Annotated in this window: 41 protein-coding genes, 3 pseudogenes and 2 riboswitches (1 of these 46 running past the window's edge); of the genes and pseudogenes, 15 read left to right on the top strand and 29 right to left on the bottom strand. The window is 65.6% G+C overall.

Annotated features, from left to right (window positions below; translation table 11 throughout):
* Nucleotides 1-15 precede the first annotated feature (15 nt).
* The gene (yiaY, locus tag IX761_RS21005; protein ID WP_194791431.1) at nt 16-1,164 is read right to left on the bottom strand and encodes an L-threonine dehydrogenase; all 1,149 of its coding nucleotides are present in this window, start codon (nt 1,162-1,164) and stop codon (nt 16-18) included.
* An 88-nt stretch (nt 1,165-1,252) separates the two neighbouring features.
* A complete protein-coding gene (locus IX761_RS21010; RefSeq protein ID WP_194791432.1) occupies nt 1,253-2,578 on the bottom strand; it encodes a sigma-54 dependent transcriptional regulator in 1,326 nt (441 codons plus the stop codon).
* 333 nt (nt 2,579-2,911) lie between these two features.
* Between IX761_RS21010 and IX761_RS21015 the strand changes: the two genes are divergently transcribed.
* Nucleotides 2,912-3,178 (top strand): hypothetical protein, encoded by a 267-nt coding sequence (locus IX761_RS21015; RefSeq protein ID WP_194791433.1) that lies wholly within the window; start codon nt 2,912-2,914, stop codon nt 3,176-3,178.
* Nucleotides 3,179-3,283: 105 nt separating this feature from the next.
* Here IX761_RS21015 and IX761_RS21020 read toward each other — a convergent pair whose 3' ends face one another.
* The 4 genes from IX761_RS21020 to cobW form a co-directional block, all read right to left on the bottom strand.
* Nucleotides 3,284-3,850, bottom strand: a complete 567-nt coding sequence (locus IX761_RS21020; RefSeq protein ID WP_194791434.1) for a vWA domain-containing protein — start codon at nt 3,848-3,850, stop codon at nt 3,284-3,286.
* A 98-nt stretch (nt 3,851-3,948) separates the two neighbouring features.
* Nucleotides 3,949-4,953 (bottom strand): ATP-binding protein, encoded by a 1,005-nt coding sequence (locus IX761_RS21025; protein ID WP_194791435.1) that lies wholly within the window; start codon nt 4,951-4,953, stop codon nt 3,949-3,951.
* 2 nt (nt 4,954-4,955) lie between these two features.
* The gene (gene cobN / locus IX761_RS21030; protein ID WP_194791436.1) at nt 4,956-8,717 is read right to left on the bottom strand and encodes a cobaltochelatase subunit CobN; all 3,762 of its coding nucleotides are present in this window, start codon (nt 8,715-8,717) and stop codon (nt 4,956-4,958) included.
* A 3-nt stretch (nt 8,718-8,720) separates the two neighbouring features.
* Entirely contained in the window at nt 8,721-9,788 is a 1,068-nt protein-coding gene (gene cobW, locus IX761_RS21035) for a cobalamin biosynthesis protein CobW (RefSeq protein ID WP_194791437.1), read from the bottom strand.
* Nucleotides 9,789-9,888: 100 nt separating this feature from the next.
* A riboswitch (cobalamin riboswitch) is annotated at nt 9,889-10,087 on the bottom strand.
* 60 nt (nt 10,088-10,147) lie between these two features.
* Nucleotides 10,148-10,373: riboswitch (cobalamin riboswitch) on the top strand.
* Between the two features lie 96 nt (nt 10,374-10,469).
* On the opposite strand from cobW, the gene IX761_RS21040 reads away from it, so the two are divergent.
* The 7 genes from IX761_RS21040 (at nt 10,470) to IX761_RS21070 (ending at nt 16,913) form a co-directional block, all read left to right on the top strand.
* The gene (locus tag IX761_RS21040) at nt 10,470-10,655 is read left to right on the top strand and encodes a CbtB domain-containing protein (RefSeq protein ID WP_194791438.1); all 186 of its coding nucleotides are present in this window, start codon (nt 10,470-10,472) and stop codon (nt 10,653-10,655) included.
* Nucleotides 10,656-10,665: 10 nt separating this feature from the next.
* On the top strand, nt 10,666-11,361 hold the full coding sequence (locus tag IX761_RS21045; RefSeq protein WP_194791439.1) for a CbtA family protein: 696 nt from the start codon (nt 10,666-10,668) through the stop codon (nt 11,359-11,361).
* Between the two features lie 14 nt (nt 11,362-11,375).
* Nucleotides 11,376-11,768, top strand: a complete 393-nt coding sequence (locus IX761_RS21050; protein WP_194791529.1) for a cobalamin biosynthesis protein — start codon at nt 11,376-11,378, stop codon at nt 11,766-11,768.
* Between the two features lie 28 nt (nt 11,769-11,796).
* Nucleotides 11,797-12,549 (top strand): precorrin-4 C(11)-methyltransferase, encoded by a 753-nt coding sequence (cobM, locus tag IX761_RS21055; RefSeq protein WP_194791440.1) that lies wholly within the window; start codon nt 11,797-11,799, stop codon nt 12,547-12,549.
* A gap of 39 nt (nt 12,550-12,588) precedes the next feature.
* On the top strand, nt 12,589-12,831 hold the full coding sequence (locus IX761_RS21060) for a DUF1272 domain-containing protein (protein WP_194791441.1): 243 nt from the start codon (nt 12,589-12,591) through the stop codon (nt 12,829-12,831).
* 203 nt (nt 12,832-13,034) lie between these two features.
* Complete coding sequence (locus IX761_RS21065; RefSeq protein WP_194791442.1) at nt 13,035-13,649, top strand: response regulator transcription factor; 615 nt, start codon at nt 13,035-13,037, stop codon at nt 13,647-13,649.
* Between the two features lie 3 nt (nt 13,650-13,652).
* A complete protein-coding gene (locus tag IX761_RS21070) occupies nt 13,653-16,913 on the top strand; it encodes a transporter substrate-binding domain-containing protein (protein ID WP_194791443.1) in 3,261 nt (1,086 codons plus the stop codon).
* Here the strand turns inward: IX761_RS21070 and IX761_RS27710 are convergent.
* On the bottom strand, nt 16,888-17,382 hold the full coding sequence (locus IX761_RS27710; RefSeq protein WP_416366808.1) for a methyl-accepting chemotaxis protein: 495 nt from the start codon (nt 17,380-17,382) through the stop codon (nt 16,888-16,890). The two genes, IX761_RS21070 and IX761_RS27710, sit on opposite strands and share 26 nt — an antisense overlap.
* A 42-nt stretch (nt 17,383-17,424) precedes the next feature.
* A pseudogene (locus tag IX761_RS27715) lies at nt 17,425-18,246 on the bottom strand (PAS domain-containing protein); the annotation flags it as partial.
* A gap of 203 nt (nt 18,247-18,449) precedes the next feature.
* On the opposite strand from IX761_RS27715, the gene IX761_RS21080 reads away from it, so the two are divergent.
* A complete protein-coding gene (locus IX761_RS21080) occupies nt 18,450-18,836 on the top strand; it encodes a VOC family protein (RefSeq protein WP_194791445.1) in 387 nt (128 codons plus the stop codon).
* Here IX761_RS21080 and IX761_RS21085 read toward each other — a convergent pair.
* From IX761_RS21085 to IX761_RS21115, 7 genes are read right to left on the bottom strand one after another with little or no spacing between them, the layout of a single operon-like run.
* Nucleotides 18,811-20,199 carry a sensor histidine kinase gene (locus tag IX761_RS21085; protein WP_194791446.1) on the bottom strand — a complete coding sequence of 463 codons (1,389 nt, stop codon included), beginning with the start codon at nt 20,197-20,199 and terminating at the stop codon, nt 18,811-18,813. The genes IX761_RS21080 and IX761_RS21085 overlap by 26 nt on opposite strands.
* The gene (locus IX761_RS21090) at nt 20,196-20,858 is read right to left on the bottom strand and encodes a response regulator (RefSeq protein ID WP_194791447.1); all 663 of its coding nucleotides are present in this window, start codon (nt 20,856-20,858) and stop codon (nt 20,196-20,198) included. Before IX761_RS21090 ends, IX761_RS21085 begins: the two co-directional genes overlap by 4 nt.
* A gap of 2 nt (nt 20,859-20,860) precedes the next feature.
* Complete coding sequence (locus IX761_RS21095) at nt 20,861-21,502, bottom strand: tetratricopeptide repeat protein (protein WP_194791448.1); 642 nt, start codon at nt 21,500-21,502, stop codon at nt 20,861-20,863.
* On the bottom strand, nt 21,499-22,305 hold the full coding sequence (locus IX761_RS21100; RefSeq protein ID WP_194791449.1) for an SDR family oxidoreductase: 807 nt from the start codon (nt 22,303-22,305) through the stop codon (nt 21,499-21,501). The genes IX761_RS21095 and IX761_RS21100 overlap by 4 nt, the downstream gene beginning before the upstream one ends.
* Nucleotides 22,292-22,972, bottom strand: a complete 681-nt coding sequence (locus IX761_RS21105; protein ID WP_194791450.1) for a TenA family transcriptional regulator — start codon at nt 22,970-22,972, stop codon at nt 22,292-22,294. Before IX761_RS21105 ends, IX761_RS21100 begins: the two co-directional genes overlap by 14 nt.
* 8 nt (nt 22,973-22,980) lie before the next feature.
* Nucleotides 22,981-24,447 (bottom strand): AMP-binding protein, encoded by a 1,467-nt coding sequence (locus IX761_RS21110; protein WP_194791451.1) that lies wholly within the window; start codon nt 24,445-24,447, stop codon nt 22,981-22,983.
* Nucleotides 24,437-25,114: a thermostable hemolysin gene (locus IX761_RS21115; RefSeq protein ID WP_194791452.1), complete on the bottom strand. Its 678-nt coding sequence runs from the start codon at nt 25,112-25,114 to the stop codon at nt 24,437-24,439. The genes IX761_RS21110 and IX761_RS21115 overlap by 11 nt, the downstream gene beginning before the upstream one ends.
* Before the next feature lie 131 nt (nt 25,115-25,245).
* Between IX761_RS21115 and IX761_RS21120 the strand changes: the two genes are divergently transcribed.
* Entirely contained in the window at nt 25,246-25,815 is a 570-nt protein-coding gene (locus tag IX761_RS21120) for a hypothetical protein (RefSeq protein WP_194791453.1), read from the top strand.
* Between the two features lie 383 nt (nt 25,816-26,198).
* Here the strand turns inward: IX761_RS21120 and IX761_RS21125 are convergent, their stop codons facing one another.
* The 3 genes from IX761_RS21125 to IX761_RS21135 form a co-directional block, all read right to left on the bottom strand.
* Entirely contained in the window at nt 26,199-27,881 is a 1,683-nt protein-coding gene (locus IX761_RS21125; RefSeq protein ID WP_194791454.1) for an MFS transporter, read from the bottom strand.
* A 250-nt stretch (nt 27,882-28,131) separates the two neighbouring features.
* Nucleotides 28,132-28,566, bottom strand: a complete 435-nt coding sequence (locus IX761_RS21130) for a VOC family protein (RefSeq protein WP_194791455.1) — start codon at nt 28,564-28,566, stop codon at nt 28,132-28,134.
* A gap of 48 nt (nt 28,567-28,614) precedes the next feature.
* A complete protein-coding gene (locus IX761_RS21135; RefSeq protein ID WP_194791456.1) occupies nt 28,615-29,535 on the bottom strand; it encodes an alpha/beta fold hydrolase in 921 nt (306 codons plus the stop codon).
* A gap of 192 nt (nt 29,536-29,727) precedes the next feature.
* Between IX761_RS21135 and IX761_RS21140 the strand changes: the two genes are divergently transcribed.
* Nucleotides 29,728-34,704, top strand: coding sequence for a dermonecrotic toxin domain-containing protein (locus IX761_RS21140; RefSeq protein WP_194791457.1), 4,977 nt, complete (start codon nt 29,728-29,730; stop codon nt 34,702-34,704).
* A gap of 3 nt (nt 34,705-34,707) precedes the next feature.
* Here the strand turns inward: IX761_RS21140 and IX761_RS21145 are convergent, their stop codons facing one another.
* A complete protein-coding gene (locus IX761_RS21145; protein ID WP_194791458.1) occupies nt 34,708-37,212 on the bottom strand; it encodes a UvrD-helicase domain-containing protein in 2,505 nt (834 codons plus the stop codon).
* 188 nt (nt 37,213-37,400) lie between these two features.
* Between IX761_RS21145 and IX761_RS21150 the strand changes: the two genes are divergently transcribed.
* The 3 genes from IX761_RS21150 to IX761_RS21160 all read left to right on the top strand — a co-directional run bounded on the left by IX761_RS21150 (nt 37,401) and on the right by IX761_RS21160 (nt 39,375).
* Entirely contained in the window at nt 37,401-38,099 is a 699-nt protein-coding gene (locus tag IX761_RS21150; protein WP_194791459.1) for a pirin family protein, read from the top strand.
* A gap of 160 nt (nt 38,100-38,259) precedes the next feature.
* Nucleotides 38,260-38,871: a ferric reductase-like transmembrane domain-containing protein gene (locus tag IX761_RS21155; RefSeq protein ID WP_194791460.1), complete on the top strand. Its 612-nt coding sequence runs from the start codon at nt 38,260-38,262 to the stop codon at nt 38,869-38,871.
* A gap of 18 nt (nt 38,872-38,889) precedes the next feature.
* Nucleotides 38,890-39,375: a DoxX family protein gene (locus tag IX761_RS21160; protein WP_194791461.1), complete on the top strand. Its 486-nt coding sequence runs from the start codon at nt 38,890-38,892 to the stop codon at nt 39,373-39,375.
* 245 nt (nt 39,376-39,620) lie between these two features.
* On the opposite strand, the gene IX761_RS21165 is transcribed toward IX761_RS21160, so the two are convergent.
* From IX761_RS21165 to IX761_RS21190, 6 genes are all read right to left on the bottom strand, one after another.
* Nucleotides 39,621-40,508 carry a pirin family protein gene (locus IX761_RS21165; protein WP_194791462.1) on the bottom strand — a complete coding sequence of 296 codons (888 nt, stop codon included), beginning with the start codon at nt 40,506-40,508 and terminating at the stop codon, nt 39,621-39,623.
* A gap of 185 nt (nt 40,509-40,693) precedes the next feature.
* Nucleotides 40,694-42,331 (bottom strand): phosphoglucomutase (alpha-D-glucose-1,6-bisphosphate-dependent), encoded by a 1,638-nt coding sequence (gene pgm, locus IX761_RS21170; RefSeq protein WP_194791463.1) that lies wholly within the window; start codon nt 42,329-42,331, stop codon nt 40,694-40,696.
* Between the two features lie 79 nt (nt 42,332-42,410).
* On the bottom strand, nt 42,411-44,666 hold the full coding sequence (locus IX761_RS21175; RefSeq protein WP_194791464.1) for an ATP-dependent DNA helicase: 2,256 nt from the start codon (nt 44,664-44,666) through the stop codon (nt 42,411-42,413).
* The gene (locus tag IX761_RS21180; protein ID WP_194791465.1) at nt 44,663-46,312 is read right to left on the bottom strand and encodes a VRR-NUC domain-containing protein; all 1,650 of its coding nucleotides are present in this window, start codon (nt 46,310-46,312) and stop codon (nt 44,663-44,665) included. The genes IX761_RS21175 and IX761_RS21180 overlap by 4 nt, the downstream gene beginning before the upstream one ends.
* Before the next feature lie 360 nt (nt 46,313-46,672).
* Nucleotides 46,673-48,031 (bottom strand): DUF4041 domain-containing protein, encoded by a 1,359-nt coding sequence (locus IX761_RS21185; RefSeq protein ID WP_194791466.1) that lies wholly within the window; start codon nt 48,029-48,031, stop codon nt 46,673-46,675.
* A gap of 518 nt (nt 48,032-48,549) precedes the next feature.
* On the bottom strand, nt 48,550-50,133 hold the full coding sequence (locus IX761_RS21190) for a GMC family oxidoreductase (RefSeq protein ID WP_194791467.1): 1,584 nt from the start codon (nt 50,131-50,133) through the stop codon (nt 48,550-48,552).
* A gap of 97 nt (nt 50,134-50,230) precedes the next feature.
* Between IX761_RS21190 and IX761_RS21195 the strand changes: the two genes are divergently transcribed.
* Nucleotides 50,231-51,247 carry an AraC family transcriptional regulator gene (locus tag IX761_RS21195; RefSeq protein ID WP_194791468.1) on the top strand — a complete coding sequence of 339 codons (1,017 nt, stop codon included), beginning with the start codon at nt 50,231-50,233 and terminating at the stop codon, nt 51,245-51,247.
* On the opposite strand, the pseudogene IX761_RS27720 reads toward IX761_RS21195, so the two are convergent.
* The 4 genes and pseudogenes from IX761_RS27720 to IX761_RS21210 all read right to left on the bottom strand — a co-directional run.
* A pseudogene (locus IX761_RS27720) lies at nt 51,248-51,433 on the bottom strand (response regulator transcription factor); the annotation flags it as partial.
* A gap of 102 nt (nt 51,434-51,535) precedes the next feature.
* A pseudogene (locus tag IX761_RS21200) lies at nt 51,536-53,935 on the bottom strand (helix-turn-helix transcriptional regulator); the annotation flags it as partial.
* Between the two features lie 615 nt (nt 53,936-54,550).
* Nucleotides 54,551-55,927 (bottom strand): DUF1329 domain-containing protein, encoded by a 1,377-nt coding sequence (locus IX761_RS21205; protein WP_194791470.1) that lies wholly within the window; start codon nt 55,925-55,927, stop codon nt 54,551-54,553.
* A 27-nt stretch (nt 55,928-55,954) separates the two neighbouring features.
* Nucleotides 55,955-57,671, bottom strand: the 3' portion of a protein-coding gene (locus IX761_RS21210) for a DUF1302 domain-containing protein (protein WP_194791471.1). It continues 197 nt past the right edge of the window; 1,717 of the gene's 1,914 nt are visible here — the last part of the coding sequence; its start codon lies off the right edge, out of view — the gene reads right to left on this strand; it ends in the stop codon at nt 55,955-55,957.

Consider the following 57,671-nt stretch of genomic DNA (forward strand, 5'->3'; position numbering starts at 1 on the left):
CCCCCCAACCCTCCCCTAAAACGCCGCCTTGAAGATCGCCTCGATCTCCACCTGGCTGGCCACCCGTGGGTTGGTCAGCCCACAGGCATCCTTCAGCGCATTCGCGGCCAGCACCGGCACATCCTCAACCTTGGCCCCCAGTTCGGCCAACCCAGCCGGAATGCCGATCGCCACCGCCAAATGCTCGATGGCGGAAATGGCCGCCCCCGCGCCCTGCTCGGCATCCAGCCCACACACCTTCACCCCCATGGCCTTGGCCACATCGCGCAGGCGCGCAGCACTGACCTTGGCGTTGAAGCGTTGCACATGGGGCAGCAGCACCGCGTTGCACACCCCATGCGGCAGGTTGTAGTAGCCCCCCAATTGGTGCGCCATGGCATGCACATAACCCAGCGAGGCGTTGTTGAAAGCCATGCCGGCGAGGAACTGGGCATAGGCCATGTTCTCCCGGGCCTGCAAATCACCACCGTCGGCCACCGCCTGGCGCAGGTTGTCGCTGATCAGGCTGATGGCCTTGAGCGCGCAGGCGTCGGTGATGGGCGTGGCCGCAGTGGACACATAGGCCTCGATGGCATGGGTCAGCGCGTCCATGCCGGTGGCAGCAGTCAGCGCCTTGGGCATGCCGACCATCAGCGCCGGGTCGTTGACCGACAGGATCGGCGTGACGTTGCGGTCGACGATGGCCATTTTCACGTGGCGCGCCTCGTCGGTGATGATGCAGAAGCGGGTCATCTCGCTGGCGGTGCCGGCGGTGGTGTTGATGGCGATCAGCGGCAGCTGCGGCTTGCTCGAGCGGTCGACGCCCTCGTAGTCGCTGATATGCCCGCCGTTGGTGGCGCACAGGGCAATGCCCTTGGCGCAGTCGTGGGGCGAGCCGCCACCCAGCGACACCACGCAGTCGCAGCGTTCGCGCTGGAGCATGGCCAGCCCCGCCTCGACGTTGGCGATGCTCGGGTTGGGCTTGGCGCCATCGAATACCACCGAGTCGATATCGCGCATGGCCAGCATGCCGGCGATGCGCTCGGCCACACCGGCGCGCGCCAAACCTTGGTCGGTCACGATAAGTGCTTTGCGCAGGCCGTAGCCGGCAATGGCGGCCATGGCCTCGTCCAGGCAGTCGATGCCCATGATGTTCACGGCGGGGATGAAGAAGGTGCTGCTCATGGCCGGGTCCTCTCAAGCGGTCGGTATGGCTTGAGGATCCGCCCGATGGGCCGGCCTGGTGTTGATCCAGCGCAAGTGCGCCTGAGGTTCAGCGGATCTGGTGCTTGTGCAGCAGGCGGTAGAAGGTCGGGCGGGAAATCCCCAGCACCTTGGCCGCGTTGCTCAAGTTGTCGCTGTGGCGGTTGAGCACATCGCACAGGGCCTGGCGCTCGGCGCGGTGCTTGTAGTCCTCCAGCGTGCCGAGCAGCGGCTCAAGGTCTGCCTGGTCCTGCAAGCCCAGGTCCTTCGCCTCGATCTGCCGGCCTTCGGCCAGCACCAGGCCACGACGCACCCGGTTGGCCAGCTCGCGCACGTTGCCAGGCCAGTCGTGGCGGCCCATGGCGGCCAGGGCACCATCGCTGAACGAGCGCGGCCTGCGCCCGGTCTCCAGGCTGTAGAAGCGCGCGAAATGGCTGGCCAGCATCGACAGGTCGCCATGTCGGTCGCGCAGCGGCGCGGTCACCACCTGCAGGACGTTGAGCCGATAGTAGAGGTCTTCGCGAAAACGCCCCTGCTCAATGGCTTTTTCCAGGTCGACATGGGTCGCCGCTAATACCCGCACGTCCACTGTAATCGGCTGGTTGCCGCCGACCCGCTCGATGTGCCGCTCCTGCAGGAAGCGCAGCAGGTTGGCCTGCAGTTCCAACGGCAGGTCGCCGATCTCGTCGAGGAACAACGTGCCGCCATTGGCGGCCTCGATGCGCCCGATCTTGCGTTGATGGGCACCGGTAAAGGCGCCCTTCTCATGCCCGAACAGCTCGGACTGGATCAGGTTTTCCGGGATGGCCCCGCAGTTGATGGGGATGAACGGTTGGTCGTGGCGCTGGGACTGGCGGTGCAGCGTGCGCGCCACCAGCTCCTTGCCGGTACCGCTTTCGCCGCGGATCAGCACCGGCGACTCGGTGGGCGCCAGTTTGCCGAGCAGCTTGCGCAGCTCGCGAATCGGCCGGCTGTCGCCCAGCAGTTCGTGCTCGGGCTCATCCACCGCCGGCGTACCCCTGCCGCGCAGGCGCGCCATGCCGAAGGCGCGGCCGAGGGTGACCTGCACCCGCGACACATCGAACGGCAGCGTGTGGAAGTCGAAGAACCATTCGCAGACGAAGTCGCCGACATTCTGCATGCGCAGTTCTTCGGCACTGAGCACCGCGATCCATTCGGTGTTGCTGCGCTTGATCATGTCCTTGACCGCGTCCGGGCGGCGCAGGTGTGACGCCTGCAAGCGCAGCAAGCCGACATCGCAGGGGTGTTCCAGGGCAACGTCGAGGGCACAGCTGTGTACATCCCAACCGACGCTGCGCAGCCCGGGCAACAGGCGGTGGCAGTCATCACAGGGGTCGACGATCAATAGACGGCGGTGGCTGGCAGGTTCAGACATGACCTTTCCTTGGCGCCGGTAATTAGTTTTCCATCTATAAACAGTATGTTGCAGCGCCAAAAGTAACAGTAGCAATGAAGTTGACGCCGCCCCCTACCGTTGGTCAGCCCACAGCTGTTGCAATGCTGATACGGGAATTTTCCCAAACGTTTGCCGTCACAGGCGACGCGGCAAAAGGTTATTGCAATGCACGCCGTAAAAAAATTTGCAGTTCCTTGTGACTCATCCCCTGACTTGGAGCATCAGTACGAATAACCCCGCGCTGTACCCTACGCCGGAACAACACCGCGGAACCTAATTTTAGTTGTTTGGGACCATAGAGAGACCGAACCCATGAACGCCCCGCTCCGTGTCAACGAAGCACTGCTGATTGCCGACCACGCCTTCGAACCCTTCCAGTGCGTAGCCTGGGATGCACCCAACGGTACTGGTGAACTGACCCTGGCAGTGATCGACCGGACCAGCACCCGTATTGGTGCCAAGCAAGTCTCTTCGCGGGTGTATTCCGACCCTGCGCAATGGGCGAGCCTGATCGAGGAAGTGCGTGCCGAACTGTGCCAGAAAGGTTATGACCTGCAACCCTGGTCGATGCCCAAGTAAACAGGTGGCTGTTACACGTGCGTGCCTGTCACGCACTTGTATAACTTCCACCGTGTTCGCCCGATAACTTTCTGCGCCTGCGGCATTACGCCGCAGTTATTCACATTATTTGACCAAGTCGAACTGCTCGATATGCCGATAATCGGCTTGCAGTTGTTCGGCCAGTTGCCGTGCGCGGCCGATACGCACCGCCGCCAATTCCATGTCAACCAGCACTGTGTCGCACGGCAATGGCCGCAGCGCCGCTTGCCGTTGCAGGCGACCGTCGGTCAGCACCAGGCAGCGCCGCTGTTCATTGGGCAGCCGCTTGGCCCGAGCCAGCAACCACTGCCGCGCTTGTTCCAGCGCGGCGAACAAGGGTGTGCCACCGCCCGCCCCAAGATCGCGCAACCACGGCTGCAAGGCCGCCGAGGCCTTCAGCCCATGGCGCTGCCAGTGCGGCCGGTTGCCGCTGGCGGTGAGCAACGCCAGGCGCGCGCGCTGCCGGTAGGCTTGATCGAACAGTTCGGCCAACAACCCCTTGGCCTGGGCCAGCGCCTGGTGGCGGCGGGTGGAAGCCGAGGCATCGACGATCACCAACCACAGCTGCGGCGCCTGGGCCTGACGCTGCTGCCAGCACAAGTCGCGGCGCTGCCGCGGGCGCCCCTTGAGCAAGGTCGGCAGCCAAGCCACCCGCCCACTGTCCGTCGCCTGTGGGCGGCCGCGGCTGCCACCTTGCAGCTGGCCGGCGCGGAGCCTGGCATCCGCCGCTGGCCCTGTTCGGCGGATGCTCAGGGCTTTTTTGCCCAGTTCGGTACCTCACGTCGGGCGCCGCTGACCACCGGCTGCGCTGGCAACGCCCCCCAGTCGCCCTGACCTCGTTGCGAGTCCGATGCCTGCCCTTGCCGGTCGGTGTTGGCGCAAAATTGCTCAGGTTGCGGTGTTTCGACCCGGCGACGGTGGCGCAAGGCAAACTCGGCTACGGCCTCGACATCGGCCTCCTCGATGGCCGAATGCCCGCGCCAGGCCGCGTGGGCGCGGGCCGCGCGCAACCAGACCAGGTCGGCGCGCAGGCCATCGACCCCGGCGGCGAAGCAGCGTTCGGTGATCCAGCCCAGCGCCTGGTCGTCCAGGGCGATCGCCGGCAAACGCTCACGCGCCGTGTTGCAGCGTTCGCGCAACGCTGCCTGTTCAGCGGCCCACTGCGCGCAGAACGCTTGCGGGTCGCTGTCGAAGGCCAGCCGACGGCGAATGATCTGCTGGCGTGCCGCTGGCGCCGGCAAGCCGTCGAGGGCGACATTCAGGCCAAAACGGTCCAGCAGTTGCGGACGCAACTCCCCTTCTTCAGGGTTCATGGTGCCGATCAGCACGAAGCGCGCGGCATGGCGATGGGAGATGCCGTCACGCTCGATGCGGTTGGTACCACTGGCGGCGACGTCCAGCAACAGGTCCACCAGCGGATCGGGCAGCAGGTTGACCTCGTCGACGTACAGCACGCCGCCGTCGGCCTGGGCTAGCACACCCGGGGCGAACCGCGCCTGGCCTTGGCCCAACGCAGCGTCGAGGTCGAGGGTACCGACCAGGCGCTCTTCGGTGGCGCCCAGTGGCAGGGTAACGAACGGCCCGTCGCCCAGCAGGTCAGCCAGGCCCCGGGCCAGGGTGCTCTTGGCCATGCCGCGCGGGCCCTCGATCAGCACACCGCCGATCTTCGGGTCGATGGCGGTCAGGCACAGCGCCAGCTTCAGTTCGTCGGCGCCGACCACGGCGGCCAGGGGGAATTGCACGGGTTCGCTCATGTTCAGCTGTCTTCCTCGCCTTCGAGCAACTGCTGCTCGAGGCTGTCGCGGTAGTCGCCCGGATCCTGCCAGAGGCCACGCTGCTGGGCTTCCAGCAGGCGCTCAGTGAGGTCGCGCAGGGCTTCGGGGTTGTGCTCACGCATGAAATCACGGGTGGCCGGGTCGAGCACGTAGGCGTCGGCCAGGCCCTGGTAATGGTGGTCGTCGATCAGGTGGGTGGTGGCGTCGAAGGCGAACAGATTGTCGACCGTCGCCGCCAGCTCGAACGCCCCCTTGTAGCCATGGCGCTTGGCGCCGTCGATCCACTTGGGGTTGAGCGCGCGGGCGCGGATCACCCGGTTCAGCTCTTCCTTCAGGGTGCGGATACGCGGCCGGTCGGCCTGGCTGTGGTCACCGTGGTAGCTGGCACGGGCGCTGCCGGCCAGGGTTTCGGCGGCGGCCAGCATGCCGCCCTGGAACTGGTAGTAGTCGTTGGAATCGAGCAGGTCGTGCTCGTGGTTGTCCTGGTTCTGCAGCACCGCCTGCACCTGGCTCAGGCGCTGGGCGAAGCGCTCGCGGGCCGGGGTGCCTTCGTCGCTGACGCCGTAGGCGTAGCCACCGTGGTTGAGGTACACCTCGGCGAGGTCGTCGCGGCTCTGCCACAGGCGCCCGTCGATGGCGTTCTGCACACCTGCGCCATAGGCACCGGGCTTGGCGCCGAATACCCGCCAGCCAGCCTGGCGCGTCGCCTGCTCCTGCTCCATGCCCTCGTCGAGCAGCGCCTGGCGCTCGGTGCGCACCCGCGCGGCCAACGGGTTGAGATCGTCCGGTTCGTCCAGCGCGGCCACCGCCTGCACTGCGGCGTCGAACAGCCGGATCAGGTTGCCGAAGGCATCGCGGAAGAAGCCCGAGACCCGCAAGGTGACATCGACGCGCGGACGGTCGAGCAAGCTCAGTGGCAGGATCTCGAAATCGTCGACCCGCTGGCTGCCGGTCGCCCACACCGGGCGCACGCCCATCAGCGCCATGGCCTGGGCGATGTCATCGCCACCGGTGCGCATGGTCGCCGTGCCCCACACCGACAGGCCCAGCTGACGCAGATGGTCGCCGTGGTCCTGCAAGTGGCGCTCGAGAATCAGGTTGGCCGACGCAAAGCCCAGGCGCCAGGCGGTGGTGGTGGGCAGGTTGCGCACATCGACGGTATAGAAGTTGCGGCCGGTGGGCAGTACGTCGAGGCGCCCGCGACTCGGGGCACCGCTGGGCCCGGCGGGCACGAAGCGCCCGGCCAGTGCGGCCAGCAGGCCGTCGATCTCGGCGGCGCCGCAAGCATCCAGGTCGGGGGCGATCCGTTCGACCAGCGCTTGCAGTACCTCATGCACTGGCTGCCAGCCTGCCTGCCCGGCGAAGGCACACTCGCCTGCGAGGGCCTGCTCGATCAGCGCCAGTGCCAACCGTTCGAGCCGTTCGCGGGTATCGCCGGCGGTACGCCACAGCGCCTTGTCGAGGTTCGCCAATACTTCAGGGCGCGGCCCTTCCCAGGCCTGGCCCAAGTCGCAATCGAGCGGGTCGAAGCCCAGCGCCAGCGCCCGGGCCAGCGCGCGGATCACGCTGGCATTGCCGCCCTTGCCGTCGCCCCGCTCCACCCGCAGCAGCGCCAGCAGCGTGTCACTGCGCAGCCTGCCGCTTGGCGACTGACCGAACACGTGCAAGCCGTCGCGAATCTGCGACTCCTTGAGGTCGCACAGGTAGGTGTCCAGGCGCGGCAACCACACGGCGGCGTCGTCGAGCTGGCCTTCGAGCTGCAGCTCGCGGTCGATATGGTTGGCCTTGAGCAGTTCGAGGATATCGCGCTGCAATTCGCGGGCGCGGCGTGGGTCGAGCAACTGCGCTTCGTAGTATTCGTCGGCCAGTTGCTCCAGGTGGCGCAGCGGGCCGTAGGTCTCGGCGCGGGTCAAAGGTGGCATCAGGTGATCGATGATCACCGCCTGGGTGCGACGCTTGGCCTGGGCGCCCTCGCCCGGGTCGTTGACGATGAACGGGTAGATGTTCGGCAGCGGGCCAAGTAGCGCGTCCGGCCAGCATTCATTCGACAGCCCCACGCCTTTGCCCGGCAGCCACTCCAGGTTGCCGTGCTTGCCGACATGGATCACGGCATCGGCGGCATAGCCGTTGCGCAGCCAGAAGTGAAACGCCAGGTAGCCATGCGGCGGCACCAGGTCGGGGTCGTGGTACACCGCACTGTGGTCGACCTGGTAGCCGCGCGCCGGCTGGATGCCGACGAAGGTCAGGCCGTAGCGCAACCCCGCCACCATCAGGCGCCCGCTACGGTACATCGGGTCCTGCTCGGGTGCGCCCCAGCGCTCGAGCACGGCACGCTGATTGGCCTCGGGCAACGCGGCGAAGGCCGCCTGGTAGTCGGCCAGGCTCAGGCTTTGCGCGCAGGGGCGCTGGTCGAGGTGGTCGAGGTCGTTGGTCACCCCGCCCAGTAGCTGATGGATCAGCTCGGTGCCGCTGTCAGGCAGGCCGGCCACCGGGTAGCCCTGTGCTTGCAGGGCCTTGAGGATATTAAGCGCCGCCCCGGGCGTATCCAGGCCGACGCCATTGCCGATGCGCCCGTCGCGGGTCGGGTAATTGGCCAGTACCAGCGCCACGCGCTTTTCCGGGTTGTCCAGGCGTGCCAGCTCGACCCAGCGCCGCGCCAGTTCGGCGACGAAGTCCATGCGTTCGGGGTGGGCGCGGTAGCAGACCACGTCGGACTGGCTGCGCTCGCTGCGCCAGGCCAGGTCCTTGAAGCTCACCGGGCGGGTGATGATGCGCCCGTCCAGTTCCGGCAGGGCGATATGCATCGCCAGGTCGCGGGCGCCCAAGCCCTGCTCGCTCTGCTCCCAGGCCGGCTGGTTGTCCTGAGCGCAGATCGCCTGCAACACCGGCACGTCGCGGCGCAGTGGCCGCAGGTTGGGCTGCTCGGGGCTGGACAGGGCGAAGCCGGTGGTGTTGATCACCACTTCGGCCTGCACCTCGTCGAGCCAGGCTTCGACCTGCTCGAGGCAGGCACGCTCCTTGAGGCTGGCCACCGCGATTGGCAGCGGGTTCAGCCCGCAGGCCTGGAGGCGCTGGCAGAACACATCGATGAACGCCGTGTTGGCCGCCTGCAGGTGCGAGCGGTAGAACAGCAGCGGCGCCACCGGCCACTCGGGGTTCCACTCGCCGTACCAGTCCTGCAACGCGGCGCTGGGTTTGCTTGGGTGATACACCGCGGTGCGCGGCAACGGCTGGGGTTCGTCCCAGGCATAGTCGCGGCCCAGCCACTGGCTGGCCAGGCAGTTGAACAGGTTGACGGCATTGGCCTTGCCGCCCTGGCGCAGGTAATGCCAGAGGCGCTCGGCCTGCGCGCCGCGCACCGTGCCCAGGTCGGTCAGTTCGGGGTCGGGGCGGTCGTCGCCAGGCACCAGGATCAACTGCACGCCACGCTGGGCGAGCTCGACCAGTTGCTCCACGCCATAACGCCAGTAACCGACACCGCCATGCAGCGATACCAGGATGACCTTGGCGTGGCGCAGCACCTCGTCGACATACAGGTCGACCGAGGCGTGGTTCTGCACCTGCATAGGGTTGGCCAGGCGCACGCTGGGGAAATCATCTGGCAACTGCTCGGCGGTTTCGGCGAGCAGCGCCAGGTGTGAATCGCCGCTGCAGAGGATCACCAGCTCGGCCGGGGTCTGGCCGAGGTCGGCGATGCTGTCGTCCGGCACGAAGCCGCCGGGCTGGGTCCGCAGCAGGTGCATGGGTCAGGCGCCCAGGGCTTGGCGCAGGCGCGCTTCCAGTTGCTCGGCGTCGAGGTCCTGGCCGATCAGCACCAGGCGGGTGATGCGCGGCTCGTCGGTGCGCCAGGCGCGGTCGAAGTGCTTGTCGAAGCGCGTGCCCACGCCCTGGATCAGCAGGCGCATCGGCTTGCCGGGGATGGCGGCGAAGCCTTTGGCGCGCAGAATGCCGAACTCGGTGACCAGTTGCGTCAGGGCATCGAGCAGCAGGCTTTCGTCGGCCTCGGGCAGGTCGATGGAGATCGAGTCGAAGGCGTCATGGTCGTGATCGTCGTGATCATCGCCGTCATGGTGCGAATCATGGTGGGTACGGCGGCCATCGATATGCGCCTCGGACTCGGCGCCCACGCCCAGCAACACCTCCAGCGGCAGGCGGCCGCTGCTGGCCTCGATCACCTTGACTGCCGGTGGCAGCTCTTCGGCGACTTCGGCACGGACCTTGGCCAAGCCTTCGGCGTCGATCAGGTCGGCCTTGTTCAGTACCACCAGGTCGGCGCTGGCCAGCTGGTCGGCGAACAGTTCGTGCAGCGGCGATTCGTGATCGAGGTTGGGGTCAAGCTTGCGCTGGGCGTCCACCTGGTCGGGATAGGCAGCGAAGGTGCCAGCGGCTACGGCTGGGCTGTCGACCACGGTGATGACCGCATCGACGGTGCAGGCGTTGCGAATTTCCGGCCACTGGAAGGCCTGAACCAGGGGCTTGGGCAGGGCCAGGCCGCTGGTTTCGATGAGGATGTGGTCGAGGTCGCCGCGCCGGGCCACCAGTTCGCGCATCACCGGGAAGAACTCTTCCTGCACGGTGCAGCACAGGCAACCGTTAGCCAGCTCGTAGACCCGGCCGTTGGCTTCTTCTTCGGTGCAACCGATGCTGCACTGCTTGAGGATTTCGCCATCGATGCCCAGCTCGCCGAACTCGTTGACGATGACCGCGATGCGGCGGCCCTGAGCGTTGTCGAGCATATGCCGCAAAAGCGTGGTTTTACCCGAGCCGAGGAAGCCGGTGACGATGGTGACGGGGAGCTTGGCCAGTGTTTTCATGTCGCGGTGCCCTTGGCTGCAGTGGCGCGGGCATGCGGGACGACAGCCACGGGCACTGCCGCCCGGGCGCGTTCGCCACCGGATCACCCCGCCCGGTTGAAAGTCGAAAACGTTGCGAGGCAGGTCTCCTGGCTTGCACCGCTGGCCGTCAAAGCCAATAGGAAGGCGCCTTCCCGCGCGTACGCAGTGGCTGTGCCATTCCTGTTCGGTGCCTACAGTTGCGGGGGCAGCCGCGGCTTGTACCGCGTTCCCGTCTTAGCTCCGGCCAGTGCCGGAGAACCTCGAACCGGCAAGGCTACGCATCCCCCCGACGGCGGTCAACCGCCGCCGCGATTGACGCAAGCCCTGCCCCGTGATTTGCTAGCGCACTGCGTTCAGGTGCCCCCTTTGGGGGTGAAACGGGAAACCGGTGCGTCGCGCGTCTTTAATAGACAGCAGACAAAGCCGGTGCTGCCCCCGCAACGGTAAGCGAGTGAAGCGTCTTGACCACTGTGCCGGATCATCCAGCATGGGAAGGTGACGCCAACGACGGAGCCCTGCTCCGCCTCGCCAGCCCGGAGACCGGCCTGACGTCACATCTACACCCCGCGGTGGGCGGGCGCTGTCGTATCCCCTGGGCTGTCGCGCCCGGGAGCGCCGCGCCTGCCCGTTGCCCCAATAAAAGCAGCAGAGGAACGCGTCATGCCGATCACCACCAGCAAACACAGCATCGCCACCCCCGCCACCTTGAGCCAGCGCATGGTCATTGCCATCGGCGCCAGCCTGCTGGGCCTGTGCCTGGTGTACTTCGCCGGTTTCTCGCACATCGAAGCGGTGCACAACGCAGCCCACGACACCCGCCACAGCGCCGCCTTCCCCTGCCACTGAGTAAACCTGCATGATTACCCGTATCGCCCGTACTGCGGGCTTCAGCGGCTTGCTCGCTGCCCTGCTGCTCACCCTGTTGCAGAGTTTCTGGGTCGCCCCGTTGATTCTCCAGGCAGAAACCTATGAAAGCGCGGCCCCGGTGGCCGAACACCATGAACACGGCGAGGCCGCCGCCCCCCATGAGCATGAACACAGTGCCGAAGCCTGGGCGCCGGAAGATGGCTGGCAGCGCGTGCTGTCTACTACCGGGGGCAATCTGGTGGTCGCGGTCGGCTTCGCGCTGATCCTTGTCGCCCTGTATAGCCTGCGTGAGCCAGGCCGAGTAGGCACTGGCGCCCTGTGGGGCCTGGCCGGCTTCGCAGTGTTCTGCCTGGCGCCAACCCTGGGCCTGCCCCCGGAGTTGCCGGGCACTGCCGCTGCCGACCTGGGTCAACGCCAGACGTGGTGGATCGGTACCGCCGCCGCCACTGCCGCCGGTCTGGCGCTGCTGGTATTCGCCCATCACTGGCTGTTCAAGGTGCTGGGCGTGGCCCTGCTGGTCATCCCTCATGTGATCGGTGCGCCGCAACCCGAAGTGCATGAAAGCCTGGCACCCGAAGCCCTGGAGACCCAGTTCAAGATCGCTTCGTGGCTGACCAACGCCGCGTTCTGGGTGGCCCTGGGCCTGCTCAGCGCCTGGTTCTACCGTCGCTCCAGCCAGGCTTGATGCCTTCGCCAGCCCTGCCGGCGTTGTACGCCGGCCTTGGCTGCCGCCGTGGCTGCCCGGTCGAGACCCTGGCGGTGCTGCTGCGCCAGACCCTGACCGACCACGGCCTGGCCCTGGGCGCGCTGCGCGGTATCGCCAGCATCACGCCCAAGGCACGCGAGCCCGGGCTGCTGGCATTGGCCGACCGCCTGGGGTTGCCGTTGATCTGCTTCGACGCCCCGCAACTGCTGGTGTTCGAGCCGCTGCTCAGCCTGCGCTCGGCCAGCGCCTTTGCCCAAACCGGTTGCTGGGGCGTCGCCGAAAGCAGCGCCCTGGCGCTCGCCGGACGCGACGGGCTGCAGCCACGCCTGCACATCCCCCGCCAGGCCCTCGGCGGCGCTACCCTGGCGCTGGCCATCGGCGGATAATCCGCTTTTTTACCTGCAAGGACTTGCCATGACGGTCTATTTCATCGGCGCCGGCCCCGGCGACCCCGAGCTGATCACGGTCAAGGGCCAGCGCCTGATTCGCCAGTGCCCGGTGATCATCTACGCCGGCTCCCTGGTCCCCCCGGCCGTGCTCGAAGGCCACCGCGCCCTTACCGTGATCAACAGTGCCGAGCTGCACCTGGAACAGATCGTCGAGGCCATGCGCCAGGCCCACATCAATGGGCAGGACGTGGCCCGGGTACACAGCGGCGACCCCAGCCTGTACGGCGCCATCGGCGAGCAGATCCGCCACCTGCGCGAACTGGGCATCGACTACCAGATCATCCCCGGGGTCACCGCCACCGCCGCCAGCGCCGCCCTGCTGGGCTGCGAGCTGACCCTGCCGGACGTGGCCCAAACGGTGATCCTCACTCGCTACGGCGACAGCTCGCCGATGCCGGCCGGCGAACAACTGGCCGACCTGGCGCGCCACGGCAGCACCTTGGCCATCCACTTGGGTATCAAGAACCTCGCGCGTATCGTCGAAGAGCTGCTCCCGCACTATGGCGCCGACTGCCCGATCGCGGTGGTGCACCGCGCTACCTGGCCGGACCAGGACTGGGCCAGGGGTACCCTGGCGGATATCGTCGAACGTGTGGCCAGCAAGGGTTTCCGACGTACCGCGCTGATCCTGGTCGGCCATGTGCTGGGGGATGCCCCCTTCGCCGACTCGGCGCTGTACCGCGCCGGCCACGCCCACCTTTACCGCCCAGGCAGCTAAGGCGCACACTGGCCGCTCTCATGTGAAGGAGCCACCGCCATGCTCGAACTGCGCCCCAATTGCGAATGCTGCGATACCGATCTGCCGGGCGACTCACCGGATGCCTTGATCTGCTCGTTCGAATGCACTTTCTGCCGCACGTGCAACGAGCAGCATTTCCACGGCCGCTGCCCCAACTGCGGCGGCGTGCTGGTCAGCCGACCAACCCGGGTGGGCCAGGCCCTTGAAAACAACCCGGCCGTCGCCGAGCGGACGCTCAAGGCACATGTAAGCTGCGCCTGAAAAGTCCGTTCTAGAGCCTTCCATGAGGGGAATACTGCCCCATTTGTAGGGCTTTTCCTCAAAACTCCGTCGTTTATTCAACACGCCTATACTCGCCTATGTACCCAGGGTCGCGAATCGCCGTAAGGTGCGCTGCCCGACCGGTCCCCAGACATGCGACTGATGGATGACAGGACGTGGGCTTAATACGACAGGAGTTACACATGACATCCGTGCTGCTGGTCGATGACCATCACATTGTTCGCCTCGCCGTACGCATGCTGCTCGAGCGCGAACGTTTCACCGTCGTCGGCGAAACCGGTAAAGGCAAGGAGGCCGCGCGCCTGGCCACAGAAACCAAGGCGGACGTGGTCATCCTCGACATAGGCCTGCCCGACCTCGATGGCATGGAAGTCATCAAGCGCCTCAAGCTGCTTGATCCCCCACCGCGGATCATGGCCCTGACCGGCCAACCCGCCGATCTCTACGTGCGTCGCTGCATGGATGCCGGCATCTCGGCCTTCGTCAACAAGGACGAGGACCTCGACGCCCTGGTCTTCGCACTCAAGGCACTGGTCAAGGGTTACTCGACCTTCCCGCAGATGGCAGTGAACAGCAACACCCTGGAAAGCGAGGCCGAGCGCCTGGGCAGCCTGTCCAACCGCGAAATGGAAGTGCTGCGCCGCCTGAGCGCCGGGCAGAGCAACAAGCTGATCGGCGAACAGATGAACCTCAGCGCCAAGACCATCAGCACTTACCGTGGCCGGATCATGGAGAAGCTCAAGGTAGAGTCGCTGGTCGAGATGGTCGACCTGGCAAAACGCAACAACGTGGCTTGAACCATGATCAGGGGCGCCCTGTTGTGCCTGGTGCTGACCCTGCTGGCGTCATCGCCCGCGCTCGCCAGGGAAGACCGCGCACTGTTGGCGCGTTCACGCAGCGCCGCAGCGCCACTGGCATTCACCGAGGCCGACCGCCAGTGGCTGCGTGAGCATCGGGTGTTGATACTGGGAGGCTCGCACCCGGACTACCCGCCCTTCGACATCAATATCACCCACGCAGACTATGAGGGCTTGAGCGCCGACTACGCCGGCCTGGTTGGCGAGCTGCTGGGTTTGCCGGTCGAAGTACGACGCTTCCCTGACCGCGCACACGCCATCGCCGCCCTGCACCGTGGCGAAATCGACCTGCTGGGCACCTCGAACGCCTTTGAAGCCGCCGACGCTGGGCTTACCCTGAGCCTGCCCTATGCCGACGACCTGCCCGTCATCGTCTCCCGCCCAGGCCCGGCCCTGCTCCAAAGCGGCGAGCTGGCGGGCCAGCGCCTGGCCATGGTCGACCATTACCTACCCCTGCAGACTGTCCAGCAGCTCTACCCCAAGGCCCAGGTCAACCTGTACCGCTCGACCCTGGCCGGCGTCGCCGCAGTCGCCCTGGGCCAGGCCGATGCGTACTTGGGGGACGCCATCAGCACCGACTACGTGATCAGTCGCAATTACCAGGGCATGGTCAAAGTCGATCACTTCGTCAAAACCCCGGCTGGCACCTTCGCCTTCGCCCTGGACCGCGACAACCAGCGTTTGCACCGGCTGGTCGACCTGGCCTTGCAACGCATCGCCGACAGTGAACGGCTGAACATCCTGCGGCGCTGGACCAGCGGTAGCACCCATATCCTCCTCGACCGCCGCCTGGATGCGCTCAGCATGGAGGAACGCGCCTGGATCACCCAGCACCCCACGGTGAAGGTGATGATCAACACCCGTCTTGCCCCTTTGAGCTTCACCGACGAACAGCAACAGCCACGCGGCGTCGCCATCGAGCTGCTGGAACAGATCAGCCAGCGTACCGGCCTGCGCTTCGAAATCATCGGGGCACTGTCGTTCCACGAGATGATCGAAGCGGCGGCCCAAGGCCGTGTCGCCATGCTCGGCGCCATCGGTCGCGATCCGCGCTTGGCCAAGCGCCTGCGTTTTACCCGGCCGTACCTGGCCAGCCCACTGGTGCTGGTGACCCGCCAGGATGCCCTCCCCCTGCAGCAGCCCCTTGACCAGCAGCGGGTCGCCGTACTGCGTGGCTCGCCGCTGCTCGACAGGTTGATGCGCCAGGCACCCGGGGCACGCCCGATAGAAGTGGAGAATCCGTTGCAACTGATGGAGGCGGTGATCAAGCACGAGGCCGATGTCGCCCTCAGCCCGTACATCAACGCCAGCTACTTCATCAACCAAGGCTACAGCGGGCGCCTGCGCATTGCCGGGCAATTGGGCGACGAGCCGCTGCCCGCGTCGTTCGCCGTCGACCCAGCACTGCCGCAGCTACAGGCAATCCTCGACAAGGCACTGCTGAGTATCGCCCCCGACGAGCTGGAACAATTGGCCAACCGTTGGCGCACCAGCGCAGTGGTCAGCGACAGCCCCTGGCGCGACTATCGATCACTCACGCTGCAAGTGCTGGTGATGGCCGCTGTACTGCTGGCCGGCGTGGTGTTCTGGAACACCTACCTGCGCAAACTGATCCACCAGCGCACTGAAGCCCGCAATGCCCTGCAGGAGCAACTGGCGCTCAGCCGTGGGCTGCTGGAACAGTTGCGCCAGGCCAAGGAGGACGCCGAACAGGCCAACCAGGCGAAGAGCACCTTCCTCGCGGTCATGAGCCATGAAATCCGCACGCCAATGAACGCCGTCATCGGTTTGCTCGAACTGGCCCTGGAGGACAGTCGCCGGGGGCACATCGATAGCCACGCACTGGACACCGCCCACGACTCGGCGATCGGTCTGCTGGAGCTGATCGGCGACATTCTCGATATCTCGCGCATCGAGTCTGGCCACATGACCCTGCAACCGGTGGCCACCGACCTGGTTACCCTGGTACGCACCACGCTGCGCGTGTTCGAGGGCAATGCGCGGCTCAAGGGCATCCGCCTGCGCGCGACCCTGCCCAGCGCACCCTGCTGGGCGCTGGCCGACCCGCTGCGGCTCAAGCAGGTGCTGTCCAACCTGCTGAGCAATGCGATCAAGTTCACCGACGAAGGCCGCATCGACCTTGCGCTGTCGGTGGCGGCCCAGGCCGGCGGTGGACTGCAGGTTTCACTGAGGGTCAAGGACAGCGGCGTGGGCATCAGCCAGGCCGACCAGGCACGGTTGTTCGGCGCCTTCACCCAGGTCGACGGTCGTCGGGCCCGTCAGGGCGCAGGGCTGGGCCTGGTGATCAGTCGCAGCCTGTGCGAGCTGATGGGCGGCCAGCTGACCCTGCAGAGCCTGGAAGGGCTGGGCACCCAGGTCGATGTGCTGCTGCGCTTGCCAACCGCGCCAGCGCCCTGCGTGACCGCCACCCCGCCGCCAGCCCGTGAAGTCGGCAGCGGCCCGCTGCGGGTGTTGGTAGTGGACGACTACCCCGCCAACCTGTTGCTGCTGGACAAGCAGCTACGCTCGCTGGGCCACCAGGTGACGCTCGCCGAGCATGGCCAGGCGGCGTTGGCGCAGTGGCAACCCGCGCGTTTTGATGTGCTGATCACCGATTGCAGCATGCCGGTGATGGACGGCCACGCCCTGACCCGGCACATACGGGCTCTGGAACAGGTGCAGCAACTACCGGCCTGTCGCATCGTCGGGGTCACCGCCAATGCCCAGGCCGAGGAACGCCAGCGTTGCCTGGACAGTGGCATGGATGAGTGCCTGTTCAAGCCCATCGGCTTGCAGGCCCTGCGCGCCTGCCTGACGTTGCCCGGTTCGGCGCCAGCCGAAGCGCCCGCTCAACCGGCCAGCGGTTTTGCCCTGGCGCATCTGCGCCACCTCACCCAGGACGATGAACAACTGACCCTGCACCTGCTCGAACAACTGGCTGCCAGCACCGCCGAGGACTTGCAATCGCTGCGCGAACTGGGCACGCCACCGGCGCCCGCAGCCCTGGGCATGGCCGTGCACCGGATCAAGGGCGGCGCAAAGATGCTCAAGGTAAGGGGTGTGGTGCAGGACTGCGAAGCCATCGAACAGGCCATTGCCCAGGGCCAGCCGGTCGCGCAGGCACTCACCCGCCTGCTGGACAGCCTGCAAGCCCTGGAACAGGAGCTACGCGAAGGCCTCAGTGCAATTGAAGGGTCGAGTTGATCTGATCGATCGCATCCACCACATGCCGTGAGCCTTGCTGAATCTCCATGATCACCGTGCCGGCCTCGTTGGCCAGCTCCACCCCCAGCCCGGTGCGGGTCAGGCTCGATTGCATGCTGGCCACGGCGGTGAGGGACAGGTCGTGGTTCTGCTTGACCACCTCGACGATCTCCAGGGTCGCCTTGCTGGTGCGCGCGGCGAGGCTGCGCACTTCATCGGCGACCACGGCGAAGCCACGGCCATGCTCGCCGGCCCGCGCCGCCTCGATCGCCGCGTTGAGCGCCAGCAGGTTGGTCTGGTCGGCGATACCGCGGATGGTCAGCACGATCTGCCCGATCACTTCGGACTGGCGGCTCACCGCATCGAGGCTGCGCGCGGCCTGGTTGAGCTCGGCGGAAATCTGCTCGATCACCTCGACGGTCTGCTGCACCACCTGTGTGCCCTTGCGCGCGCAGGCGTCGGTCTGCACGGAGCTGGCGTGGGCGGCATCGGCGGCAGTCTGCTGGGTGCTGACCTGTTGGGTGATGTCACTGGCGAACTTCACCACCTTGTACAGCCGCCCCTTGTTGTCGAAGATCGGGTTGTAGGAGGCTTCCAGGTAGACCGTCTGCCCTTGCTTGTTGACCCGCTCGAAGCGGTGCGAGTGGTACTCGCCGCGATTGAGCGACGCCCAGAAATCGCGGTACTGCGCCGATTCGCGCTCATGGGGCAGGCAGAACAGCCCGTGATGACGACCCACCACTTCCTCCAGGCGATAGCCCATGGTGTCGAGGAAGTTCTGGTTGGCCTTGATCACCCGCCCGGCCGGGGTGAACTCGACCACCGCCATAGAGCGGCCGATGGCCTTGAGCAGGCTCTCGCTTTCATGCTCCTCGATCACATGGCGGGTGATGTCCGAGGCCACCTTGATCACGCTGGTGACCTGTTGGTGTTCGTCGAGCACCGGCATGTAGCTGGCTTCCAGCCACACTTCGCGCCCGGCCTTGTCCAGGCGTTCGAAGGTGCCGCTGATGGCCTTGCCCTGCCCCAGCTCGCGCCACAACTGCTGGTACTCGGCGCTCTTGGCGTAGCCTGGGTCGCAGAACAGCCGGTGGTGCTTGCCGCGGATCTCGTCGGCGCTGTAGCCCATCGTCTTGCAGAAGTGGTCGTTGGCTTCGAGGATGGTGCCGTCGGGGGCGAACTCGATCATCGCCATGGAGCGGCTGATCGCCGCGAGCTTCGCCTCCACACCCGCCAAGGCCTGGCGGCTACGCTGGATCTCGACCAGATCGGACTTGCGATGGTACTCGAACATGTGCCGGGCCTCCTGTGCCCCCCTGGATGTGCTGAGCATAGATGGGCCTTAACGCCATGCAAGCCATCTGCTATCACTTTTGGATTAGCTATTCGTGCCATTGGTCCGGCGGTTTACGCCAGGCGGATGGATGGTACGTTCGTCGCCCTGCAACCGCCGCGCTGAAAGCCGCTGACAGGCGACTGGTCAAACCCCGGGCAAGGTCTTTACTTGCAGGTACATCCCGCGCCTGGAGTGCGCCCATGAAGATCGTGGTCACCAGCATTCTCGTCGACGACCAGGCCAAGGCCCTGGCCTTCTATCACTATGTGCTGGGCTTCGAGCCCAAGCACGACATCCCCATGGGCCAGCACCGCTGGCTCACCCTCACCTCGCCCAACGACCCCAATGGCGTAGAGCTGCTGCTCGAACCCGACGCGCATCCGGCGGCGAAAACCTACAAGGCCGCGCTCAGGCAGGATGGCATCCCCGCCACCTCGTTTGGCGTGCGGGATATCCAGGCCGAATACGTCCGCCTGTGCAAAGCCGGGGTGAAGTTCACTCAGGCGCCCACAGCGATGGGGCCGGTGACCGTGGCGGTGTTCGACGACACCTGCGGCAACCTCATCCAGATCGCTCAAAAGCATTGATACCCGCCAGGACCAGGGTCGCCCGGATACCGTGGGGCTCGGTGTTGCGCAGCTGCACGCTACCACCCAGGCGGTCCATGATGGTGCCGACAATCGACAACCCCAGCCCGGCACCATTGGGGGCGTCCTTGCTGTAGAAGCGCTCGAACACGCGTTGCAGGTCCGCAGGAGGGATACCTGGCCCTTCATCCTCGACCTCCAGCAACAATGCCTGCCTCTCGCGCCGCAATGTCACCCGGATTTGCCCTCCCGGCGTTGAATGCTCCACCGCGTTGGTCACCAGGTTCTGCAAGGCGATGCCCAGGGCACCCGCATCGCTGGACAGGCAGTGGTCATCGCCTTCGACGATCTCCAGCGACGGTTCCAGGCCGCGTGCCAGGATCCAGGGGGTAAGCTCCGCCAGGGTCTCGGCCACCACTGCCGCGACATCCACCGGGGCCCAGTTACGCTGGGCCAGGCGCGGTTCCAGTCGCGCCAGGGTCAACAACTGGTTGACCACTCGGGTCAGGCGATCGACGCCGCCGATGAGAAACGCCAGCGCCTTGTCCCGCTCGGCATCCGAGGTCGTGGATTGGGCGTTCTGCGCGTGCAGGCGCAGGATCGCCAGCGGCGTGCGCATTTCATGGGCGGCGTCGGCAATGAAGCGGTGCTCGCGGCGCAGCAGTTCATCGATCTGCGCCAGCAGGCGGTTGATCGCCGCCTGCATAGGCTCCAGCTCCTTGGGCAGCGGGACCAGTTGCAGGGGCTCCAGCGACTCGGCATGACGGCCACGGATCACCCGGGCCATGTTCTGCAAGGGCTGCAAACCCCAGCCGATGGCGGCCCATACCAGCAGCGCCAGGGCCAGGCTGCCGAGCAGGAACGGCATCAGGGTATGGCGCACAATGCGCCCGACCAGGTCCAGGCGCACATCGTTGCGCTCACCCACCCAGATCACCCATCGCTTCTCCGGCACAGGCAGGACGAACCCCCGCCAGCGCTGGCCCTGCACCTGCACGTCGGCGAAACCCGGCGTGCTCGGCACAACGCTGAAGGCCGGGGCGCTGGGCGTATGCACCAGCAACCTGGCCTGATCGTCCCAAACCTGGAACGCCAGCTTGCTTTCGTAGGGGTGGCCGACCCGATGCCGGCCGGCCTTGCTCAATGCCTCGTCGAAGGCCTGGTACAGCGCTTGGCGGTTCTGCTCCTGCACCGGCAGGCTCATGACCCCCTGCAGCAAGCGAGCGTTCTGCGCCAGGTGGGCGTCGTAGACTTCGGTGATCTCGTGGCGGCTGTCATGGTAGTTGTACAGCGCCAGCAGGCCGCTGCCGACCAGCAGCAACAGCATGACCCGCCACAAGGTGCGCTGGCGCAACGAGGTCATGCCTTGCCTTCCACCAGATAGCCGATACCCCGCACGGTGCGGATCAGCCCGTTGAACAACTTCCTGCGCAGCTGGTAAACGTTGACCTCCAGGGTGTTGCTGTCCGGTTCCTCGTCCCAGCCATACAACAGCCGGGTCAGGCGTTCGCGGGTGAATACCTTGCCCGGCTGGGCCAGCAGCTCGTGCAGCAGCAGGTACTCCTTGGGCGTGAGTACCACCGGCTGACCGTTGTAGCGCACCTGCTGGGTAGCTGGGTCCAGGCTGACCCCGGCATGCTCGATCAGCAGTTGCGCGCGCCCGGCACTGCGCCGCAGCAAGGCACGCAGGCGAGCCTTGAGTTCGTTGAGGTCGAAGGGCTTGACCAGGTAGTCGTCGGCACCGGCATCGAGCCCGGCAATGCGGTCCTCGAGGGCGTCGCGCGCGGTGAGGATCAGCACCGGCAGTGCATCACCGCTGGCACGCAGGCGGCGCAGCAGCTCCAGGCCACCCAGTCGTGGCAGGCCCAGATCCAGCACCAGCAGGTCGAAGGCCTCGTGGCACAGGGCGTGCAGCGCAGCCTGCCCGTCCTGCAGCCAGTCGAGGGTGTAGCCTTCCAGACGCAGGCCGGCGCAGATGCCCTCCCCCAACGCAGTATCGTCTTCAACCAGCAGCAGGCGCATGCTCAGTCCTGTTTGTCCTCGATCGCCTTGAGTAAAGCACCGATTTCCCCGCGGCGGCCCTGGTCGGCCAGCTCTCGCCCTGGGCGTGGCGTGGCGTGCAGCGCCTTGTCCAGGGCTGCGCGAGCCTCGCTGTAGCGGTTGTGCCGGTACAGGTGGTCGGCCCAGAAATAGTTGCTGTCGATACCGTCGGGGTTGATCGCCAGTGCCTGGCGCAGCATGGTTTCGGCCTTGTCGCTGTCACCGAAGCCCAGGGGCCAGCCCGGCACCCGGTCATACAACGCCCCCAGGCTGGTGTAGGCCGACCCCTGCAGGGCCTTGGGGTCCATGGCCAAGGCCTTCTCCAGGCTGGCACGGGCGGCCTTGACCTTGCCCAGCGCTCCAAGCCCGCCCGTGGCACCGGCCCAGCTGCTGTTGACGATGCCATCCCAGATCAGTGGCTCGGCGGAGCCCGGGTACTGGCGCACGAAGGCCGCCGATTGCACGGCCAGTGCCTCGAACGCCGCAGCACGCTGGGGCTCAGGCAACCGGTACTGAATCTGCGCCCAGCGTTGCTGGACATCGCTCAGGCGTTGGCTGCCGGCCTGGTCCAGGGCCCAGGTGAGCGGGGCCATGGCCAGCAGGCCGATCACTAGCAGGCGTTTCATTTACTCGTCTCCTTGCCGGGGTGGGTGCTGTAGCGACGGATCAGCGGCAGTTGCTTGCGCAGCGCACGATCGACCAGGCCGGGGAGCATGCCGTTCAGGCGCACGAACAGTTTTTCCGGCCAGCCCAGGTACAGTTCGCTGCGCTCGGTCTGTACCGCATCGAGCACCGCCCGGGCGACATCCTGCGGATCGTCCACCCCAACCTTCAGCGCCTGGTTGAGCGCGTTGGCGGCACTGCTGTTCATCGCCGTGCGGGTCGCTCGAGGGGCTACGTAGAGCACGCTCACCGAGGTGTCGGCGAGCTCCCGGCGCAAAGCTTCGGAGAACCCGCGCAAGGCGAACTTGCTGGCGCAGTAGCTGGCGTAGCCGGGGTAGCCGATCGAGCCGTAGGTGGAACCGACATTCACCACCAGTGCCCGCGGCTGCTCGCGCAGCAGTGCCAGGCAGGTGCGGGTCAGTTGCAGCGGCGCCTTGAGGTTGATGTCCAGCAGCTCGTCGAGGGTGGCCTCGTCGAGTTGGTCAAGCAAGGCGAAGCGGTTGACCCCGGCAGCGTTGACCAGCACGTTCACCCCGCCCATTGCCCGGGCCGCCGCCAGCACCGCCTGGCGCCCCTGCGCCTCGCGCAGGTCGGCGGCCTGCCAGCGCAACTGTTGCGCATAGCGGTTCAGCAGCGGCGCCAGCCGCCCCATGCGACGGCTCACCGCCAGCACCCTGGCCCCGGCACCGCACAGCTGGTCGGCCAGGGCCAGGCCGATGCCACCGCTGGCGCCGGTAAGCACCACCACGCAGTCAGGCAAGCGCATGGCGCACCTCGCGCTGGCCGGCCTGGGGCAACTCCCGGAACATCTCGGTATACAGGCGGTACACCACCTTGGCGGCGTGGATGACCGCGTGCTGGTCGTCCGGGTCATCGAGCCGGTCCATCAGACCTCGGTAGGTGGCCATATGGTCCTGGTCCAGCGCGCCGTGGGAGCTGAGGTAGCTGAACGCCTTGTCCGGCAAGCCCAGGCTCTGCTGGATAGTGCCGGCGGCCTGGGTGGCCAGGGCGATGCTGGTGCCTTCCAGCACATTGACCATGCCGAACAGCCCCACCGGGTTGCCACGGGCGATCAGGTCGTAGAGAAACGCCACCATCAGTTCGATGGGCTGGCCCGGGCGCCCATCGCGCACAGGGGCGGGGTCGGCGCCACAGGCCGCGATGTCATCGAGGATCCAGCGCTCGTGGCCGTACTCCTCGTCGATGTACTCGCACACCGCGCCACGCAGCCATTCCAGACGCGTTGGCAGGCGCGCGCCACAGGCCATCATCAGCGGCACGGTATGGCGCACGTGGTGGTAAGCCTGGCCCAGGAAGGCCACATAGCCCTCCAGGCTGACCACGCCACCCAGCGCGTCGCGGATCACCGGCACGCCGAACAGCGCGTCGCGCTCCCCGGCGGTCTGTGCTTGCAGGGTCTGGAAGAAGGACATCACACACCTCACTGGGGCGGGTTGGCGGACAACAGCGTCCGGTAGTGATGGAGGATCGCGTCGCGGCGCGGGCGGCCATTGGCGGTCAAGGTGCCGGCGGCGACACAAAGGGGTTCGGGCAGGCGCTGCCAGGCGTGAACCTGGGCGTAATCCGGCAGCCCCCGGTTGGCCAAGGCGACGGCCTGCTCGAGCTGCGCATCGCTGGCCTGCGGGTCCAGCGGCCAGAGCAAGGCCAGGTTGGTGGGCTGCGCCTCGCCATGGACGAAGGCCTGGGCGATCACCCCGCCTTGGGTCAGCGCCGCCTCCACCCATTCAGGGTTGACGTTGCGTCCAAAGCTGGTGATGAACTGGTGCTTCTTGCGCCCGGCCAGGAACAGGTAACCATCGGCATCCAGGTGGCCAAGATCACCGGTTGGCCACCACGTGCCTGTGAACGGCGGATCGCCCAGGTAACCGAGCAGCGCCGAGCCTGCCACCAGCACCTCGCCGTCCTCGGCGATGCGCACCTGCACGTGCGGCAATGGCCGGCCGACGCTACCGGCCCGCGTCGCGCCGGGCCGATTGAGGCAGACCACCGACGCGCACTCGGACAACCCGTACCCTTCGTACACCGGCAACCCCACGGCTGCGGCGCGGGCCAGCAGACTGTGGTCCACCCGCGCACCGCCCACGGCGACGAAACGCAATGCACCAATCTGCATCAGGCCACGCTCGATGGCCGTGACCAACCCCAGCAGCAGCTGCGGCACCAGGATCAGGCTCTGGGCTTCGAACAACGCAAGGGTGCCGAGCAAGCGCTTGAAGTCCACCTGGCTGGCACCCCCGATGCCCAGCTGGGCCTGGGGGTAGAGCCCCACGCTCGCGCCGGCCAACAAGGCAGCGTACACCCCGAGATTTTCCAGCAGCACTGCCAGCGGCAATACCGCCAGATAGCGCCGTGGGGCCATAGCACGGCTGGCTGCTTCCAGCGCGAACGCGACCCGCAGCATGGCGCCAGCGCCCAGGCACACGCCTTTGGGCGCACCGGTACTGCCGGAGGTGTAGGTGATCTTGCCAGTGCCGGGCGGCAACGCATTGGCCTGCTGAGCCTGACGTGCCCAGAAGCGTGGCCCCTGGGTGAAGCCGCACGCGCGCAACTCCTCGACCAATCTGTCGTCGGCCAGTACCAGGCGGGCATCGCTCTGGACCAGGCAGTGGCGACGCTGGGCGGCACTGAAGAACGGCGGCAGCCACACGCTGGGCCTGCCGGCCCGCAGCGCCGCCAGGTCCCAGAACAGCGCCTCGGGACCATTCTCCAGGGCTAAGGCCAGGGTGCCGGGTGGTTGATCGCCCAACCAGGTCTCGCGCAGGCTCACTTCATTCAATAGCTGTGCGAAATTGAAGTTGCCCGTTGCGCCCTGCACCGCCAGCTGTTCGGGGAGGTGACGGGCATGCGCTTGCAACGTTTCGAAGAACGCCTGAACCTCATGCGGCATGGCCGGCCTCCTGGACAATCACGGGTAACCCAAGCCGTTCGAACACCCCGTCCCGGGCCAGGGCATCGTGGCCGTAGCCGATGTTGCCGACATACACCTGCGGATGCTGGGCGTAGTAGCTTCCCCAGTGGCCACCCTCGCCTGCCAGGCGCGCGGGGTCGGCCGCGGCGACGGCGGTAGGCACCAGGCCCAGGCGGTGGAAGCTGTTGACCAGGGTCGCCGCCCCCGTGAAGGCCACCCACTTCAGCCCGCGCGCTGCCAGCAGCCAGGTCACGGCGATGATCATCACCCGCGCGCTGCCGGCACTGAGCGCCGCCAGGTTGCCCACTTCCACCAACTGCTCGCGACCTGCCGGGCCGATGCCCAGGCACGCCATGGCGCCCTCCAGCGGTTGCTCCAGATAGCGTTCGAGAAACAGCGGGCCACTGCCGGCGAGGCGCACACCGACTGCGGCGATCAGCTTGCCGCGATGGTCGTGCAGTGCCAGCAGCTCGGGCAGGAAGTGCTGAATGTCGGCATGGTGCAATGCGGCGAAGCGGCCATGGATGAACCACTCGACTTCATCGCGCCCCGGTTCGTCCGCCAGCAGCAGGCTCATTTGCGCCCGATGCTCGGCGTGAGTGCCGATGGGCAGTGGGAACAAGGCATTCCAGTTCGGCTGGGTCATGACACTCCCCCGCAAGCGTGAGTGGGGGCAGTATCTGCCGTTAACCTGAAGGCAGTCTGAAGTCTGTCCGGCGTCCCGGCCTTGCGCTACATTGCCCTCTCCACAGGGCGCAGCCATAACAAGGAAAACCGATGCGCTACGAATTCAACGAAGTCCTCAACGACCTGATCGACTACTTCCTGCTCGGCGATATCCAGCTGCTGGAGCAGTTCAAAGAAGCAAACGGACTGCCCGACGACCTTGCCCGGGCGTTCACCCGTGGCGACAGCGGCGACCTGGCCGTGCGCCAGGGGGTGATCCTGCCGTTGGCCGGCATCGACAACCTGCCCTACCGCATCCTGTTCACCCTCGATGGGCGCACACCGGCCCTGCTCGAGCCCGGCTGCCGCCTCAAGCACCGCCGCGGCGGCCATGTGCTGCGGGTCGAGAACCGCGCGCTGATGCTGTTCACCTGGCGCGTCCTGCAGCACTTCACCAACAAGACCCTCGGTGACCTGCTGGCACGCTACCAGGAGCCGGGGCGACCGATCATCGAACTGGACAATGGCTGGTACGAGGTGGAGGTGCTGGCGGGGGCACTGGTGCGCGACGGGCTCTACGAGCCAGCGTTCGAGTTCGTGTTGAAGAAGACCAGCAGCCCTGGCAGCGACAACACTGTGGATACCGGCTACCGCTATACGTTGCGCGGGTATTTCGACTGATCTGATGTGAGCGCCGCCCCCTTGCCAGGCGCCGAGGCGGATAGCGCAGCCCTCACATGACTCAAGACATGCACCAAGGCGCACAGCCGCGGCGACGCAGGCAAAACTGGCCCGAAACAGATGTGGGAGCCGGCTTGCCGGCGATGCGCCGCGCGGGCGGCGCTCGGTTCAAAGGCGCTGCAACTGTGTCGGCGGACGCTTTGTGGCCCACGGAGGATCGCGTCAGGGCCTCCAGGTGTTCGCCTTAGCTTTTGTACAGGGGCGCAAATCGAGCGCCGCCCGCGCGGCGCATCGCCGGCAAGCCGGCTCCCACATCTGTTTCGGGCCAGTTTTGCCTGTGAGGGTACCGCTATCCGCCTTGGTGCATGTCTCAAGACAGGCATTTACGTGTGGTTGATATCACGGTCCTTGGTCTCGGGCAGGAAGAAGGTACCCAGCACCGCGGTCATCACCGCGATGACGATGGGGTACCACAGCCCGTAGTAGATGTCCCCGGTGGCCGCCACCATGGCGAATGCCACGGTCGGCAGGAAGCCGCCGAACCAGCCATTGCCGATGTGGTACGGCAGCGACATGGAGGTATAGCGGATGCGCGCCGGGAACAGCTCCACCAGCCAGGCGGCGATCGGCCCATAGACCATGGTCACGTAGATCACCAGGATGGTCAGCAGTAGCAACACCATCGGGTAGTGGATCTTCGCCGGGTCGGCTTTTTCCGGGTAGCCGGCCTCTTTCAGCGCGCCACCCAGGGTGGTGGTGAAGGCATCGTTCTGCGCCTTGAAGTCTGCCGCCGCCAGGCTGCTGCCATCGAAGCTTTGCAGCACCCGCTCACCGATACGCACCTGGGCCACGCTGCCGGGCTCGGCGGCCTGGTTCTCGTAGGGGATGGCGCGCTTGGCCAGCAGGGTCTTGGCGATATCGCAGGAGCTGGTGAAACGCGCCTTGCCCACTGGGTCGAACTGGAAGGAGCACTGAGCGGGGTCGGCCACCACCACCACGGGGTTTTGCTCCTGGGCGACGAACACGTCCGGGTTGCCGTACTCGGTCAGGCCCTTGAAGATCGGGAAATAGGTCAACGCCGCCAGGATGCAGCCGGCGATGATGATCGGCTTGCGGCCGATACGGTCGGACAGGCTGCCGAACAGGATGAAGAACGGCGTGCCGATCAGCAACGAGCCTGCGATCAGCAGGTTGGCGGTCTGCGGGTCGATCTTGAGCGTCTGCAACAGGAAGAACAGCGCGTAGAACTGCCCGGTGTACCACACCACCGCCTGCCCGGCGGTGCCGCCGAGCAGCGACATGATCACCACCTTCAAGTTCTCCCAGCGGCCGAACGACTCGGTCAGCGGCGCCTTCGACGCCTTGCCTTCGGCCTTCATCTTCATGAACACCGGCGACTCGTTCAGTTGCATGCGGATGTACACCGAAATCGCCAGCAGCAGGATCGACAGCAGGAAGGGTATGCGCCAGCCCCAGGCTTCGAATGCCTCGGTGCCCATGGCCGTGCGGCAGGCCAGGATCACCAGCAGCGACAGGAACAGCCCGAGGGTGGCAGTGGTCTGGATCCAGGCGGTGAAGAAACCGCGCTTGCCTTTGGGCGCATGCTCGGCCACATAGGTGGCCGCGCCGCCGTACTCGCCGCCCAGCGCCAGCCCCTGCAGCAACCTCAGGGTGATGAGAATCACCGGCGCAGCCACACCAATCGTCGCATAGCTCGGCAATAGCCCCACCACTGCGGTGGACAGGCCCATGATCACGATGGTGATGAGGAAGGTGTACTTGCGTCCGATCATGTCGCCCAGGCGGCCGAACACGATGGCCCCGAACGGCCTCACCGCGAAACCGGCGGCAAAGGCCAGCAGGGCGAAGATGAACGCGGTGGTTTCATTGACCCCGGTGAAGAAGTGCTTGGCGATGATCGCCGCCAGCGAGCCGTAGAGGTAGAAGTCGTACCATTCGAACACGGTACCCAGCGAGGAAGCGAAGATGACCTTGCGCTCCTCCTTGGTGATGCCACGTTGGGGCGCACTACTGCCCGTTGATGCACTGCTGTCCAGGACCGCCATGGGTCGCCTCCGTCTTGTCGATGTAGGCCGGAGTCGCTCAACAGGTGGTCACGCTCGCACCCAGGCCTTAGGGCTTGCAGGTTGCGGCGAAGCACGACGAGGCTGGGCCTCGGATCGCGGCAGGTAAGCAGAAGCATAATCGGCTTTGCCGGGATATCCATTCGCATGCATCGACACAGGTCCAGTGGCGGCAACGAACAGTTGGCCCGCCGGCGCCTGGATCGGGTCCGACAAGCGTCCGCCCCACGGCTTATTCGGGCCGGACGGTGTTGCTCGTCGCGGACGGCCCCTTGAGCTCGACGCGGTTGCCATCGGGGTCGAAGCAGTACAGTGACAATCCCTCGCCTTCGGCACCGTAGCGCGTTTCGGCAGGTTCAACTCGCACCTTGGCGGCGCCCAGGTAGTCGGCCAGCGCCTGCGCATCGAACGGTTCGATGCGCAGGCACAGGTGATCCAGGTTATGCCCCTGCCGACCAGGCGCCGGGCCGCCCTTGCTGCCCAGCGGTCCGTCCACCGCGACCAGGTCGATCAGGTGGCTGCCGGCGCTCAGGTGGATCATGCCCAGGTCCTCACGGCGACGGTTGACCGGACAACCCAGCACGTCACGGTAGAACGCCAGGCTGCGTTCCAGGTCGCTGACCCGTAGCACGATGTGGTCGATATGCAGGATGGTGAAATCAGGCACGGCGGTACTCCAAGCATGGATGTCACTGCACCTTAGCAGCACCGACGGCTACTCGTTGACCATCCGCTGCAACCCGCCCCTTTCGTGATGCCCCAGGGTGCGCAGGATCTGCGCTGCCAACGCGGCTCCCGGCGACTCCAGATGAAAATGATGACCGCCGGGGTGCCAGCTGACCCGTGTGTGCCTGGGCAGCGCCGACTGACGGCGAGCGAAGCCGTTATCGGCGAAGACACCCTGGCGCCCCAGCAACAGGTACAACGGGCAGCGCACCTGCCGCAACAGCTCGCAGGCCTCGCCTTCGGTCAATGGCATTGGCTCGGGCAGGTTCAGCCGAGGGTCGTGGCGCCAGCAATAGCCATCCCCCACCTGCAGCAGGTCGCGCAGCGCCAGCAGCCGCGTGGCCTCCACGGACAGCGTCAGGCGCTCGCGGTATTGGCCGAGGGCGTGCTCAAGGCTGGCGAAGCAGGCCAGCGGCGGTTCGACAACCCCTTGCTGGCGACTGCGCAGCACCAGGCGCTTGAGGCGAAACGCCCGGGCCATATGCTCGACCCGCTCACCGTCGGCCACGGTGAAGGGCGCTCCCATGCCGTCGAGGAACTGCATGCTGGCGATGGCGCTGGTCAACGCCGCGAGGATCGAGGCGATCCCGCTGCCCATGCCATGGGCCAGCACATGGAAGCGCCCCCAGCCAAGGCGCTCGACCACCGCCAGCATGTCCTCGGCGTGCTCCCACAGGTAGTAGCCGCTGTCGTCGCGGCGATGGTCGCTGCGGCCATGACCGATCAGGTCGGGGGCCACCACGAAGCAGCCCTCGAGCAATGGCGCCAGGCGCTCGAACGAGGCGGCGTTGTCCAGCCAACCATGCAGCGCCAGCACCGGAATACCGTCTTCACGGCCCCAGGTACGCACCGCGACCTCGATACCGTCGAGGTCGAGCAAATGGTCTTTCGCAGCGGTGGTCACAGCCATCGTTTCACTCCCTGGCAAGGCCCGGGGCTCCTGCCCCGCGACAGCTCACCATCGCCCAGCGCCGCTGCCCGCGCTGGCCCCTGGCCGACCGCGGCATGCACTTAACCGACCGCAACACAGCGCGGCAATATCTACCGCCAACGGCAAAGCCCGTTGCAGTTCGATAGCGGGCTCACCCATCAGGAGTTCGCCATGGACATCCCCGTTGCACCCTACCACCACCAGCAGATCCTCGACGCGCTGCCGGCCTGGACCAGACAGCTGCATCCTCGGCACATCGGCAAGGTGATACGCCGGGCACACCAGGAACATATCAAGCCCGACCGCCATGAGGCCGCGTGGTTCAGCAGCGCCTCGCACGATGACCGGCAGTTGCTGCGCTCGGCCATCCACGCCCGCACCGTGAGCCGAAAAGCATTCGCCAAGGCCATCGGCGACCTGCAACAGCTGCCTCAGTTCTGCGAGAGCTTGCTGCAACAGACGCTGGCCATCAGCACCGCCGTGGGCACAGCGCAGTACTGTTTCCAGCCCTTCGAGACGATCCAGACCGGGAACCTGGACCACGTACCGGACCTGGAGAACTATGGCCTGGGAGCGGGTACCTCACAGCCCGAGTGGACCTACCAGGCAACGGGCGAACCAACCCTGCGCAGCCTGCTGGAAGCGGCAATGCATAATTTCGAGGGTGTGAGCGAGGTGGGCCCGTTCAGCCGCCTGCAAGCCTCCGCCACGGATGGCGCGGCAGTGCCCGGCCTGAGCGTTACCCGGTTCGTCACGCAGTGTCGCGCCCTGGACCTGGGCAAGCGTTACCAGGCTCACCTGGACGGCATTTTTGCCGGTGAGCGCAAAGCCACGGTGAGCACCGCGTGGATCGCCGCGCGGCGCGCGGAGTTGACCGTGCAGGCGGTGAATGCCCGCCTACGTGGCCAGTTGACCGCCCTCGGCTATCAGGCCCTGCGCCACTTCTGCATCGATGGCCAGGTAGCGCGCTACGGCAAGCAGGACATCGCCGCCTACAGCCTCAAGTTCCTGGGCATGGAGATCCAGGACCTGTTGCTGCTCAAGGTGCCCGAAGGTCCGTCGGCACCGATTATCGTCCACCTGCCATTCGACGATGAGGGTCAGGTCAGGGAATTCGCCGACCAGAAGGCGCTGGAAAGCTACCTGTGCCAACGCTTGCAGGAGCCGGATTACTGCCAGCAGTTCCTCGAACATGTCGCCCAGGCCGACCGCCCCAAGATGGCCAGCGCGCTCCAGGGCGCGCTGTACAAGGAGGTCGACGATTTTCAGCTGCCGCCAGGCCTGGTGCCCTTGCAACCGCCGTCGCCCCCCCGCGACGGGCACCCGGCCCGCGAAACCAAGCCCAGGGACAAGCCCAGCCTCTACATACGTGAGCGCAAACTCGCCGAACCCTACTGGCCTGCGCTGTATGACGAACATGTACGTTGCCTCAAGGGCAATGCCAGGGCGATCGCCGTGCCCACCGCCGACGTTGATGCCAGGGCCCGCAAGGAGCGCCTGGAGCATTGGGAGGAGACCGGGATGAACCTGCTCAACGTGGCAGCGATGTTCGTCCCCGGGCTGGACGCGGTGATGTTTGCGGTATTCGCCTATCAGCTCCTGGACTCGGCCTTTCACGCCTACGAGGCCTGGTCCGAAGGCGACCATGCCGAGGTGGTGGCGCAACTCGAATCGCTGGGCGCCACGCTGGGCAGCGCGGCGGTGCTTGGCGCGGTCGCCGTGGGCGCCAAGGCTTCGGGCTTCGTCGACTGGATGGAGAGCATCTGGCTCGAGGGCAAGCAAAAGCTGTGGGATCCCCAGCTGGGCCCGTACCGCAGCCCAGTCGAGCTGCCTGCCGCCCTGGAAGCGGATACCGAGGGTGTGTACCACCACGACGGCAAGCACTACGTAAAACTCGATGGCGACACCTTTCAGGTGGAGCGTGACGCCGACGGCGATTGGCAAATGACCCATCCGAGCGAGCCAAAGGGTCATCGCCCCTACCTGCGGGGCAATGGCAAGGGGGCGTGGCGCCTGGCCCACGAACGGGTGCAGGGTTGGGATCGGCTGAAGCTGTTGCGTCGCCTTGGGTCCATCAGCGAGGGGCTGGGCGATGCCGACCTGCTGGCGGCGCTGGACAGCACCGGCCTGGAACGCGGTGCGCTGGAGGCGGTGTATATCGAAGGCGAGCAAACGCCGGGGCTGCTCGAGGATGCCCTGCTGCGGTTGCGCAAGGATACCGAAGCCGACCTGATCATCGACAACGTCCGGCATGCCCGCCCGTTGGCCGCCTACAAGAACTTCGCCGTGCCCACCCTGGGCGAACTGCCCGGCTGGCCCGAGGATGTGCTGCTGGAGGTCTTCGATGGCCCGGAGGCTTGGGGTAGCACCACCCGCTACGGGCGCAATTTGCCAGGCGACCTGAGCATCCTGCTGAGCCGCGACGACCTGGACAGTGGCAGGCTGGCCAGCGTGGTGCTGCAGGGCCTGGACGAGCACAGCATCAATGACCTGCTGCCCGTCGACACCCCACCGGCGCAACGCCAGCAGGCGTTGCAGGACTTGCTGGCCGACCGCCTGGACAGCAAGCGCGCAGGCCTGTTCGACAGCCTCTACAAGGGCCAGCGCACACCGTTGAGCCCAGCCGCCGAGGTGCTGGGCAGGCAGTTCCCGGCGCTGCCGGAACCGGTGCTCGAAGATATCGTCGCCAACGCCAACCGTGCCGAACGCCAGCGCTTGCTCGCCGGTCGTGTGCCGTTACGCGTTGGCGAAGAGGCACGCGTCCTGCAAGCTCGGCTGCGCCTGGACCGGGCGATCCTGGGGTTGCATCGGGCAAGCCTGGCCAATGCCGACAGCGCACTGATCCGCGATGGGCTGCTGGCCGAGCACCCGCAATGGACGACAGAGCAGGTATTCCACGCCGCGCAGGCCGATCGTGCCAAAGCCGCGCGATTGATTGGCCAGCAGCCGATTCGCCCGGGTTATCGCTCGCCCATGCGCCTGGCCGACGGGCGTTTTGGCTACCCCTTGAGCCCGGATGCTCGCCTTCCTCGGGAAGAGCAGGAGTTGCGAGCCCTGTACCCCGTCATGGATGCAGTCGAACGCCGGCAGTTGCTGGCCACCCTGCGTGCGCGAGGCAACGTGGCGGCGCAACTGCAGGGCTACCGCAGGGAGCTTGCAGCCTTGCAGGCGAGCCTGGACGACTGGGCCTCGCAACGCCCGCCAGCACTGCAGCGCCCTGCCCACCGTTTGGCCAGCACCTTGCTCCGGGCCTGGCACCGCGTGGATGGCGACCGCCTGGTCCTGGCGGACCTGGAACTGGACAGCCTGCCGCCGCTGACCACGCGCTTCGACCATATCAACGCGCTGCACCTGGAGCACCTCGACGTGCCGGCATTCCCTGCGGACTATCTGCAATCGTTTCCCTCGTTGACCCACCTGGAGGTACGCAGCAGTGGCAACCTGAGCATGCCATCGCTGTTCGAAGCGCTGCGGCATGCGCCAAGGCTGCAGGAGTTGCATATCGAAGCAAGCGGCCTGGCGAACCTTCCAGCCCAGGCCCACGACGTGCTACCTCTGCTCAACGAGCTGCATACGCTGGACCTGCGCGGCAACGGCCTGGCCTTGACCGAAGAAGGGCTGTCCCTACTCACCGAGCGCCACCACCTGCGAGAACTGGACCTGTCCGACAACCGCATCGAACTGGACGCGGGGATGGCGCAGCGCTTCAGCAACCTGGTCGAGCTGCGAAGCCTGGACCTGAGCCTCAACCCACTGGGTATCGGCCCGAACCTGCAAAACATGCGCTGCCTGGCCAACCTGTACCTGGAAAACTGCCAGTTGACGGCCTGGCCGCAGGGGCTGGAGGCATTGATGGGTAGTGAAAACCATGCGCTGCGCTTGCTCGGGCTGAGCCATAACCAGATCACCGCCGTGCCAGGCCTGGGCACATTGCTGAGCACACCTTTCATCGAGGCACTGTTGCTGCCCAACCGCGTCGAAGAGTGGCGTTTCAACTTCAACCCGCTGGATGTACCCACCCGCCGTCAATTGCGCGCGGCCGGTGTGGTGGTGGAGCGGCCGGTGGAACCACCGCTGCTGCCGGGGCAAGCGCCGGTAGACTGGCTGCAACCGGACACCCCTGCGCAACAGCGCCTGTGGGAAGCACTGTTCGCCGACGAGGCCAACAGTGCTCTGCGCCGCGCCGTGGAACAGGCGGGGCTGTCGAGCGCGGCCCACGCCGCCCCCGAGCGGCTGGCCAGGCAGGTCTGGCGACTGCTGGAAAGCGCTGCGGCAGACACCGAACTGCGCAACAGGCTGGACGAAGTGGCAGCGTTGTTCCCGGTCAGTTGCGGCGACGCCGGTGCCGACGTGTTGAGCACGCTGCAGATCGAGGTGCGGGTCTTCGAATTGACCCATGGCCAGCCGCGTGTAAACCCACGCCTGTTCAGCTACATGCGCAGCCTGTACCGCCGGGACCAAGTCAATGAACTGGCCCAGGAGCTCTACAGCGCGCGCTTCAACCGCCGTGCGGGCCTGCTGGATGCGCAGGCCTGGGAGGCGATGGTGCCTTCGGAGCGTGGCCCGCGACCGCGTATTGGCAGGTTGCACAGGTTCGACTACATCCCCGACCCTGCGTTGTTGGACGGTGAGGGGCTGGACCTGATCGAAATTCGCCTGACCCTGCGCATCAACCTGGCGGCGGACCTGGAGTTTCCCGAAACACAGACGCAGATGCTCTATCCAGACGCGGCCCGCATTATCGGGCCGACTGAATTCCAAGTCATGGAAGAAGTTCAGCGCCGCGATGGCGACCAGGTGGCGAGGCGCACCTGGGTATCGCGCCATCCCAGTTGGCGGCGGGTACTGCGAGGGCAATACTCGGCAAGCTTCGATGCGCTGAGGGCACGCTGGGACGCGGGCCTCGAATACCTCGAATGGTGCGTTGACAGTGACAGCGCAATGGAAGGCACCTTGCAGTCGCCCGTGGTCGATGCCCTGAGCGCAACGCTGGGCGCAAGCCCGCTGGACGGCCAAGGGCAACTCCAGCGCCTGGAGATCGACAGCAACCAGTACGTGGCCGGCATGAACCGTGTGGCCCGGGGCCTGGAGGATGACCAGGACGCGCTGTACCTTGAGCTGACCCGCCCACTGGACCGCAATAACTGACCCTCACCCCTGGCGCAGGTCTTCGAAGAAGGCCTGCTGCCCCTGCACCTGGCTCGACGCGCGCGGCTGGTTGACAGCCTCGCCGTTGGGCCTTTCCACATGCCAGTAGCAGTGGCGGATGGCGCGGGTCACACCGACGTAGGCCAGGCGCTGCACCTCTTCCTTCTGCGCCGTGTCGAACGCCTGGGCATCGCCTGGCTTGCCCAGGCCGGCCAGGCGATATACCTGGTTCTTGTAAGGCGAGGTGGTCAGGTACTGGCAGTCGCCGAGCATGAACACGGCATCGGCTTGCAGGCCCTTGGCGCTGTGGTAGGTCAGTTGCTTGAGCCGGCGCTGCCCGATCGGCAAGCTAGAATCAGCTTTAACTAGTGATGATAAATGCTGTTCTATCAATAACTTATCGCTACTTTTTCGAAACAGCATCATGACTGTTTCGCCCTGCTGGTAATGCTCTATCACGGTTTGCGCCAGGGCCGCCTCGTCACGCTCGAAGACCCGCACCGGTGCAAGAGGCAACGCGGCGGCAGGCCCGCTGGCCCTGGCTTTCTTGCCGCTGATGGCCGGTGTGCCCTTCACCAGATGCTCGGCGGCATCGATGATGTGCTGCTGGCTGCGGTAGTTGTCCACCAGCATCACCCGGGTATTGGCCGGCGACGGGAACGTCTTGGCGAACTCCATGAAGTACCTGGGCGAGCTGCCGCGCCAACCGTAGATCGATTGCCAGTCGTCACCCACGCACATCAACGAAGCGTGCTGCGCCACCCGGCCGCCATGCATGGACGGACCCCGCCGGCGGATCTCCTTGAGGCTGGCGCGCAGCCAGCTGACGATCTGTGGCGAGACATCCTGGAATTCGTCGATCATCAGGTGCGCCAACGGACGCAGCAGCGGGTCGGGCAGCAGCTGCAGGTTCTCCGGGTTGTTCTCGCCGAACAGGGCGAACATGCGGTTGTAGGTCATCACCGGTGGCGACTGCGCCAGCAAGTGCGCCTCGAAGGCTTTCCAGTACAACGCCAGCGCTTCGAAGAACGGCCCGTCGCTGTCGCCCGGCGGGAAGCGCATGGCCGCCACGGCGGCGTTGACGTCCAGCCCGAGGTTCTCAATGAAGCTGGCGGCGTTGACGAAGGCATCGAGCAAGGGTGCCGGGGCGAGCTCGCCCTTGACCTTGTACTCGAAGCCGGGACCGGCCACGGCATCCCCGGCCAGCGATGCGGCCAAACGCTTCGCTGTTGCGTAGTTATCGAGCCATATCAATGGCTTGTCGCAGAAAGCTTGAAGCAACGTGCGTTTCACCGCCCATTCCGCGCGCACCGCCAGCTTCGCCCCGGGGCGCTGGTACTGGGCGCTTTCGGTCGGGTCGAAGCCCAGCACCACCCAGGCATCCAGCCCCTGCAGCCGGCCATGCACATGGAAGCGGCTACCGCGGATCTGCACGGTGTCACGGCACGGCTCGATGCCCTTGATCGGCCAGGCGCCGGCGGCGAACCACAAGTCCTCGATCACATCGCACAGTTCTTCATCGCGCTGCGCCGCCAACTGCGTCACCTGCACGCGCTTCTGCACGTCGGGGTGGTCCGGGTCCAGCGGCTTGAGCAGCAGCGCCTCTTGGCGCAACTGGCCGATCAGCGTGGCGAAACGGGGATTGCCCTCCAGCAGCTCGCTGTAGCACAGGTTCAGTTGCTGGCGCTGGGCATCATTCAGGCGCAGGTCGAAGGGGTTGCTGTCGGCGCTGGCCTCGGCGCCAGCGGGCATCTCGCTGCCGAGCATCTCGAAGGCGCGCAGCTGGGCGAAGCCAGGCAGGCTGCGTACCAGCGGCAGAATGCGTGAATGGAAAGTGCGCACCAGTTCACGGCCCTGGGTTGGCGACAGCTCGACCTGCCACAGGGCGAACACCTGGAGCAGCCGCTGGATGAAGTCCTTGCGCGACTCGCGGGTGAAGGTCACCACGGTCATGGCGTCGAGCTCGAAACCCAGGTAGTGGCGCAGCAGCAGGATGCGCAACACCAATGAGGTCGACTTGCCCGCGCCCGCCCCGGCTACCACGCAGGTGGACGGCGTATCGCTGAAGATCAGCTTCCACTGCGCGACGCTGGGCTGGGCCTCGGCGGGCAGGCGCTGGGCGACATCGGCCTTGAAGCGCTTTTTCAGCTCGGCAGTCAACGGCAGGCGCCAGTCATCGAACAGGTTGTCGTCCTGGCCGGGGACGCTGGCATGGTCCGGGCGGGTGTCGCGAATTACCAGCACCTGGCGCCCGGCTTCGTAGCCATCGACCCGCCCACGCTCGTAACCTTCGCGCAGGCCATCGGCGTGGCCAGTGCGTTGGCCAGTGGCATGGCCGAGGAACCAGGAGTCGCGGTGCTGCGCCTGCAAGCGGCTCAGGCCACGGCCGAGCAGGCGCGCGGCCAGGCGGCGCAACCAGGGCAACTGGGCAGGCGGTGTGAGATTGGCCGGGGCCTGGGGCTGCTCGTGAGGCACGGTCACTCCATTGAAAATCGGAACAGCGGGCATGTTCGCCTCATCCGCCGCAAAGCGCCAGCGAATGCTTGTGAATCAGCCAATTAGGCGATGAATCGCACCCAGAATCAGAACAAACAAACATCTGCAAATTCGATCATATCAAGCCGATATTTACGCTTTTTTTCGATCTTTCAACCACGCATCATGGCTCCATTCCACCGATTCAGAGGAGCACCATCATGCTGCAACTGCGACCCTTCGAAAGCCTTGGCCACGCCAACCACGGCTGGCTCGACGCCCACCACCACTTCTCGTTCGCCGAGTATTACGACCCGGCGCGCATGCACTGGGGCAACCTGCGAGTGTGGAACGACGACCTGATCGCCGCCGGCAGTGGCTTCCCATCGCACCCGCACCGCGACATGGAGATCATCACCTACGTTCGCGAAGGTGCCATTACCCACCAGGACAGCCTGGGCAACAAGGGCCGCACCGAAGCCGGCGACGTGCAGGTGATGAGTGCCGGTAGCGGCATCGTGCACAGCGAATACAACCAGGAGAAGGTCGATACGCGGATCTTCCAGATCTGGATCATCCCGGAGAAGGTCGGTGACGCGCCGTCCTGGGGTACCCGGCCGTTCCCCAAGGGTGAACGTGGCGAAGGCTTCGTGACCCTGGCCAGCGGGCGTGAAGGCGACGAAGACAGCCTGCGCATCCGCACCGACGCCCGCCTGGTGGCCGCCACCCTGCGTGCCGGGGAAAGCGCCGAGTACCGCTTCGACGAAGGTCGCCGTGGCTACCTGGTACCGGCCAAGGGCCGTATCGAGGTCAACGGCCTGCAGGCCAAGGCCCGCGACGGCGTGGCGATCGAGCAGGAGCAGGTGCTCAAGGTGACCGCACTGGAAGACAGCGAGATCGTCCTGGTCGACGTAGCCTGACCCAAACGCCCCCAGGTGCAATGCCTGGGGGCGTCACGCTACAAACCGATACACAACCCCAACCCCATCGACACATCGCAGATACCCTGCATCTGCACACTCCCGGTCCATGACAGAGCGACGGCACCCTGCCGTCGTCGCACACACCGGGAACTACCAGATGAAGACCTTGCCCAGCGGTTGGAAGTTGTTCGTCGCCCTCGCCGCCTTTGTTTTGCTGATGACCGCCGCCGTGCTGGGCACCCATTCGCCAGGTGACGCCGAAGGCCTGCGCAGCGCCATCCGCGCTACCGCCCGCAGTTCGTTCGCGCTGTTTCTGTTGACCTTCCTCGCCTCTACCTTGGCCACCCTGCTGCCAGGCCCCACCAGCCGCCAACTGTTACGCGAGCGGCGTTACCTGGGCCTGGCCTTCGCCTTCTCGCACACGGTGCACGGCGTGCTGATCTACCTGTACGCGCAGCGCTTCCCCGACTTGTTCTGGGCCGGGCGCTCCACGCTGGCGAACCTGCCGGGCTCGCTGGGCTACCTGTTCATCCTGCTGCTTGCCCTGACCTCCTTCAAGGCGCCCACACAGCTGCTGGGCCCACGCCTGTGGAAGCGTTTGCACAGCACCGGCACCTGGGTGCTGGCCGGGGTGTTCTGCCTGTCGTTCTACAAGCGTATCCCCCTGGGCGGCGGTTACCCGCTGGGCTTCGCCCTGACGTTCGCTGCCATCACCCTGAAACTCATCGCCAAACAGGCCAATCGCCGCGTTGCGGCAAGTGCCCACTGAAAACAAAGGAGCTTCTTCATGCTGACGCAAACCTTCAGCCGTCCCTTCACTGCCCTCGACCGGATTGGTGGCTGGGGTGCCGACCTGCCGTTGCGGTTGTTCCTGGCCTGGGAGTTCTTCGAATCGGGGTTGGAGAAATTCAACGGGGCGAACTGGTTCGCCGATTTGCAGGCGAACTTCCCCTTCCCCTTCAACCTGCTGCCGGCCGATCTGAACTGGCAGCTGTCGATGTGGGCCGAGCTGATCTGCCCGCTGCTGTTGCTGTTGGGGTTGGGAACGCGGTTGGCCAGTGCCGTGCTGATGGTGATCACCGTGGTGGCAATTGCCGCGGTGCACTGGCCGGCAGAATGGTCGACCCTGGGGGAACTGGCCCGGGGGTATGCCATTAGCGACCAGGGGTATGGCAACTTCAAGCTGCCGCTGATCTACCTGGTGGCGCTGTTGCCGTTACTGCTCAAGGGTTCGGGGCGGTTGAGCCTGGATCATTGGCTGTGGCGTCGCTGAACACGACGACGGGGCCGCTTCAAGCTTGCAGGGTGGGAGCAACTGCCTTGCGCAGGCTTTCTGTAGGAGCGGCCTTGTGCCGCGAAAGGGCCGCAAAGCGGCCCCGGCGATCTTGAGGTGTAATCCAGATCCTGGGGGCGCTGCGCGCCCCTTTCGCGACACAAGGCCGCTCCTGCACAGACCGCGCAAGATGTGGGAGCCGGCTTGCCGGCGATGGGCCGCGCAGCGGCCCTTGTTGCTGTCGATCAGTGCGCAGGCCCCGACTCGACGCCGCCCACCTTACCGAAACGCCCGGCGTGGAAGTCGTCGAACGACTCGGCGATCTCCGCCTGGCTGTTCATCACGAACGGGCCGTAGCCGACGATAGGCTCGTCGATGGGCTCGCCGCTCAGCAACAGCACGCTGACGTCGTCCAGCGCTTCGATGTGCAGATCGTCACCGTCACGCTCGAACAGCACCAGGCTGGCCGGGCCAGCCTCGCGCTCGCCATTGACCCGCAATGTGCCGCGCAGCACCACCAACGCGGCGTTACGACCGCTGGCGACCGGCAGTTGCAGGCTGGCACCGGCTTTCAGGCGCAGGTCCCACACATCCATATCGGTGAAGGTGCGGGCCGGCCCCTGGTGTTGCAGGTAGCGGCCGGCGATCACCCGCAGGCTGCCCGCCTCGCCCTCCAGCGTCACCACCGGGATGTCGCTGGTCAGCAGGGTCTGGTAGCCAGCGGCAGCACGCTTGTCCTTGGCCGGCAGGTTGACCCACAACTGCACCATCTCCAGCGTGCCGCCGGTACGGGCGAACGCTGGCGAGTGGAACTCCTCATGGATGATGCCGCCGGCGGCGGTCATCCACTGCACGTCACCTGGGCCGATCAGGCCGCCAGCGCCGGTGGAATCGCGATGCTCCAGCTCGCCCTGGTAGACGATGGTCACGGTTTCGAAACCACGGTGCGGGTGCTGACCCACGCCACGGCGGGCGCTGGTCGGGGCGAAGTCGTGGGGGCCGGCGTAGTCCAGCAGCAGGAACGGGCTGATGTGCCGGGCCAGGTGGTCGTAGGTGAACAGGCTGCGCACCGGGAAGCCGTCGCCCACCCAGTGGGCGTGGGGGCTGCGGTGAATACCCTGGATCTGTTTCATGAGAAACCTCCTCTCGTAGATGGGTATCACCTTACCGATGAGACTAATAGCGCGGTAGCCCGGCAAAATGGCATGGAGCGTTCTATTTTCAGGACAGTGAAAGCAGCGCGGGGCAAGCCCACCCCCACCAAAGCCTACTCGGGCTTGTGGGAGCGGGCATGCCCCGCGCTAGCGTTTGCAACCGATCAGGCGATCGCCGCGTCCACCAGTACCTGCGCTTCGGCCACCAGGCGCTTGAGGTGCGCCTCGTCGATGAAGCTTTCGGCGTAGATCTTGTAGATGTCCTCGGTGCCGGACGGCCGCGCGGCGAACCAGCCGTTGGCGGTCATCACCTTCAGGCCGCCGATGGCCTGGTTGTTGCCCGGGGCATGGCTGAGGATCTGCTCGATCGGCTCACCGGCCAGCTCGGTGGACTTGACCTGCTCCGGCGCCAGCTTGCTCAATGCCGCCTTCTGCCGCGCATCGGCCTTGGCCTCGACGCGGGTGGCGTAGGGCTTGCCCAGCTTGGCGGTAAGGTCGGCGTAGATCTGGCTCGGGTTGCGCCCGGTACGGGCGGTCATCTCGGCGGCCAGCAGCGCTGGGATCAGGCCGTCCTTGTCGGTGGCCCAGACAGAGCCATCCTTGCGCAGGAACGAGGCGCCGGCGCTTTCTTCGCCGCCAAAGCCCAGCGAGCCGTCGAACAGGCCCTGGGCGAAGAACTTGAAGCCCACCGGCACTTCGTACAACTCACGGCCAAGACCTTGGGTGACGCGGTCGATCAGGCCGCTGGACACCACGGTCTTGCCCACCGCCGCATCGCTGCGCCATTGCGGGCGGTTGCGGTACAGGTAGTCGATGGCCACAGCCAGATAGTTGTTCGGTTGCAGCAGGCCGTCGGCGGTGACGATGCCATGGCGGTCATGGTCCGGGTCGCAGGCGAAGGCCACGTCGAAGCGCTCGCGCAGGCCGATCAGGCCCTGCATTGCGTAGGGCGAGGATGGGTCCATGCGGATCTGCCCGTCCCAGTCGACGCACATGAAGCGGAAGGTCGGGTCGACCTCGGTGTTCACCACTTCCAGGTTCAGTTGGTAGCGCTCGGCGATGGCCGACCAGTAGCGCACCCCGGCGCCGCCCAGCGGGTCGACGCCCAGGCGCAGCTTGGCCGCACGGATCACGTCGAAGTCGATGACGTTTTCCAAGTCAGCGACGTAGTTGCTGACATAGTCATGGCGGTGGGTGGTCGGGGCTGCCAGCGCCTGCTGGTAGTCCATGCGCTTGACCCCGGCCAGGTTGGCCGCCAGCAGCTCGTTGGCCTTGGCCTCGATCCACTTGGTCACGTCGCTGTCGGCGGGGCCGCCGTTGGGTGGGTTGTACTTGAAACCACCGCTTTGTGGCGGGTTGTGTGAGGGGGTGATGACGATACCGTCGGCCAGTTGCTGCTGGCGGCCACGGTTGTGGCAGAGGATGGCGTGGGACACCGCTGGTGTAGGGGTGTATTCGTCATCTTTGCTCAGCATCACCTGCACGCCGTTGGCGGCCAGCACTTCCAGGGCACTGGCGGCGGCCGGGGCGGACAGCGCGTGGGTGTCGGCACCGATGAACAGCGGGCCGTCGATGCCCTTCTCCTGGCGGTACAGGCAGATGGCCTGGGTGATCGCCAGCACGTGGTACTCGTTGAAGCTCAGGTCGAACGAGCTGCCGCGGTGGCCCGAGGTGCCGAAGGCCACGCGCTGGGCCGACACGGCGGCGTCGGGGCGGCCGGTGTAGTAGGCGGTCAACAGGCGGGGGATATCGACCAGCACGCTGGCCGGAGCCGGCTTGCCTGCCAAAGGACTGAGCGTCATGCAGAACCTCGAATGCAACGAATGTTGGGGTTGGAACGCGCAGTGTACTGGGAGTTTCACGGCCAGGCGATGGGCATGTTCAGGCGCATTGCCACCAGCTGGGGAACATCTGCCGCACCCGGGGTTCGGTGAAACGCTCATCGATCAGGTACAGCACGCCACGGTCCTGGTCGCCGCGGATCACCCGGCCTGCGGCCTGGATCACCTTGCGCACGCCCGGGTAGAGATAGGCGTAGTCGAAACCGGCGCCGAACTGCCGGCCCAGGCGTTGCTTGAACTGTTCGTTGACCGGGTTGACCTGGGGCAGGCCCAGGGTGGCGACGAACGCACCGATCAGCCTTGTGCCCGGCAGGTCGACGCCCTCGCCGAAGGCGCCGCCGAGTACGGCAAAGCCGACCCCCTGCCCGTCTGCTACAAAGCGCGCCAGGAAAGCTTCGCGCCCGGCCTCGTCCATGCCCGGCGCCTGGCGCCATTGAGGCAGTTCGGGGTGGCGCTCGGCCAACAGCTGCGCCACTTGCTCGAGGTATTCGAAGCTGCTGAAGAACGCCAGGTAGTTGCCAGGCCGATCGACATACTGCGTGGCGATCAGCTCGACGATCGGTGCCAGCGAGGCCTGCCGCTGCTGGTAACGGGTGGACACCTGGCTGACGATGCGCACGTCCAGCTGCTCAGCGCGAAACGGTGCAGCCACCTCCAGCCAGGCGGTGTCGGCCGGCATGCCCAGCAAGTCGCTGTAGAAGTGCCGGGGGTTGAGCGTGGCGGAAAACAGCGTGACGCTGCGCGCCGCGCTGATCCGTGGCCCAAGCAAGCGCGCCGGCACCACGTTGCGCAGGCACAGGGTGGCCAGGCGCCGCCCGCGCGCGGCGTTGCGCTGGCTGATATCGAACAGGAAATGTTCGTCGAACAGGTCGGCGATGCGACTGAACTGCAACGCCTGGTAGAAGAACTCCAGCACCTTGGGTTCAATGTCGGCGGGTGCCTGATTCATCCGCTCCTGGATCAGCCCGATGCACTGTTGCAGCGCGCGCAGGAACGCTTCGGGCAACTGCTCGCTGGCCTGGTACGGCGCCACTTGGGCCTTGTACAGCGCATTCCACTGGCGGTTGAGGCGGTCCAGCGCGCTGACCAGCCCGGCCGGTTTGCTCTGGCGCAGCGCCTGCAACTGGCCTTGGTCGAGGCTGGCGCTGTACATCTGTCGGCCGCGCTCGACCAGGTTGTGTGCCTCGTCCACCAGCACGGCCGTGCGCCATTGGTTGGCCTGGGCCAGGCCAAACAGCAAGGCGTGGGCATCGAAGTAGTAGTTGTAGTCGGCCACCAGCAGGTCGACCCAGCGCGCCATTTCCTGGCCGAGGTAGTACGGGCACACCTGGTGCGCCAGGGCCACCTCGCGCAGGCTGGCGCGGTCGAGCAATGGCAGGGCCGCCGCCGCTTCACGGGCTGCGGGCAGGCGGTCGTAGAAGCCCTTGGCCAGCGGGCAGGACTCGCCGTGGCAGGCGTTTTCGGGGTATTCGCAGGCCTTGTCCCGAGCGATCAGCTCCAGCGCACGCAGGGCCGGTTGGCTGCCGTCGCGGGTGAGCTGGCGCAAGGCATCCAGGGCCAGGGCTCGCCCGGGGGTCTTGGCGGTGAGGAAGTAGAGTTTGTCCAGCTGCTGCGGCACCACGGCCTTGAGCAGCGGGAACAAGGTGCCGAGGGTCTTGCCGATGCCGGTGCTGGCCTGGGCCATCAGGCAACGGCCGGTGCTCACCGCCTTGTACAGGGTTTCGGCCAACTGGCGCTGCCCTTGTCGAAACGCGGGGTATGGGAAAGCCAGCGCTTGCAAGCCGAGGTCGCGCTCGGCCAGGCGCTGCGCTTGAGCCCTGGCCCACGCCAGGAAGCGTTGGCATTGAGTTTCAAAGAATTCTTGTAACGCAGTGGCACTGTGCTGCTCGCTGATGACGGTCTGGCTGTCGCTGTCGATGTCCAGGTAGACCAGCGCTACTTCGATGTCCGCGAGCTGGCGGGCCTGGCACAGCAGCCAGGCATAGACCTTGGCCTGGGCCCAGTGCAACTGGCGGTGGTTGTCGGGCTGGCGGGCCAGATCGCCCCGGTGGGTCTTGATCTCTTCCAGGCGGTTGTGCGCCGGGTCATAGCCGTCGGCGCGCCCGCGCACGCGTAATCCCTGATATTCCCCTTCCAGCGCCACCTCGGCCTCGTAGCCGGCAGCGCGCCGCGTCACCACCCGGCGATGACCGGCGATACCCTCCTGGGCCGTCGGTGACGGCGTGAAACGCAGGTCGAGGTCGCCCACCTTGGCGCTGAACTCGCACAGCGCGCGCACGGCCACCGTGTAGCTCATGGCTCGGCCTGCCAGCGCACATGGCAGACCACCACCGGCAGCCCGTGCTCATGACAGAACGCCAGCCAGCGCAGCTGGTTGTCCTGCAGGCGATCGCCCGGCCCCTTGACCTCGACCATGCGGTAGCGCCCCTCCTGCGGCCAGAACTGGATCAGGTCGGGCATGCCGGCGCGGTTGTTGCGAATATCCTGCAACAGGCGCACGAAACAGGCCTTCAGGTGTGCGGCCGGCAGGCACGCCAGGGCCTGGTCCAGCAGCACTTGGTCGAGCATCTGCCAGAACACGAACGGCGATTGCAGGCCTTGCTTGGCGGCATAGCAATCACGGATCGCCTGAGGGTGACTACCGTCATCGAGCCGTCCCAGGCAGCGTTCGAATTGCACCGCGCGACGCTGCTGGAAGTCGTCCTCGTGCAAGTCCTGGGGGCCTACCTGGAACGGGTGGAAAAACGCCCCCGGCAGCGGGACGAAGATCGCCTCCCAGCAAAGCAGACCGAACAGGCTGTTGAATAAAGTGTTCTCGACGTAGTGGGCAACCCCACCGTCCTGCTCCAGATACCGGCGCACCGCCTCCTCCACCCCGAGCACTGCCAGCTCCGCCGGCAATTCCAGCTCGATCACTTGCACCGCGTCACTGCGGCGGCGCGGTCGTGGCGGACCTCCGAGCTTGCGCGCCAGGCGTGGCAACATGCGCTCCAGGGCCTGGCGCTCGAGAGGGTTGGCCGGCGCCCCGGCCATTTCCGTAGCCAGTGCGTGTGCCAACTGCCATTGTTCGCTGCGTTCGTACACCCGCACCTGGCGAATGCGTGCTTCGGGGTGGCTGCTGCCGGCATACACCTGCAAGGCCAAGTCCCAGTCACCCAGGCGTTCACAGTGCTGCCCAAGACTGAACAGCAAGCGGGCACGCCGCCGGGCCAACCACGGGTTGTCACTGCCCAGCCCGTCAAGCGTGGCCAGCAGCGCGGCGGGTGCCTCGCCCTGCTCCAGCCGTTCGCCGCACTGGTGCAGGGCCATCGCCAGCGCCACGTCACTGCGCTGGCGCAAGGCCCGTGAATCATCGGCAAAGGCCACCTGCTCGTAGCGCAGCACCCCCAGGTCGGCGAGGACGAACTCCGACCAATCCTGGTACAGGTTGCCGAAGAACAACAGACGCAAGCGGTCGCAAAGCGGCTGCAAACGCCAGTGGACGATACGTGCGGGAAAATCAGGGAACCATGCCTCCAGCGGGCGTGGAGCAAGCTCCAAAGCCTGCAACTGCGCCAGCAGCTCGCCCTTGCCCGCCTTGGGCCGGCTGAGTTGTCCGGCAAAACAGCGCAACGCCTCTTCCTTGCGCAGCAGCGCCCATAGCTGCTCCAGCGTCAGTGGCGCCTGGGCATCGACCCAGCCCAACTCCAGCAAGGGTGCCAGGGCGGTATCGGTATCGCCGATCTCGTGGTAATCGAGCTTGTCGCTGCGAAACCACTCGCCCTTGCGCATGACCATGCGCACCAGCAAGGCCTGGGCAGGCGCTGGCAGGCGGGTGAAGGCACGGATGAAGCCATGCTCGCTGTCATCGAGCAGGTCGGCATAGCGTTGTTCGACCCAGTTCAGTACCTGGCGAAAGTTGTGCAGGTAGTAGAAAGGGTCATCGACGGAGTGAGCAATCACGGTGCGGGACGGGCGTAGGAAATGAGCACTGGTTATACATACAGAGGCTGGTACTCAGCAAGTGCCGTGGGTCGCATCAAGGGTCAGTGGGAAAATGCAGGTAGCCATGCATGAGGGGATGCTTTCGACCCGTCGTTACCGCTGAAAGAGAACGGGTTTCACAAGCGCGCCGCGCACGCTGTGGGTGCGGGTTCACCCGCGAAGCAAACGCCGCGGTGAATGGCACCGGCTGCTCCGGTGTTCGCGGGTAAACCCGCTCCCACAAAGATTACTGTTCGACTCAACGGCAGCCATGGGCCGCAAGCGCTCGCTAAGGGCCGATAGCGGCCGCTCGTCAGAGCGGCCCAAAGCCGATGCACCTTAGCTTTGCACAGCTATGCGCTCTGATTGCTGAATAGCTGGCTTTGGAAATGCCATGCGAAGGCTTTCACGGTACTGCTCTGCCGGCGCCTCATGGGTGACTTCGACAACAGCATCATAATTTTCCCGGATGATTCTCTCGATCTCAGCAATGTCAGCACGGAAGAATTCTTTGCGTCCATTGACCTTGTTGAGCCGGCCTGATGCAAAGTGGTCGTGCAACTTTGCTTCCAACGCGGGTGCATTATTAGAGAAAACCATGGCATGCACATCGAACCAGAATGGCACCGAGGCGTCACCCAGTTCGTCTACTCGATCCATAGGTTCCAAGCGGCGTGTCATGCCTATCTTGTAAACACCTTCACCGAATGCCCCAAGGTTAGAAATCACATACACATATCCGGCTTTGGCATTCTGCTCGCGATAATCTATGAGCTTTTCTTCGCTCTCTAACTCGGCTCGACCAGCTTCAATTTCGGCTAGTTTTACCAGTAGCGCTGAGCGCTCTTCATCAGTTTGTACTTGTTCAAGGCGAGTCTGAAGGTCGCGCATAGCAGTCGTAAAGTGCTTCCTCTCCTTGGCAATTTTCTCCCGCGCCGAGCGAATTTCCTGCTCCAGCTTTTGCTGCTCGCGAAGCTCTTCGCGGGCACGCTTTGCCTCTTCCTTTTCTTCTTGTTTCTTGATCTGGAACTCATGGGCAAGGTGAAGCTCGTCGAGCTTAAGATCGAGGTAAATACCAGAGATCTCTACACTCATGATCTTGCCGAGCCGATTGCAGGCTTCGAACGATTTAAGGATTCGTTTCTCCCCAAGCTCAACGTTGTCGAATTTTACGTTAGCTACACAAGCATCCGCTTCGTTGTTAAAGGAGCGAATCACCAGTTTGATCATGTCGTTCACAAGCTTGCGACCTTGCGCCTGGCTGTTGTTCACCGTCCAGTGCATATTGCCGGTTGCGGCCTGTGCATTCTTGACCATGACCTTCTGCCGATCGCGAACATTATCCAAGCGAGCCTTGTACTCTTGGCTACTGGTCAGCTTGAACCTCGGTTCGTAGAGCGCAAAACTCTCCAGGAGCAATGTCTCCTCCCAAACAAGTATCTGCTCTTGCAGATCAATGGAACGCTGCGCGAGCGCAGCCAGCTCCCGTTCTGAGCGTTGAGTTTCTTCGCGAACAGCCGCCAGTCTCACTTTTTCTTGCTCAACAAGTTTCTGAATCTCTACTACGTCCATGGCACCGATTTGCGTAATGAGCGCCTGTGACTGAGAATACTGGGTTTGAAGCTCCAGGAGCTGGGCTTCCAGAGCCTCCGCACGCTGCCGGTGTGCCGGGCCTTTCCAATAATCACTAAAAGACATGGATTCCTTCCTCGCATTGAGTCGAATTGCGTAGACCAGAAAAGCACGAGGCAGCTGTCGTAACGCTCTTTAAAGCACCGCAGTGCGAAGCTCAAAAGGAACAAGTTCATCGCACTTCCTCCCTGGTGCGATCGAGCCTAACCTGACTGAGATCACAAAGCCATCATTAGACCGCAAGGGTGAAGGGAGCCTGTGTGAGGATTATGCTGCGCATCTGGAACTGGTGCCTTGTATGTCCCAACTCATCCTCCGAGGGCGCGCTACACGAATGGCAGCTTTGGGTCGAAAGCAGTCATTCACGATGGACTGCTTACGACCCACCGTTGCCGTTGAGCCGAACTTGTGGGAGCGGGTTTACCCGCAAACACCGGCGCAGCCGGTGCCATTCACCACGGCGCCTGCTTCGCGGCGGTTCGGCGTCCCGATAAACCCGCTCCCACAGAGTGCTCGGCGCGCCCTTTGAACCCGTTATCTCTCAGCGGCAAAGCCTGGCACACCGCACCAGGCCCCCGCTCACCTCACGCCCCCATCAACCACTGCGCCGCACGCTCGGCGATCATGATCGACGCGGCATTGGTGTTGCCCCCGACCAGCGTCGGCATGATCGACGCATCGACCACCCGCAGCCCTTCCATACCCTGCACGCGCAACTGGCTGTCGACCACTGCGGCTTCGTCGTTGCCCATCTTGCAGGTGCCGACCGGGTGGTAGATGGTGTCGGTGCGCTGGCGCAGCACCTCGATCAGTTCCTCGTCGCCGTACAGCCCGTGGCTGTAAATGTCGCGCATGGCATAGCGGGCCATCGGCGCCTGCTCGAGAATGTCCCGGGTCATGCGGTAGCCCTTGAGCAAGGTGCGTACGTCATCGTCGTGGCTGAGCAGCTTCGGGTCGATGCGCGGCGCGGCGTGCGGGTCAGCCGAGTGCAACCCCACCGTGCCGATGCTCTTGGGCCGCAACACGCACACATGGCAGCTGTAGCCATGGCCCCAGTGCAGGCGGCGGTTGTGGTTGTCGACCAGGCTGATCACCGAGTGCAGCTGGATGTCCGGGCGCGACAGGCCGGGGTCGGTCTTGAGGAAAGCCCCGGCCTCCCCGCAGTTGCTGGCGAAGACACCGGTCTTTTTCCGGGTGTATTCGACGAACGCCTGGGTCATCTTCACCCCACCGGTCACCGAGAAACCGGGCAGCGAGGTGTCCTGGCTGCGATAGCAGAGCACCACGTCGGGGTGATCCTGCAGGTTCTGGCCGACCCCCGGCAGTTCGTGCTGCACGGCGATGCCGTGGGGCTTGAGCTCAGCCTCGGCACCGATGCCGGAGAGCATCAGCAACTGCGGGCTGCCGAAGGCTCCGGCACTGACCAGCACCTCGCGGCGCGCCTTGAGCGCTTCGCGCTTGCCCTTGATGCGCACCTGCACCCCCACTGCCCGCTTGCCCTGCAACAGGATGCGTTCGGCCTGGGCATTGGTGAACACCACCAGGTTGCTGCGCTGCTCGCGCACCGGTTTGAGGAAGGCGGTGGCGGTACTCCAGCGACGGCCTTCGCGGATGGTCACGTCGTACGGGCCAACGCCTTCCTGGTCGGCGCCATTGAAATCGGGGTTGTAAGGGTGCCCGGCCAACTGCGCGGCCTTGATGAAGGCTTGGCTGGCCGGGTGCGAAGGGGCGCGGCCGACGTACAGCTCGCCGTCGCCACCGTGATGTGCGCTGGCACCGCCGTGGTACATCTCGCTCTTGCGGAAGAACGGCAGCACGTCGGCATGGGACCAGCCGGGGTTGCCCAGGGCGGCCCAGTCGTCGAAGTCGCTCTGATGCCCGCGGATATAGATCATGCCGTTGATCGAGCTGCTGCCACCCAGGGTCTTGCCTCGCGGCTGGTAACCCAGGCGCCCGCCCAAGCCTGGTTGCGGCACGGTCTTGAACGCCCAGTTGACATGCCGGGTGGGCAGGATCGCGGCCACGCCGATGGGCGCATGGATCAGCGGCGAACGATCAGCGCCGCCTGCCTCGAGCAGGCACACGCGCACCGACGGGTCGGCACTCAGGCGGTTGGCCAGTACGCAACCGGCACTGCCGGCGCCGACAATGATGTAGTCGAATTCCATTTTTATTGTTCTCGGAGGGTGGAAGGTACTGGCATTGTTGGCCGCACGGGTGCAAATTTATTGATCCTTGCCGACTATTTTTTGACTTTCGACGACCATGACAGCACTGATCCGCTACAGCTCGCTCACCGGTTTTCGCGAGGTCGTCCAGCAGTTGGGCGGTGAGCCGGAGGCGTTTCTCAAGCGCTTCCGGATCGACCCGCAACGCTTGCTCGAGGACGATGCGCGGATGCCGCTGCGCGCGCTGGTCGGCCTGCTCGAATGCGCAGCCCTAGAGCTCGACTGCCCGGATTTCGGCCTGCGCATGGCCGACTACCAGGACCTTCACGTGCTCGGCCCGGTGGCGCTGATCGCCCGCAGTTCGGCGACGGTGGGCCTGGCCCTGGCGGACATCGTGCAGTTCATCGACTACCACAGCCCTGGCATTCACCTGGACCTGGAACGCGACGACGACGGCGCACCGCGGCTGGCCATCGACATCCGCCTGCCGGGCCTGGTGCAGCAACGGCAGATGATCGAGCTGGCGATGGGGGTGGGCCACAAGACCCTGCAACTGTTGTGCGGCGCCCATTTCAGCGCCCAGGCGATCCTGCTCAGTGGCCTGTCACCCTTGCCGGCGGCGCGCTACCGGCGCTTTTTCAACGCCGCCAGCTACTGCGGTCAGCCCTGCAATGCACTGGTGCTCAAGGCCGAACAGCTGGAGCAGCCCATCGCCCAGCAGGACCCGCTGCTGCACCGGACCCTGGCCCATTACCTGAGCCAGTTCGACGCCACCCAGCCACTGGGCCTGCTGCAGCAGGTCGAGCGCCTGATCCTGCGGCTGCTGCCCACCCAACGCTGCCGCCTGGCCCTGGTGGCCGAACAGTTGGGGCTGCATGAGCGGGTGCTGCAACGGCGCCTGGCCGAACAGGGCAGCGGTTTCGACAGCCTGCTCGAAGGCGTGCGCCGCGACCGTGCCGAGCACTACCTGGCCGAGCGCAACATGCCCTTCTCCCAGGTCGCCGGCCTGCTCGGCTACAGCGAGCAAAGCGTGTTCAACCGGGCCTGCCGACGCTGGTACGGGATGACGCCCCGGCAGCGCCGCCGGCAGTTGCTGGAAACGCCAGCGGGCTGATCAGTTCAGGCCCAGCTCCTTGGCCCGGGCAACCGCCTGAGTGCGGCGCTCGACCCCCAGCTTGAAGTTGATACGCTGGGCGTGGGTCTTGACCGTGTGCAGCGAGATGAACAGGCTCTCGGCGATCTGCTGGTTGGAACAGCCCTGGGCGATCAGCTTGAGCACGTCCAGTTCGCGCCGGCTCAGCAGTGCCACCGGCTCGCCTTCGTGGCTGCCAGGCTCCCCGGCCCAGCGCGCCATCGCCGGGTTGCGCCGGGTGAAGGCGCGCTCGACATTGACCAGGCCCATCTGCCGGGCCTGGCCGAGCGACTCCAACAACATCTGCTTGGCCTGGGCCGGCTTGTTGTCGGCATGCAGGGCTTCGCTCAGGCTGAAGCCGACTTCGCAGGCCAGCGCCCAGCGCCCTTGCCGCCCGGCCAGGGCATGCAACGCGGCCAGCCCCTCCAGTGCCGGCGCCAGCGCGCCCGTGGCAAGGGCGGCCTGCCCTTTGAGCAGTTGCAGGCGCAGGTGCAGGTCGGGCGAGCCGTAGGGCGAGAACGTCAGCGCCAGCGGCGGCAAGGCGTCCAGGGCCTTCAGGGCCTGCTCGGCACGGCCCTGGTGCAGCCACAGGCGCGCCTTGGCACGCAGGATCAGCCCCTGGTAGATGGTGTCATTGATGTGGTTGTACTGCATGGCCCGTTCGGCGTCGGCGATCCGCGAAAAGGCACTGGCCAGGTCACCCTGCACGGCGTCCAGCTCGGCCAGCCCCAGGTGCCCCCAGAAGGCGGCGGCATCGCCGCAGGTCTGGCACTCGAGCATGCCCGACTGATACGCCGCCTCGGCGTCCTGGTAACGCCCCTGCTGCAGCAGGATCGTCGCCCGGCGCAACTGCACCCGCCCACGCATCGGGCTGGATTCGGCACCCCAGGCGTTGGTCAGCTCGGTGTACAGGCGCTTGAGCAGGGTTTCGGCACGCAGCAGTTCGCCGCGAATTTCCAACAGCTTCACGTGCCCCAGGGCCATCACGCTTTCCATCGCCAGGCTTGCGTACTGGCGAGCTTCCTTGGTGGCCTGGCGATTGAGCGCCAGGGCCTGGTCCAGCTGGCCCTCGACCAGGGCCAGGTCGACCTGCAGCGCGAAGCAGAACAGGCGCTGCCCCCAGGCGCGTTCTGGCAGTTCGGCCACCGCCTCTGCCAGCCACTGGCGGGCCTGTTCGCCCTGGCCACGGTGGAACGCGATGTTGCCACACAGGGCCTTCCATTGGGCAATCAGTTCAAACTGACGCAACGGGTCGGCTTGCGGCATGAAGCGCGCCAGCTGTTCGGTCAGGCGCTGGGCTTCGTCGAGCCGCCCGCTGAGCATCAGCGCCCAGGCATTGAGCAACAACAGGCGGGGGGTACTGTTCAGCAGTTCCAGGGGCAATTCGCGGCGCCACTCCAGCACCTGGGCGAGGCTGCGGCCCTGCAACAGGTAGTCGCCGATAAAGCGCTGCATGAGGCTGGCGGCCATTTCCACCTGTTCGGCGCGCACCGCGAAGGCCAGGGCCATGCGCAGGTTGTCCTGGCTCACGTACCACTGGCAGGCCTTGCGGCACACCGCCTTGGCCAGGGCCTCGGGCAACTGCGCGGCCAGGATGTCGCGCACCACGGGCTGCACCCGCAGGGCCTGGTTATCGCCACCGGCGGGCTCGATGAACAGCCCGCAGGCGTTCAATTGCTCGAGCACCTCGGCGCCCTCGCCCACACCGAGCAGGTGCTCGCTCAGGCCAGCATCGAAGCAAGGCAATTGCGCCAGGGTAAACAGTGCCTGGTGCCAGTGTGCGGGCAGCCCGTCGAGCAGTTCCCGGCGCAGGTATTCGTACAAGAGGTTGTCCGCCACCTCGAAGCCCGGCGGCGTGGCCTGGCCCTTGAGGGCCAGCTGGTACAGGCGCAGGCCCGCACACCAGCCCTGGGTGTCGGCGTGCAGCTGCTTGAGCTGCGCCCTGGGCAGTTGCAGGCCCCGGGCCTGCAGCAGTTCGGCTATCTCCTGCTGGTTGAACGCCAGTTCGCTGCTGCCCAGTTCGAACAGCTCGCCATCGAGCAGCAAGCGCATCAATTGCAAGGCCGGCCGGCGACGCCCGGCCAGCCACCAGTGCACCTGCGCCGAGGCGGCGTGGATCAGCTCATTGAGCAGCTCGTCCAGGGCCGGGTCGGGAAAGCGCGGGTAGTCGTCGATAAACAGCCACAGGCCGCTGGTGGCTTCGGCCAGGGCGCGCCGGACCTGGTCCGTGTCGTTGCCTACCGCCAACGCGCTGGCCAGCTGTTGCAGGAACAGCTCGGTGCTCAGCGCCTTGCCGCGCAGGTTCAGGTAGACCGCGCGTACGCCCGGCGGGCAACTCTGGGCGCATTCGCCCAGCAACGCGCTCTTGCCACTGCCGGCAGGCGCGCACAACAGCCGCAGGCGGCAATCGGCCGCCAGCAGCGGCTCGCTCAGACGTTTGCGCCAGAGGTGGCCCGGCGCCAGTCGCGCAAGGCCGGAATGGGTGGATGCAGCGGTTTGCGGTTCAAACATTGGTACGTACGGCTTGTTGTTCTTTTGCAGCATGTTGCAGGGGAGTGCCCCCTCAACGCAAACGAATGCTGCGGAAAAAAAAGAGGCAACCTTGCAGTTGCCTGTAAGTGCAGCGTCGATCCCGGAGGGGTGTTGCTTTTTTGTGTGCCTTGGCGCCATCCCTTTCAAGGTGACCGCGTTAGGGCTGCCAGGTGTTTGGCGAGAGGCTTGTAGTGCTCTCAAGATCGAGCGCCGCCCNGGCCCGGCGCCAGTCGCGCAAGGCCGGAATGGGTGGATGCAGCGGTTTGCGGTTCAAACATTGGTACGTACGGCTTGTTGTTCTTTTGCAGCATGTTGCAGGGGAGTGCCCCCTCAACGCAAACGAATGCTGCGGAAAAAAAAGAGGCAACCTTGCAGTTGCCTGTAAGTGCAGCGTCGATCCCGGAGGGGTGTTGCTTTTTTGTGTGCCTTGGCGCCATCCCTTTCAAGGTGACCGCGTTAGGGCTGCCAGGTGTTTGGCGAGAGGCTTGTAGTGCTCTCAAGATCGAGCGCCGCCCGCGCGGCGCATCGCTGGCAAGCCAGCTCCCACATCTGTTTCGGGCCAGTTACTCCTGGTCCATCTCCCCTGTCCGCCCTGTTTGTACGACGCGGTTTTTGCATGGACGCTACCGCCGCCCCACATGACTCAAGGCATGCACCAAGGCGGACAGTAGAGACCTCACAGGATGGATTGGCCCGAAACAAATGTGGGCCGCCCTCACGCGCTAGTCACCTGCACCTCGAATGACATGACCCTCAGCGCACGCCGGCCTGGCGCAGCGCAGCGGTCGTGTAGTTGGCCGCCACGCTCTGGAAGCCAAACTCGATGCTGCGCTTTTCTTCGTTTTTCAGGCCCACCACCGAGTAGCGGCCCGCCACCAGGTCATACAGCGCCTCAGCGGTGTAACCCGGAACCTGCTTGTTGTAGTACTGCTGGATATGGCCCTCGCCCACACGCCACAACTGGCCGCGGCCATCGTAATGGTCGACTTCTGCCAGCTCCCAGCTGTCCTCGTCGAAGTACATGTGGCGGGTGGCATAGATGTGCCGCGCATTGGGCTTGAGGGTGGCCACCACCTCCCACACCCGGTGCAGCTCGTAACGGGTCAGGTCCTGGTTGATGTGGCCAGCCTTGAGGATGTCGCCATATTTCAGGTTCGGCGAGTCCAGCTTGTAGCTGTTGTAGGGGATGTACAGCTCCTTCTTGCCCACCAGCTTCCAGTCGTAACGGTCTGGCGCACCGTTGAACATGTCGTAGTTGTCGGAGGTCGCCAGGCCGTCGGCAGCGGTCGCCGGGCCGTCGTAGGCCACCTGCGGGGCACGCCGCACGCGGCGCTGGCCGGCGTTGTAGACCCACGCCATGCGCGGTTCCTTGACCTGGTCAATGGTCTCGTGCACCAGCAGCACGCTACCCGCCAGGCGCGACGGCGCGGTCACCCGCTGGAGGAAGTAGAACAGCACGTTGTCGGCCTTGCCCTTGTCCTGGTCGGCCAGTTCGTTGGGGTAGGAAATCTCGTCCTCGAACTTGACCACGCTGAAATCACCGTTGACCTGGGGCTGGACGCGGGTCATCAGGCGCTTGATGTTACCGCCGCGGTAACGGGTGGTGTGGTTCCACACCACTTCCACACCCGACGTCGGGATAGGGAAGGCGTAGTAGCGGCTTTCATTGAAGTTGACCAGGCCGTTGCCACCATCGATGCCCTCGGTGTTCAGCGCGCTCTGCTTGGCCGCGGCATAGATCTTGTCCGGCAGTGCGGCGCTGCGGTGGGTCTTGTACACCGGGATCTTGTAGGTCTGCGGGTAGCGTTCGAGCATCGCCAGCTGCCCGGCGGTGAGCTTGTCCTTGTACTGCGCGGCGTTCTGCGCGGTGATGGTGAACAGCGGCTTTTCGTCGGCAAACGGGTCGGCCAGGAAGCCCTTGCTGTCCACGGCGCCGGCGTTCACGGGCAGCCCGCCGGTCCAGGCCGGGATGCTGCCATCGGCGTTACCGGCCTTCTCGGCGCCCATCGGGGTCAGGGTGGTGCCCAGTTTTGCCGCTTCCTCGGGCGATACCTTGGCCATCACGCTGGTGGCCAACAGGCTGAGCATCAGGGCACCGGCGTGCATCAGGCATTGCTTGTCGATCTTCATGGAATCTTCCTCTCTCGGTGTCTGTGCTTAGAAGCTCATGCCCATGCTGAGCGCCACGAAATCACGGTCAGTGGTGGGGTTGTAATCGCCGCCAAAGAAGCTGGTGTAGGAAATGCCGGCGGTGTAGGTGTTCTTGAAGTCGGCATCCACGGCCAGGCTGACGGCCTTGGCGCCCTCGTTGAACAGGCCGTTGGGCCCGTAGCCGTCCACGTCGTGGGACCAGGCGATGCTCGGCTTGAGGTTGACCCCGGCGAACACGTTGGCGTAGTCCCAGATGGCGCGGGCGCGGTAACCCCAGGCGGTGGTGGTGACGAAGCCCTTGTCATTGCAGTACTTGGCACTGTTCACCGCTGCCGCGGTACCGGCGAAGGTGCCGGCGTTGATCGCCTGGCAAGACGCCCGGCCGCCGATGCTGCCCGGCAGCTCGCCGGGGCCGTACACCGGGTCGCGGCCATAGCGCGCCTCGGAGGTTTTCTCCAGGCCGCCGACATGCACCACACCCACCTCACCCACCAACGTCAGCCGCTCGGCGCCCATGATCTGGTCGAAGAAGTGGGTGAAGGTGGTCTGGAACTGGGTGATCTCCTTGCGGTTGTAGCCGTGCAGGGTGCTGCCCGGAATGCTCGCCGGGTTGCCGCCGAGCAGCGAGTACTGGCCGAACGGGGCGAATGCCGGGTTCAGGCCTGCCAGGCCACGCACCCCGGCATACAGCACGTCGGTGGAGTTGAGCTGCACCGGGGCGTTGGGCCGGTAGCTGAGCTCGCCCGACCAGGCGGTACCGGTGGGCAGCGTGGTGGAGAAGCTCAGGCCGTACAGGCGGATATCTTCGGGGTATTCGATGAAGTAGTTGCTGGCACCGGCCACGTTGGCGATGGCCGCGCCCTGGCGGGCCGCCGCCGGAATCGCCGGCACCCTGCCGCCCAGCACCTGGGCCGACTGCTGGTACTGGGCCAGGCCGCCGGCCTGACTGCTGAAGAATGGCGCCCGGCTGTGGTAGTTCATGAAGTAGGCGCCGAACTCGGTGTTCAGCGGCTCGAACATGTAGCGCAGCGCCGCGCCCCATTGCCCGCCGTCCCGCGCATCGCGGTCGGCCCCGCGCGGGATGATCACCCCTTCGGAGGTGGTCTGGTAGCCCAGCAGGCTACCGAACGGCGCGACCGCCGGGGTGAGCACGTTCAGGTTGTTGTTACAGCCGTCGGCGACCCCATCCACTTGCGAGAAGAAGGTGCCGCAGTTGTCGATCACCGTCTGGTCCCATTCCAGCTGGTAGAAGGCTTCGGCGGAGAGGTTGTCGGTCAGGCTCTGGGACACGTAGAACATGTTGACCGGGATCAGGCCCTCCTTGATCTCGGCACCCGGCCGGCGGAACGCCGACACATCGAGCGGGTTGATCGAGTTGATGCTGTTGAGGATGAAGGTGCTCTCCCCCCAGCTCACCACCTGCTTGCCCAGGCGCACCGAGCCCGGTTGATCGGCGAGGGTGTAGTTGTGGTAGACGAACGCATCGAGCAGCTGCGCGCCGGACGACTTGGCGCCTTCCTTGCGGCCATGGTCGTCGATGGCCTTGAATTCGCGGCTATCGTCCTTGAGCTCGAAGTCGTACCAGTACTTGCCGCGCAGGAATACGCCAGTGTCTGCGTACTTGAGCTCGAGGTCGTGAATGCCCTTGAAGATCTTCGAGAAGGTCTTGCCCTCTTTGAAGTTCAGGTGGCCGTCATCGGTGGTCTGGGATAACCCGGTGCCA

Origin of the sequence: Pseudomonas sp. UFMG81 (assembly GCF_015354575.1) — a bacterium.
Taxonomy (GTDB): Bacteria; Pseudomonadota; Gammaproteobacteria; order Pseudomonadales; family Pseudomonadaceae; genus Aquipseudomonas.

Excerpts from the sequence above, each read along its gene's own strand:
- IX761_RS21155 (WP_194791460.1), top strand. The coding sequence starts at position 38,260 with ATGAAGACCTTGCCCAGCGGTTGGAAGTTGTTCGTCGCCCTCGCCGCC.
- IX761_RS21150 (WP_194791459.1), top strand. The coding sequence starts at position 37,401 with ATGCTGCAACTGCGACCCTTCGAAAGCCTTGGCCACGCCAACCACGGC.
- IX761_RS21175 (WP_194791464.1), bottom strand. The coding sequence starts at position 44,666 with ATGAGCTACACGGTGGCCGTGCGCGCGCTGTGCGAGTTCAGCGCCAAG.
- cobW (WP_194791437.1), bottom strand. The coding sequence starts at position 9,788 with ATGAAAACACTGGCCAAGCTCCCCGTCACCATCGTCACCGGCTTCCTC.
- IX761_RS21045 (WP_194791439.1), top strand. The coding sequence starts at position 10,666 with ATGATTACCCGTATCGCCCGTACTGCGGGCTTCAGCGGCTTGCTCGCT.
- IX761_RS21070 (WP_194791443.1), top strand. The coding sequence starts at position 13,653 with ATGATCAGGGGCGCCCTGTTGTGCCTGGTGCTGACCCTGCTGGCGTCA.
- IX761_RS21115 (WP_194791452.1), bottom strand. The coding sequence starts at position 25,114 with ATGACCCAGCCGAACTGGAATGCCTTGTTCCCACTGCCCATCGGCACT.
- pgm (WP_194791463.1), bottom strand. The coding sequence starts at position 42,331 with ATGACGCTCAGTCCTTTGGCAGGCAAGCCGGCTCCGGCCAGCGTGCTG.
- IX761_RS21040 (WP_194791438.1), top strand. The coding sequence starts at position 10,470 with ATGCCGATCACCACCAGCAAACACAGCATCGCCACCCCCGCCACCTTG.
- IX761_RS21120 (WP_194791453.1), top strand. The coding sequence starts at position 25,246 with ATGCGCTACGAATTCAACGAAGTCCTCAACGACCTGATCGACTACTTC.
- IX761_RS21195 (WP_194791468.1), top strand. The coding sequence starts at position 50,231 with ATGACAGCACTGATCCGCTACAGCTCGCTCACCGGTTTTCGCGAGGTC.
- IX761_RS21105 (WP_194791450.1), bottom strand. The coding sequence starts at position 22,972 with ATGTCCTTCTTCCAGACCCTGCAAGCACAGACCGCCGGGGAGCGCGAC.
- IX761_RS21085 (WP_194791446.1), bottom strand. The coding sequence starts at position 20,199 with ATGACCTCGTTGCGCCAGCGCACCTTGTGGCGGGTCATGCTGTTGCTG.
- IX761_RS21110 (WP_194791451.1), bottom strand. The coding sequence starts at position 24,447 with ATGCCGCATGAGGTTCAGGCGTTCTTCGAAACGTTGCAAGCGCATGCC.
- IX761_RS21185 (WP_194791466.1), bottom strand. The coding sequence starts at position 48,031 with ATGTCTTTTAGTGATTATTGGAAAGGCCCGGCACACCGGCAGCGTGCG.
- yiaY (WP_194791431.1), bottom strand. The coding sequence starts at position 1,164 with ATGAGCAGCACCTTCTTCATCCCCGCCGTGAACATCATGGGCATCGAC.
- IX761_RS21160 (WP_194791461.1), top strand. The coding sequence starts at position 38,890 with ATGCTGACGCAAACCTTCAGCCGTCCCTTCACTGCCCTCGACCGGATT.
- IX761_RS21135 (WP_194791456.1), bottom strand. The coding sequence starts at position 29,535 with ATGGCTGTGACCACCGCTGCGAAAGACCATTTGCTCGACCTCGACGGT.
- IX761_RS21080 (WP_194791445.1), top strand. The coding sequence starts at position 18,450 with ATGAAGATCGTGGTCACCAGCATTCTCGTCGACGACCAGGCCAAGGCC.
- IX761_RS21060 (WP_194791441.1), top strand. The coding sequence starts at position 12,589 with ATGCTCGAACTGCGCCCCAATTGCGAATGCTGCGATACCGATCTGCCG.
- IX761_RS21125 (WP_194791454.1), bottom strand. The coding sequence starts at position 27,881 with ATGGCGGTCCTGGACAGCAGTGCATCAACGGGCAGTAGTGCGCCCCAA.
- IX761_RS21065 (WP_194791442.1), top strand. The coding sequence starts at position 13,035 with ATGACATCCGTGCTGCTGGTCGATGACCATCACATTGTTCGCCTCGCC.
- IX761_RS21190 (WP_194791467.1), bottom strand. The coding sequence starts at position 50,133 with ATGGAATTCGACTACATCATTGTCGGCGCCGGCAGTGCCGGTTGCGTA.
- IX761_RS21145 (WP_194791458.1), bottom strand. The coding sequence starts at position 37,212 with ATGCCCGCTGTTCCGATTTTCAATGGAGTGACCGTGCCTCACGAGCAG.
- IX761_RS21090 (WP_194791447.1), bottom strand. The coding sequence starts at position 20,858 with ATGCGCCTGCTGCTGGTTGAAGACGATACTGCGTTGGGGGAGGGCATC.
- IX761_RS21165 (WP_194791462.1), bottom strand. The coding sequence starts at position 40,508 with ATGAAACAGATCCAGGGTATTCACCGCAGCCCCCACGCCCACTGGGTG.
- cobN (WP_194791436.1), bottom strand. The coding sequence starts at position 8,717 with ATGCACCTGCTGCGGACCCAGCCCGGCGGCTTCGTGCCGGACGACAGC.
- IX761_RS21015 (WP_194791433.1), top strand. The coding sequence starts at position 2,912 with ATGAACGCCCCGCTCCGTGTCAACGAAGCACTGCTGATTGCCGACCAC.
- IX761_RS21010 (WP_194791432.1), bottom strand. The coding sequence starts at position 2,578 with ATGTCTGAACCTGCCAGCCACCGCCGTCTATTGATCGTCGACCCCTGT.
- IX761_RS21095 (WP_194791448.1), bottom strand. The coding sequence starts at position 21,502 with ATGAAACGCCTGCTAGTGATCGGCCTGCTGGCCATGGCCCCGCTCACC.
- IX761_RS21025 (WP_194791435.1), bottom strand. The coding sequence starts at position 4,953 with ATGAGCGAACCCGTGCAATTCCCCCTGGCCGCCGTGGTCGGCGCCGAC.
- IX761_RS21100 (WP_194791449.1), bottom strand. The coding sequence starts at position 22,305 with ATGCGCTTGCCTGACTGCGTGGTGGTGCTTACCGGCGCCAGCGGTGGC.
- cobM (WP_194791440.1), top strand. The coding sequence starts at position 11,797 with ATGACGGTCTATTTCATCGGCGCCGGCCCCGGCGACCCCGAGCTGATC.
- IX761_RS21140 (WP_194791457.1), top strand. The coding sequence starts at position 29,728 with ATGGACATCCCCGTTGCACCCTACCACCACCAGCAGATCCTCGACGCG.
- IX761_RS21205 (WP_194791470.1), bottom strand. The coding sequence starts at position 55,927 with ATGAAGATCGACAAGCAATGCCTGATGCACGCCGGTGCCCTGATGCTC.